The organism is Anaerostipes hadrus ATCC 29173 = JCM 17467 (genome assembly GCF_030296915.1).
Taxonomy (GTDB): Bacteria; Bacillota; Clostridia; order Lachnospirales; family Lachnospiraceae; genus Anaerostipes; species Anaerostipes hadrus.
In genome coordinates this window covers 2430001-2487671 of record NZ_AP028031.1, presented here as the reverse complement: position 1 = coordinate 2487671, position 57671 = coordinate 2430001, and the positions used below count along the sequence as shown (strand labels likewise).

General features: G+C 37.6%; 52 protein-coding genes (2 of these 52 only partly in view). 47 read left to right on the top strand and 5 right to left on the bottom strand.

Annotation, left to right across the window (positions count from 1 at the left end):
• From QUE18_RS12015 to QUE18_RS12000, 4 genes are all read left to right on the top strand, one after another.
• Positions 1–190 carry the 3' end of a triple tyrosine motif-containing protein gene (locus QUE18_RS12015; RefSeq protein WP_154663010.1) on the top strand. 4565 nt of this gene lie to the left of the window's left edge, so 190 of the gene's 4755 nt are visible here — the last part of the coding sequence; the start codon falls outside the window, past its left edge; it ends in the stop codon at positions 188–190.
• 271 nt (positions 191–461) lie between these two features.
• Complete coding sequence (gene eno, locus QUE18_RS12010; RefSeq protein ID WP_009203741.1) at positions 462–1760, top strand: phosphopyruvate hydratase; 1299 nt, start codon at positions 462–464, stop codon at positions 1758–1760.
• A gap of 166 nt (positions 1761–1926) precedes the next feature.
• On the top strand, positions 1927–2235 hold the full coding sequence (locus QUE18_RS12005) for a nucleotidyltransferase family protein (protein WP_040344297.1): 309 nt from the start codon (positions 1927–1929) through the stop codon (positions 2233–2235).
• Entirely contained in the window at positions 2222–2611 is a 390-nt protein-coding gene (locus QUE18_RS12000; RefSeq protein ID WP_009203743.1) for an HI0074 family nucleotidyltransferase substrate-binding subunit, read from the top strand. Before QUE18_RS12005 ends, QUE18_RS12000 begins: the two co-directional genes overlap by 14 nt.
• 79 nt (positions 2612–2690) lie before the next feature.
• Here the strand turns inward: QUE18_RS12000 and QUE18_RS11995 are convergent, their stop codons facing one another.
• On the bottom strand, positions 2691–3797 hold the full coding sequence (locus tag QUE18_RS11995) for a 5-methyltetrahydropteroyltriglutamate--homocysteine S-methyltransferase (protein ID WP_009203744.1): 1107 nt from the start codon (positions 3795–3797) through the stop codon (positions 2691–2693).
• Between the two features lie 361 nt (positions 3798–4158).
• Between QUE18_RS11995 and QUE18_RS11990 the strand changes: the two genes are divergently transcribed.
• Together QUE18_RS11990 and QUE18_RS11985 are read left to right on the top strand one after the other, a co-directional pair.
• On the top strand, positions 4159–5604 hold the full coding sequence (locus tag QUE18_RS11990; protein ID WP_009203745.1) for a 4Fe-4S dicluster domain-containing protein: 1446 nt from the start codon (positions 4159–4161) through the stop codon (positions 5602–5604).
• Positions 5605–5800: 196 nt separating this feature from the next.
• On the top strand, positions 5801–6961 hold the full coding sequence (locus QUE18_RS11985) for an FprA family A-type flavoprotein (RefSeq protein WP_015530299.1): 1161 nt from the start codon (positions 5801–5803) through the stop codon (positions 6959–6961).
• Positions 6962–7358: 397 nt separating this feature from the next.
• Here the strand turns inward: QUE18_RS11985 and QUE18_RS11980 are convergent, their stop codons facing one another.
• Positions 7359–8324 carry a D-2-hydroxyacid dehydrogenase gene (locus tag QUE18_RS11980; protein WP_009203145.1) on the bottom strand — a complete coding sequence of 322 codons (966 nt, stop codon included), beginning with the start codon at positions 8322–8324 and terminating at the stop codon, positions 7359–7361.
• A 177-nt stretch (positions 8325–8501) separates the two neighbouring features.
• Here QUE18_RS11980 and QUE18_RS11975 point away from each other — a divergent pair, with 177 nt between their 5' ends.
• The 3 genes from QUE18_RS11975 to QUE18_RS11965 are packed head-to-tail and all read left to right on the top strand — an operon-like array spanning position 8502 to position 11011.
• Complete coding sequence (locus QUE18_RS11975; RefSeq protein ID WP_040344041.1) at positions 8502–9428, top strand: radical SAM protein; 927 nt, start codon at positions 8502–8504, stop codon at positions 9426–9428.
• Positions 9429–9461: 33 nt separating this feature from the next.
• Complete coding sequence (locus QUE18_RS11970) at positions 9462–10334, top strand: pyridoxamine kinase (protein WP_008393322.1); 873 nt, start codon at positions 9462–9464, stop codon at positions 10332–10334.
• Between the two features lie 29 nt (positions 10335–10363).
• Complete coding sequence (locus QUE18_RS11965) at positions 10364–11011, top strand: chloramphenicol acetyltransferase (protein WP_008393320.1); 648 nt, start codon at positions 10364–10366, stop codon at positions 11009–11011.
• 89 nt (positions 11012–11100) lie between these two features.
• Here QUE18_RS11965 and QUE18_RS11960 read toward each other — a convergent pair whose 3' ends face one another.
• A complete protein-coding gene (locus QUE18_RS11960) occupies positions 11101–11676 on the bottom strand; it encodes a TetR/AcrR family transcriptional regulator (protein ID WP_009264101.1) in 576 nt (191 codons plus the stop codon).
• A gap of 167 nt (positions 11677–11843) precedes the next feature.
• Here QUE18_RS11960 and glgB point away from each other — a divergent pair, with 167 nt between their 5' ends.
• From glgB to QUE18_RS11910, 10 genes are all read left to right on the top strand, one after another.
• Positions 11844–13649 carry a 1,4-alpha-glucan branching protein GlgB gene (gene glgB, locus QUE18_RS11955; protein ID WP_040344037.1) on the top strand — a complete coding sequence of 602 codons (1806 nt, stop codon included), beginning with the start codon at positions 11844–11846 and terminating at the stop codon, positions 13647–13649.
• A gap of 32 nt (positions 13650–13681) precedes the next feature.
• On the top strand, positions 13682–14602 hold the full coding sequence (gene trxB / locus QUE18_RS11950) for a thioredoxin-disulfide reductase (RefSeq protein ID WP_008393299.1): 921 nt from the start codon (positions 13682–13684) through the stop codon (positions 14600–14602).
• Between the two features lie 365 nt (positions 14603–14967).
• Positions 14968–15498 (top strand): ribosome hibernation-promoting factor, HPF/YfiA family, encoded by a 531-nt coding sequence (gene hpf, locus QUE18_RS11945; protein WP_009264099.1) that lies wholly within the window; start codon positions 14968–14970, stop codon positions 15496–15498.
• 237 nt (positions 15499–15735) lie between these two features.
• On the top strand, positions 15736–18306 hold the full coding sequence (gene secA, locus QUE18_RS11940; protein WP_009203141.1) for a preprotein translocase subunit SecA: 2571 nt from the start codon (positions 15736–15738) through the stop codon (positions 18304–18306).
• A 14-nt stretch (positions 18307–18320) separates the two neighbouring features.
• Positions 18321–19442, top strand: a complete 1122-nt coding sequence (prfB, locus tag QUE18_RS11935; RefSeq protein ID WP_008393296.1) for a peptide chain release factor 2 — start codon at positions 18321–18323, stop codon at positions 19440–19442.
• 128 nt (positions 19443–19570) lie between these two features.
• Positions 19571–20011: an ACT domain-containing protein gene (locus tag QUE18_RS11930; RefSeq protein WP_015530304.1), complete on the top strand. Its 441-nt coding sequence runs from the start codon at positions 19571–19573 to the stop codon at positions 20009–20011.
• 37 nt (positions 20012–20048) lie between these two features.
• Positions 20049–21248, top strand: a complete 1200-nt coding sequence (locus QUE18_RS11925) for a cofactor-independent phosphoglycerate mutase (protein WP_008393294.1) — start codon at positions 20049–20051, stop codon at positions 21246–21248.
• A gap of 25 nt (positions 21249–21273) precedes the next feature.
• Positions 21274–22476: an aspartate kinase gene (locus QUE18_RS11920; RefSeq protein WP_008393293.1), complete on the top strand. Its 1203-nt coding sequence runs from the start codon at positions 21274–21276 to the stop codon at positions 22474–22476.
• A 764-nt stretch (positions 22477–23240) separates the two neighbouring features.
• The gene (locus QUE18_RS11915) at positions 23241–23720 is read left to right on the top strand and encodes a deoxycytidylate deaminase (protein WP_008391870.1); all 480 of its coding nucleotides are present in this window, start codon (positions 23241–23243) and stop codon (positions 23718–23720) included.
• Between the two features lie 9 nt (positions 23721–23729).
• Positions 23730–25871, top strand: a complete 2142-nt coding sequence (locus QUE18_RS11910) for a Tex family protein (RefSeq protein WP_009203884.1) — start codon at positions 23730–23732, stop codon at positions 25869–25871.
• Between the two features lie 740 nt (positions 25872–26611).
• On the opposite strand, the gene ymfI is transcribed toward QUE18_RS11910, so the two are convergent.
• Positions 26612–27337, bottom strand: coding sequence for an elongation factor P 5-aminopentanone reductase (ymfI, locus tag QUE18_RS11905; protein WP_008391704.1), 726 nt, complete (start codon positions 27335–27337; stop codon positions 26612–26614).
• A 188-nt stretch (positions 27338–27525) separates the two neighbouring features.
• Between ymfI and QUE18_RS11900 the strand changes: the two genes are divergently transcribed.
• The 22 genes from QUE18_RS11900 to QUE18_RS11795 all read left to right on the top strand — a co-directional run bounded on the left by QUE18_RS11900 (position 27526) and on the right by QUE18_RS11795 (position 53321).
• Positions 27526–28788 (top strand): LCP family protein, encoded by a 1263-nt coding sequence (locus QUE18_RS11900; RefSeq protein WP_009202722.1) that lies wholly within the window; start codon positions 27526–27528, stop codon positions 28786–28788.
• A gap of 255 nt (positions 28789–29043) precedes the next feature.
• A complete protein-coding gene (locus tag QUE18_RS11895) occupies positions 29044–30129 on the top strand; it encodes a PucR family transcriptional regulator (protein ID WP_173747668.1) in 1086 nt (361 codons plus the stop codon).
• 6 nt (positions 30130–30135) lie between these two features.
• On the top strand, positions 30136–30816 hold the full coding sequence (gene ftsE / locus QUE18_RS11890; protein ID WP_039862057.1) for a cell division ATP-binding protein FtsE: 681 nt from the start codon (positions 30136–30138) through the stop codon (positions 30814–30816).
• The gene (ftsX, locus tag QUE18_RS11885; protein ID WP_009202724.1) at positions 30806–31714 is read left to right on the top strand and encodes a permease-like cell division protein FtsX; all 909 of its coding nucleotides are present in this window, start codon (positions 30806–30808) and stop codon (positions 31712–31714) included. Before ftsE ends, ftsX begins: the two co-directional genes overlap by 11 nt.
• Positions 31715–31726: 12 nt before the next feature.
• Positions 31727–32956 carry a murein hydrolase activator EnvC family protein gene (locus QUE18_RS11880; protein ID WP_009202725.1) on the top strand — a complete coding sequence of 410 codons (1230 nt, stop codon included), beginning with the start codon at positions 31727–31729 and terminating at the stop codon, positions 32954–32956.
• A gap of 32 nt (positions 32957–32988) precedes the next feature.
• Positions 32989–34128 carry a S41 family peptidase gene (locus QUE18_RS11875; protein ID WP_009202726.1) on the top strand — a complete coding sequence of 380 codons (1140 nt, stop codon included), beginning with the start codon at positions 32989–32991 and terminating at the stop codon, positions 34126–34128.
• 189 nt (positions 34129–34317) lie between these two features.
• The gene (locus QUE18_RS11870; protein ID WP_009264088.1) at positions 34318–35292 is read left to right on the top strand and encodes a cysteine desulfurase family protein; all 975 of its coding nucleotides are present in this window, start codon (positions 34318–34320) and stop codon (positions 35290–35292) included.
• Between the two features lie 34 nt (positions 35293–35326).
• Positions 35327–35722 (top strand): VOC family protein, encoded by a 396-nt coding sequence (locus QUE18_RS11865; protein ID WP_009202729.1) that lies wholly within the window; start codon positions 35327–35329, stop codon positions 35720–35722.
• Positions 35723–36150: 428 nt separating this feature from the next.
• Positions 36151–36435 carry a MarR family winged helix-turn-helix transcriptional regulator gene (locus QUE18_RS11860; RefSeq protein WP_008391719.1) on the top strand — a complete coding sequence of 95 codons (285 nt, stop codon included), beginning with the start codon at positions 36151–36153 and terminating at the stop codon, positions 36433–36435.
• Positions 36432–36599 carry a transposase gene (locus QUE18_RS11855; protein WP_009202730.1) on the top strand — a complete coding sequence of 56 codons (168 nt, stop codon included), beginning with the start codon at positions 36432–36434 and terminating at the stop codon, positions 36597–36599. Before QUE18_RS11860 ends, QUE18_RS11855 begins: the two co-directional genes overlap by 4 nt.
• Positions 36592–38202 (top strand): hypothetical protein, encoded by a 1611-nt coding sequence (locus QUE18_RS11850; protein ID WP_009202731.1) that lies wholly within the window; start codon positions 36592–36594, stop codon positions 38200–38202. Before QUE18_RS11855 ends, QUE18_RS11850 begins: the two co-directional genes overlap by 8 nt.
• A gap of 252 nt (positions 38203–38454) precedes the next feature.
• A complete protein-coding gene (uvrB, locus tag QUE18_RS11845) occupies positions 38455–40443 on the top strand; it encodes an excinuclease ABC subunit UvrB (RefSeq protein WP_009202732.1) in 1989 nt (662 codons plus the stop codon).
• 48 nt (positions 40444–40491) lie between these two features.
• Positions 40492–43317 (top strand): excinuclease ABC subunit UvrA, encoded by a 2826-nt coding sequence (uvrA, locus tag QUE18_RS11840; protein ID WP_009202733.1) that lies wholly within the window; start codon positions 40492–40494, stop codon positions 43315–43317.
• Between the two features lie 53 nt (positions 43318–43370).
• A complete protein-coding gene (locus QUE18_RS11835; protein WP_009202734.1) occupies positions 43371–43982 on the top strand; it encodes a class I SAM-dependent methyltransferase in 612 nt (203 codons plus the stop codon).
• A 188-nt stretch (positions 43983–44170) separates the two neighbouring features.
• Positions 44171–46162 (top strand): BglG family transcription antiterminator, encoded by a 1992-nt coding sequence (locus tag QUE18_RS11830; protein ID WP_009202735.1) that lies wholly within the window; start codon positions 44171–44173, stop codon positions 46160–46162.
• A 56-nt stretch (positions 46163–46218) separates the two neighbouring features.
• Positions 46219–46986, top strand: a complete 768-nt coding sequence (locus QUE18_RS11825; protein ID WP_009202736.1) for a DeoR/GlpR family DNA-binding transcription regulator — start codon at positions 46219–46221, stop codon at positions 46984–46986.
• A gap of 155 nt (positions 46987–47141) precedes the next feature.
• Positions 47142–49496, top strand: coding sequence for a glycyl radical protein (locus QUE18_RS11820; protein WP_009202737.1), 2355 nt, complete (start codon positions 47142–47144; stop codon positions 49494–49496).
• On the top strand, positions 49483–50412 hold the full coding sequence (locus QUE18_RS11815; protein ID WP_009202738.1) for a glycyl-radical enzyme activating protein: 930 nt from the start codon (positions 49483–49485) through the stop codon (positions 50410–50412). Before QUE18_RS11820 ends, QUE18_RS11815 begins: the two co-directional genes overlap by 14 nt.
• A 28-nt stretch (positions 50413–50440) precedes the next feature.
• The gene (locus tag QUE18_RS11810; protein WP_009202739.1) at positions 50441–51118 is read left to right on the top strand and encodes a fructose-6-phosphate aldolase; all 678 of its coding nucleotides are present in this window, start codon (positions 50441–50443) and stop codon (positions 51116–51118) included.
• 290 nt (positions 51119–51408) lie between these two features.
• Entirely contained in the window at positions 51409–51849 is a 441-nt protein-coding gene (locus tag QUE18_RS11805; protein WP_009202740.1) for a PTS sugar transporter subunit IIA, read from the top strand.
• A gap of 23 nt (positions 51850–51872) precedes the next feature.
• Positions 51873–52955: a PTS fructose transporter subunit EIIC gene (locus QUE18_RS11800; protein WP_009202741.1), complete on the top strand. Its 1083-nt coding sequence runs from the start codon at positions 51873–51875 to the stop codon at positions 52953–52955.
• 42 nt (positions 52956–52997) lie between these two features.
• Entirely contained in the window at positions 52998–53321 is a 324-nt protein-coding gene (locus QUE18_RS11795) for a PTS fructose-like transporter subunit IIB (RefSeq protein WP_009202742.1), read from the top strand.
• Between the two features lie 96 nt (positions 53322–53417).
• Here the strand turns inward: QUE18_RS11795 and QUE18_RS11790 are convergent, their stop codons facing one another.
• Positions 53418–53960: a stage V sporulation T C-terminal domain-containing protein gene (locus QUE18_RS11790; RefSeq protein ID WP_009202743.1), complete on the bottom strand. Its 543-nt coding sequence runs from the start codon at positions 53958–53960 to the stop codon at positions 53418–53420.
• 122 nt (positions 53961–54082) lie between these two features.
• Here QUE18_RS11790 and QUE18_RS11785 point away from each other — a divergent pair, with 122 nt between their 5' ends.
• The 6 genes in view from QUE18_RS11785 to tsaD are tightly spaced (at most 10 nt apart) and all read left to right on the top strand, a layout consistent with a single transcriptional unit that may run on beyond the window.
• A complete protein-coding gene (locus QUE18_RS11785; RefSeq protein ID WP_009202745.1) occupies positions 54083–54694 on the top strand; it encodes a YcxB family protein in 612 nt (203 codons plus the stop codon).
• Positions 54695–54697: 3 nt separating this feature from the next.
• On the top strand, positions 54698–55123 hold the full coding sequence (gene tsaE / locus QUE18_RS11780) for a tRNA (adenosine(37)-N6)-threonylcarbamoyltransferase complex ATPase subunit type 1 TsaE (protein WP_008391733.1): 426 nt from the start codon (positions 54698–54700) through the stop codon (positions 55121–55123).
• Positions 55124–55834, top strand: a complete 711-nt coding sequence (gene tsaB, locus QUE18_RS11775; RefSeq protein ID WP_008391734.1) for a tRNA (adenosine(37)-N6)-threonylcarbamoyltransferase complex dimerization subunit type 1 TsaB — start codon at positions 55124–55126, stop codon at positions 55832–55834. It abuts the gene before it with no gap.
• Entirely contained in the window at positions 55821–56555 is a 735-nt protein-coding gene (gene rimI / locus QUE18_RS11770; protein WP_009202746.1) for a ribosomal protein S18-alanine N-acetyltransferase, read from the top strand. The genes tsaB and rimI overlap by 14 nt, the downstream gene beginning before the upstream one ends.
• Before the next feature lie 10 nt (positions 56556–56565).
• The gene (locus tag QUE18_RS11765; RefSeq protein ID WP_009202747.1) at positions 56566–57480 is read left to right on the top strand and encodes a ribonuclease Z; all 915 of its coding nucleotides are present in this window, start codon (positions 56566–56568) and stop codon (positions 57478–57480) included.
• 9 nt (positions 57481–57489) lie between these two features.
• A protein-coding gene (gene tsaD / locus QUE18_RS11760; RefSeq protein WP_009202748.1) for a tRNA (adenosine(37)-N6)-threonylcarbamoyltransferase complex transferase subunit TsaD crosses the window boundary here: on the top strand, positions 57490–57671 show its beginning. 847 nt of this gene lie beyond the right edge of the window; 182 of the gene's 1029 nt are visible here — the first part of the coding sequence; it begins with the start codon at positions 57490–57492; the stop codon falls past the right edge of the window.

Sequence of the window (57671 nt, the reverse complement as noted above, 5' to 3'; positions counted from 1 at the left end):
CTTCAATGGATGTAAGAACTTAAAATCCATCACGATCAAATCCACAGTACTTAAGAAAGTAGGAAAGAATGCGATCAAAGGAATCCACAAGAAAGCCGTGATCAAAGTGCCAAAGAAACAGTATAAGAAATATAAGAAACTGTTTGGAAAGAAGAGTGGATATAAGAAGCCGATGAAATTGAAGAAATAAGATGAAGTAGAAATCAAGAATAAATCTTAAATTCATAAGTTAGTTAAACCAGGGTGTATATGATAATTATTATCACATGCACCCATTGATTTTTCCATCCAAATCTAGTATCATAAATAACAGTTAGACAACACTAACTAAAAACGTGAATGAATCATGTGGACTCCTCGATTGAGATCAACACCTGCAACAAAACGATCTCAAACTGGAAGCTTACCCTTCTTCCAGCGAGGAGTACTGCTATGTATAGGGAAAGGAGTCACAATCGAAAATGAATTATTTAGAAATTGAAAAAGTAGTCGGAAGAGAAATCCTAGATTCCAGAGGAAATCCAACCGTAGAAGCTGAGATTACATTAGTTGATGGAACAGTTGCAAGAGGAACAGCTCCAAGTGGTGCATCTACAGGAGAATTTGAAGCACTAGAGTTAAGAGACGGAGATAAAGAAAGATATTTAGGAAAAGGTGTTACAAAAGCCGTAGAAAATATCAATACAAAGATCAGTGAAGTAATCATCGGATTAGATGCTTCTGATACATATGCAGTAGATAAAGCAATGATCAATGCAGATGGAACAGCTGATAAATCAAACTTCGGAGCAAATGCAATCTTAGCTGTATCAATCGCAGCAGCAAGAGCAGCAGCAACATCTCTTGAAGTACCTCTATACAGATTCTTAGGCGGAGTGTCTGGAAACAGACTTCCAGTTCCAATGATGAACATTGTAAATGGTGGATGTCATGCATTATCATCAGGACTTGATGTACAGGAATTTATGATCATGCCAGTCGGAGCTCCATCATTCAAAGAATGTTTAAGATGGTGTGCTGAAGTATTCCATGCATTAGCCGCAATCTTAAAAGAAAGAGGACTTGCTACATCCGTAGGTGATGAAGGTGGATTTGCGCCAGCATTAAAATCAGATGAAGAAGCCATCGAAACAATCTTAGAAGCAGTGAAAAAAGCAGGATACGAGCCAGGAAAAGACTTCAAGATCGCTATGGACGCTGCATCTTCAGAATGGAAGAGTGAAAAAGGTAAAGGATATTACAAACTGCCAAAAGCAGGAACAGAATACACAGCAGAAGAACTGATCGAGCATTGGGCTGCATTATGCGAGAAATACCCAATCATCTCTATTGAAGACGGATTAGATGAAGAAGACTGGGAAGGATGGAAGAAACTGACAGAAAGACTTGGAGATAAAGTACAGTTAGTAGGAGATGACTTATTTGTAACAAATACAGAAAGACTTTCCAAAGGTATCGAAATGGGAGCAGGAAACTCTATCCTGATCAAATTAAACCAGATTGGATCTATCTCTGAAACATTAGAAGCGATCAAGATGGCACACAAAGCAGGATACACAGCTGTAACATCTCATCGTTCCGGAGAAACAGCAGATACAACGATCGCAGACTTAGCCGTCGCATTAAATACATGCCAGATCAAGACAGGAGCACCTTCAAGATCAGAACGTGTTGCGAAATACAACCAGTTATTAAGAATCGAAGAAGCTTTAGGAGACAGTGCCGTATATCCTGGAATTAAAGCCTTCAACGTAAAATAAGAAGAACGCAATTATAAAAAACGTAAATAATAGCACTTTTAAGTCTCTGGATTTAGTATCCAGAGGCTTTTTTCTTTGATTTTTTATAAGAAAATATAAGAGAGTATGCTATAATAGAAAGCACTTATTTGGATAGAAATGAAGAGATTAAGGGAAATAAATGAGAATGGATAAAATTATAATAGAACAAACAGGAATCAAACAACAAGTGATCAATGAGATCTGTGAATTAGCTCAAAAATACAATGTAGAACAAGTCCTTTTATTTGGTTCACGTTCAAGGGGAGATTACAAAAGAACGAGTGATATCGATCTGGCAGTGAAAGGTGGAGACATTGATCGTTTTGCATTGGATGTTGAAGAGGAGACAACAACATTATTAGAATATGATATCGTAGATTTAGATGAACCTATGCAACCAGAACTGCTAGAATCCATACAAAAGGAGGGAAAGATTATTTATGAAAAAATATGAAAACTTTTGTCAAGCATTAATTAATATGAAAGATATTTATAATTATGAAGAGCCTTATGATAACGTAGTGTTAACAGGTTTGGTAGGATTATATGAAATTACATTTGAACAGTCATGGAAGATGATGAAAGAAATCTTACAAAATCATGGATACGAGGAAGGTGCAACAGGGTCACCGAAGATTATTCTAAAAACAGCATATAAAGCTGGGATGATCAAAGATGAAGATCTGTGGTTAAAAGCATTAAGAGAAAGAAATAATGTAACACATTCTTATAATCAGAATATTGCATTATCAATTATTTCACAGGCAAAAGAAAAATTTTATGATATGTTTTGCCAGTTGAAAAAAGAAATAGATGAAAATTGGATATAAAGAAATCCGGCAAACACAAAAATGTAATGCCGGATTCTTTTATTTACTATATTATTATGAAATATGTATCACGGATATCCTATCCCCAGACTTCCTCAGCAATCTCCTTAATCAGAGACATCTTCTTCCACTGATCTTCATCGGTTAAGATATTTCCTTCTTCTGTAGAAGAAAAACCACACTGAGGACTTAAGCAAAGCTGGTCAAGGGCAACATACTGAGCAGCCTCTTTAATACGTTCTTTAATCTCATTTTTATCTTCAAGTTCTGGATCCTTAGAAGTAACAAGACCTAACACAACCTTCTGATCTTTAATAAAACGTAATGGTTTGAAATCACCGGAACGGTCACTATCATATTCTAAGAAGAAACCATCGATCTTACATCCACCGAATAAAGTCTCAGCTACTGGTTCATATCCACCAGAAGAGAACCATGTAGAACGGAAGTTACCACGGCAGATATGCATTGTAATTGTCATATCCTCAGGTTTAGCTTCTAAAGCTTCGTTGATCATTTTCACATAATTCTTAGCAATCTGGTCAAGGTCAAGACCACGGCTTGCGTAATCGTCGCGTTTATTCTGATCACAGAATTCACCCCAAGATGTATCATCAAACTGTAAATAACGGCATCCACGAGCATAGAATGCTTTGATCGCTTTCTGATAAGCAAGAGCAATCTCATGATACAGATCATCTTCATTTTTATAACGATCGATCGCTTTATAAGTTTCGCTTCCACGAACACAACAGATCAGATGAAGCATTGCAGGAGAAGGAATTGTCATCTTGCAGTCAACATCCCCAGCAATTTCTTTCAAGTAAGAGAAATGATCTAAGAATTCACTGTTTTCATCAAAATCAATTTTGTCAACAATCTCAAGAGTTGCGGCTTTTGGCTGATGTCCCTTAAAAGCAACAGACCAGTGATCAGCTTTGATCTCCTCGACTCCGACTAAGGAAGCAAGGAAATCAAGATGCCAATAGCGACGTCTTAATTCTCCGTCAGTAACTGCTTTTAATCCAACAGCTTTCTCTTTTTCAACTAACTCTTTGATCGCTTTATCTTCAACTTCACGCAACTGGTCTGCAGATAAAGTTCCTTCTGCATATTCAGCACGTGCATCTTTTAAATAATCTGGTCTTAAAAAACTACCAACAATATCATATCTGTATGGTCTCATAAATCTATCCTTTCCATTTATATAAGTCTAATAATTTTCTATCGATAAGCTATACAATAACAGATAGAATAAGGCTTGTGAAATACATAAAAATAATAGTTTGCCATAACTTCAAGTTATAATGATAAAAATTTTCAGATAATTGTGTCTTTCTTTTAACAATAATTGTATGCAATATACGGACAAAGTCATCGTTAAGAAAATGTTAATTGTACAATTTTAAAAAAATTGCATATTTTTTGTACTTTTCTTTAAGCATTGTAGAGAAAAAAGAAAATATTTGTTATAATGCACATAGATAAAAAAATAACAATATCTAGGGTGTTTTAGTTAAGTGTTTTTTAAGGAAGGGTAAACTATTATGTATGATGTAACAAGCATTCAGAATCTGAAAAAAGATGTACTGTATTTCGTAGCAAAGGCATCGTTTGAAGGGACTTTAGAAGAAGAAAGAGATCTGATCCCAGAGAAGATGATCGAAGGACCAGAACCAACATTCCGTTGCTGCATCTACAAAGAAAGAGAAATCGTAAGACAGAGAATTCGTTTAGCAGAAGGTAAAGCTCCAGGAGCAGAAGATGATGGAAATATCGTGCAGGTAATTAAATCAGCATGTGCTGACTGTCCGATCTCAAGCTATGTTGTAACAAACAACTGTCAGAATTGTCTTGGAAAAGACTGTATCAAAGCATGTCGTTTCGGAGCGATCGAACCAGGACATACAAGATCAAGAATCGATCCTCAGAAATGTAAGGAATGTGGTATGTGTGCAAAAGCCTGTCCATACAATGCGATCGCTCATGTATCAAGACCATGTAAAGACAGCTGTCCAGTAGATGCAATTTCTTATGATGAGTATGGAGTATCAGTGATCGATGAAGAAAAATGTATCCGTTGTGGACAGTGTGCAGCAAAATGTCCATTCGGTGCGATCGGAACAAAGACATGGATCACAAACGTTATCGCAGACTTGAAAGCAGGTAAGAAAGTCTACGCGATCCTTGCCCCAGCAACAGAAGGACAGTTTGGTAAAGATATTACAATGGAAAGCTGGAGACAGGCAGTAAAGAAAGCTGGATTTGAAGATCTGATCGAAGCAGGTTTAGGTGGAGATATGACAACATGCAGCGAAGCAGAAGAATGGTTAGAAGCTTACAGAAACGGCGAGAAGAAAACAACTTCATGCTGTCCAGGATTCGTAAACATGATTCGCAAACATTATCCAGATCTTGCAGATATGATTTCTACAACAGTATCCCCAATGTGTGCAGTATCAAGAATGATCAAAGCAAAAGATCCAGATGCAGTTACAGTATTTGTTGGACCATGTGTAGCCAAGAAATCAGAAGTGGCAGACCAGAAGATCGAAGGAAATGCAGATTATGCATTAAACTACAACGAGATCTTAGCAATTCTGAAAGCAAAAGACGTAGAATTAGAACCAGCAGAGAATACATATCAGGATTCTACGATCTTCGGTAAATTCTATGGAAACTCTGGTGGAGTAACAGATTCTGTATTAGAATACATGAAAGAGACAGAACAGAACGAAGATATCAAAGTATGCAAAGCTAACGGTGCAGCAGAATGTAAGAAAGCTTTAATGTTCTTACAGAGAGGAAGATTACCAGAAGACTTCATCGAAGGTATGGCATGCGAAGGCGGATGCGTTGGTGGACCAAGCCGTAACGAAGAGATCATTAAAGCTCGTAAAGTCAGAGAAACAATGATCAAATCCGCAGATGATCGCAAGATCACAGACAACTTAAAACGTTATGATATGGATAGCTTCTCAATGCATAGATAATCAGAGTTGCATGAAGCATCCAAAGAGATGATAAAGAATCCCTGGAGCAAGATTGAAGTTTTGTTTTGGGGATCTTTGTATCTGAAAAGAAATTGTATTAGAAATAGTAACTATTACTAGTAGATATTTTGGCAAAACTATGTTATAGTAAGAAAAGTTGAAAAAGCAAAATGAATTTAATTTTGGAGGTAAGACAATGAAGGATATTAAAGTTACAGATTCAGTAAAATATATTGGTGTAGACGATCATGACATTGACTTATTTGAGAGCCAGTATGTAGTACCAAATGGTGTTTCTTATAACTCTTATGTGATCTTAGATGAGAAAGTAGCCGTTATGGATACTGTGGATGCATGCAAGACAGATGAATGGCTTGTAAACTTAGAAGAAGCATTAGATGGAAGAAACGTAGATTACATTGTAGTATCTCATATGGAACCAGACCATGCTGCAAGCTTACAGGTATTAGCAGAAAAATATCCAGAAGCTAAGGTTGTAGGTAATGCCAAGACATTTAATATGATCCCTCAGTTCTTTACATTTGATCTAGAAGGACGTAAAGTCGTAGTAAAAGAAGGAGATACATTATCTCTTGGATCTCATACATTACAGTTCGTTATGGCACCAATGGTTCACTGGCCAGAAGTTATGGTAGCATATGAAACATCAGAGAAAATCTTATTCTCAGCAGATGGATTTGGTAAATTCGGAGCTTTAGATGCAGATGAAGATTGGGCATGTGAAGCAAGACGTTATTATTTCAATATCTGTGGTAAATACGGAGTACAGGTACAGAATCTCTTAAAGAAAGCCGCAGGATTAGATATTGAGATCATCTGTCCATTACACGGACCAATTTTAAAAGAAAACCTTGGATATTATATTGGATTATACGACACATGGAGCAAATATGAGCCAGAGAACGAAGGAATCCTGATCGCATACGCATCTATCCATGGAAATACAGCAGCTGCAGCAAAGAAATTAGCAGAAATCTTAGAAGCAAAAGGAGCTCCAAAAGTTGTAGTAGCAGACCTTTCCAGAGATGATATGGCAGAAGTGATCGAAGATGCATTCCGCTATGACAGACTGGTACTGGCAGCAGCAACATACGATGCAGGAATCTTCCCATGCATGGAAGACTTTTTACATCACTTAAAAGCTAAGAACTATCAGAAACGTAAAGTTGCATTTATGGAAAATGGATCATGGGCACCAATGGCAGCAAAAATCATGAAAGGTATCGTAGAAGGATTTAAGAATATCGAGATGGTAGATCCAGTTGTAACGATTAAATCTACGATGAATGATGAGAATATTAAGACTATGGAAGAATTAGCTGATAATTTACTGTAAATTTTAAATTTGTAAGTTGGCCAACTGTAGTCTTTCAGTATATGATAAAAAATAAATAAGCAACCGAAAACGCAGCGGTGGAATTTTGCTCACATTTTGAACAAATCGCTTATCCGCCCAATTTCCTACGAGAACTCGCTCTGAAGTTTTGTTTCAGACAAAAGTCTTTGAAGCTCAGACACTCGTCCAATTGGGCTGCGAATTTGTTCAAAATATGGCAAAATTCCAATGCTGCGTTTTCGGTTGCTTATTTATTTTTTATCATATACCAGAAGTCTAAAGTGTGGACAATTACAAGATTGGAAAACTTAAGTGGTGTGTATGTTGAGTGTCACCCTTTATTCTTATAAATATTTCTTCTCTTGTTCTTTCTGACTCATACATGCAACACTATCAATCAGAGTTTACATCCAGTCGTAGTATCAACAATATTCATCAATTGTTCTCCTTCCAGATACCTTTGCAGGTTTCCAGCTATAATATCTACGATTCGATATAAAGTTGCAGGATGATGAAAATCTCCGGCTACGTGTGGAGTTATGATCACATTTTCCACGTTCCATAATTTATGTTGCGTTTGCAGCGGTTCTGGGTCTGTAACATCCAGTCCTGCTCCATAAATCTGTCCTTGGATCAATGCTTCGCAAAGATCCTCTGTATTAACTGCACTGCCTCTTCCTGCATTTAGCAAGATTGAGGTGTTCTTCATTTTTTCAAAACGATCTTTATTGAAGATATTTCGTGTTGCTTTAGAATCTGGAAGTACAGATAATACAACATCTGCTTTGGGCAGCAATTTATCCAGATCATCCATGGTATGGAGTTCATCGATATCTTGCGGTACCTGCCCTGGTCTTCGTTTGATTCCGATGATATGGTAGTCAAAATTTTTCATTAATCTTGCAAAGTATAATCCGATGTCACCGAGTCCCACGATCAGAAGTGTTCCTCCGCATAAGGACATGACACCTCCTTCATCTTGCCATTCACATTGATTTTGGTTATCTCTGTATAGATGTAATTTCTTTTGCAGGGAAAATAAGACTGCCAGCATATGTTCTGCAACGCTTGGTCCATAGGCTCCTGTAGCATTCGTCAATATTACATCTTCAGGAAGAACGCCTTTCTTCACATAAGGATCAGCCCCTGCTGAATTAAGCTGCAGCCATTCTAAGTTTTTTGCTTCCTGTAAGTAAAATGGATCTACATTTCCAATGATAACATTTGCTTCCTGAACCATTTCCTGAGTTACATTATCGTATGAACTGTATATAAATTTATTGCCTTGGGAATGTTGTTCTAATGTTTTTTTATGTTCGTCTTTTACTGGCATAACAACCAGAATGTTTTTATCTTTTTTCATTGAATTACTTAATATCCTCCTGTTTATTTTATACTATTGTAACGCAAGAGTTATAGAAAGAAAACCCATAGAAATTAAATTTCAGGAGTTTTCAAAGAACGATTCATATAGACAAATTTTGTATACGTGCCGTATAATAAGAATTATACAAAAATAATAGGAAAAGGAAATATCAATATGAACGATTTTAAATATGTATTTGGTCCGATCCCATCCAGAAGACTAGGAAGATCCTTAGGTATCAGTCCACTGCCTAAGAAGACATGTAACTATTCCTGCATCTACTGTCAATTAGGAAGAACCGATAAAATGACAAATAAACGTAAGGAATTTTATAAAACAGAAGATATCATAGCGGAATTTAAACAGTATCTCAAAGACTCTGATAAATTTGATATCGTAACGGTCGTTGGAGAAGGAGAACCTACTTTAGCAGCAAATCTTGGTGAATTAGTAGTTGCTCTGAAAGCATTAACAGACAAGCCAGTCGCAGTGATCACAAATGGTGCGTTGCTTTCTGATCCACAAGTCAGAGAAGAATTATGTCATGCTGATATGGTATTGCCATCTCTGGATGCTTATAACCAGGAAATTTCCAAGAAGATTGACAGACCTTATGGAACGATCAAATTTGAAGAAGAATTTGAAGGTCTCAAAAAGTTCACTCACATGTATGAAGGAGAACTTTGGTTGGAAATCATGCTAGTTGATGGGATCAACGATGATGAGCAGTCTATTCTTAAGTTTCAAGAATTATTAAAAGAATTAAAATATGACAGACTATACTTAAATACACCAGTTCGTCCGCCAGCAGAAGCAGATGTGAATGTCGTATCTGAAGAACGCATGCGATATGCGGTTGAGACACTTGGTGGTATTTCGATTGAGATGATGAGTTCTGGTGCATTTTTCAGTGAGATTGAAGATGACTATGAAGCGGTTAAATCCATTATCGGAAGACATCCTATGAATCAGTTTGAAGTACGAGGATTCTTAGAAAGCAGAGATGTGAAAGATCCAGAAGCGATGATGGAACAGATGAAAAAAGATGAAGCGATCCATGTGATCGATTACAAAGGAATCCTGACGTTCCGTTTAAAATAGTACAATGATCGGATTATAAAAAGGAGAAACAAAATGAAGCATAGTGTAAAAAGAGTGGCAGCAATTCATGATCTGTCTGGTTTTGGAAGAGCTTCGTTGACAGCGATCATTCCCATCCTTTCATCCATGGGAGTGCAGGTCTGTCCATTGCCGACAGCGATCCTTTCCAATCATACTGGGGGATTTGATACCTTTAGTTTTGTAGACTTTACAGATCATATGCAGGACTATATCGATCATTGGAAAGAGCTAAATATCGATTTTGACTGTATTTATTCTGGATTCTTAGGATCTGAACGTCAGATTGAGATCGTTTCCGGATTTATTGATGATTTTGGAACAGAGGATAATATGGTTGTGATCGATCCAGTCCTTGGAGATAATGGAAACTTGTATTCAACGATGGATCAAGGATTAGTTGAAGGAATGAAACGTCTGGTAACAAAAGCTGACATTATTACACCCAATTTTACAGAAGTAAGTCTTTTATTAGGGGAAGAATACAAACAGACAACAACCGATGAAGAGATCAAAGAATGGGTAAAACGTTTGTCTGATATGGGACCAGATATCATTGTTGTGACAAGTGTTCCAGATAAAGAGAAAGATAAAGATTCTAATGTGATCGCTTACGATAGAACTTGTAATACATATTGGAAGATAAAATGCCGTTATATCCCAACATTTTATCCGGGAACAGGAGATGCTTATACTTCTGTTATGATAGGAAGTCTGTTAGACGGAGACAGTCTGCCAATCGCACTGGATAAGGGTGTGCAGTTTATCACACAGGCAATCAAGGCAAGTTATGGATTTGATTATCCAAACAGGGAAGGAGTATTGCTTGAGAGAGTATTGGAAGTATTGAAAATGCCGGTAGTTTTAGGTGGATATGAAATGATCTGATATCGAAAGCTAAAAAGGAGGTGTCTGACATGTTTTATTTACTAGACCCAGAAAAATGGGAACGACAGAAACATTTTGAATATTATATGCAGATGATACCATGCGGTTATACTGTTACAGTACGTCTAGATGTGGAAAATCTGTATCAGCAGGTCAAAAAATGTGGATTAAAGTTTTATCCGGCATTTATTTACTGCACAGGAAAAGTTGTCAATGAGAAAAGAGAATTTAAAATGGGAGTCGATCAGGAAGGAAGACCGGGTTATTTTGATGTGATGCATCCAAACTTTACGATCTTTCACAAAGATGATCATACATTTTCAGACATCTGGTCTTATTATGATGATGATTTTCAGACATGCTATCAAAACATTATAAATGATATGGAAACATACAAAGATGTCAAAGGACCCAAAGGAAAAGAAGGGCAGCCGCCAAACTTCTTTTGTATCTCCTGTGTGCCATGGATGGATTTCACAGGCTACAGCACATGGGTGCCAACCGGAAGACCAAATCTATTTCCGATCATTACATTTGGAAAATATGTGGAAGAAGAGGGCAGAAGAAAGCTGTCTGCTGCTTTGACGATATCTCATGCATCCGCAGATGGATATCATGCTAGTATGTTCTTTGAAAGACTGCAGGAAGTATTAGATGAATTTGTAATTGATCAGTAATTGATGCATTGATCAAAGTTTATAATTCATTTTTAAGTGAAAAAATCGATGATTATAATAGCAGCATGTATTATGAAAATCCATTTTATTTATTTCCCTTGCAAAAATCCAGCCGAAGTAGAAGCGGACAACTTCTCCAACATTGATGAAATTTCCTCCTCAGACTCTTTAAAATCACCCGTGATCCACTGTCGGATAACAGCCATGCATCCGCTTACAATATAAATATGCAAAGAAGACAAAGCCTCGGCATCGTAATCAGGCCGTCGGCTCTGCCACATTGGCATGGTCCAGTGTTGGGTGGCAAGCAGAAGTTTATTTTGAAATCCTGGATCACCATGGTCTGAGAACAACAATCTTACTAACTGCTTATGCTCACTGATATAAAAGATAATAGAATTCATCAACTGTGAAATTGAATTTTCCTTCTCAAACTGGATCATATCTTCTTCTAGTGTATTTAAAATTTCATCTTCAATCGACTCCAGAAGATCCATCGGACTGGAATAATACGTATAAAATGTACTGCGGTTAATATCCGATTTCTCACATAGGCGGGAAACGGATATTTTTTGTATTGGCTGTTCTTTTAATAAATAAAGCAGGCTCTCTCTGAGCGCACGTTTTGTTTTCAAAATACGACGATCAGTTTTCTTCTCTACCATATCAAAAACTCCTTTAAAATCATATAAAAAAGATAATCTACAAAACAATGAAAAATGTTCGATAACCACCAAAAACACTATTTTGGTGGTTGTTGTATACACATACATTTATTATAATATACATATGAATGAAAAACAACAGTTGTATGATAAAAGGAGGCACAAACATGAACCGGCAAGATTTTTATGATGGAAAATTATTTGATGCATATCGTTATATGGGTGCACATAAAGACGGTGATAAGATTCGTTTTGTAACCTATGCACCAAGAGCCTCCAGGATATCGATCATTGGGGAGTTTAATAACTGGAATGAAGAATTTATGGAACAAGACGCACAAAGTGGTTTCTTTTTATTCTACTCCGACAAAGCTAAAGAGGGTCAGATGTACAAATACTGCATCTACGGACCAGATGGAAACCGGCAGGAACATTGTGATCCCTATGGATTTGAGATGGAACTAAGACCGGGGGCATGTTCTATTATCAGAGATATCACAACATACAGATTCAATGACAGATCATGGATGCAGATGAGAAGTGTCGGAATGGAAGATGCCATCAATATCTATGAGATGCATATGGGTTCATGGAGAATGAATAAGAAAGATGAGAATGGCTGGTATCAGTATGATGAGATTGCCAAGATGCTCGTTCCATATCTAAAACAAAATAATTATACCCATGTAGAATTAATGCCACTGTCAGAACATCCATTTGATGGATCATGGGGATACCAAAACACGGGATTTTTTGCACCAACGAAACGTTATGGAACTCCAGATAAATTAATGAAATTTGTTGATATGATGCATCAGGCAGGGATTGGAGTCATTATGGATTTTGTGCCAGTTCATTTTGCAGTAGATGGATATGGACTGAAATTATATGATGGAACTCCATTATATGAATACGATAATAAAGATACTGGAGAGAGTGAATGGGGAAGTTGTAACTTTATTCATTCCAGAAGAGAAGTTCAGTGCTTCTTGCAATCAGCGGCCAACTATTGGCTGGAAGAGTATCATTTTGATGGAATCCGTATGGATGCAGTGAGCCGCCTGATCTACTGGCAGGGAGATGAAAGCAGAGGAGTCAACGATACAGCGATCGACTTCTTAAAAGCATTCAATTTAGGTTTGAAACAACGTCATCCAACCGCCATGCTGATCGCAGAAGATTCCACTGCTTATCCAGGTGTGACAGAACCAGTATGGAAAGGCGGGTTAGGATTTGATTACAAATGGGATTTAGGATGGATGCACGATACTCTGGAATATTTTCAGACTGGACCAGAATATCGAAGTCGTGATTATCACAAACTAACATTCTCTATGGTGTATTTCTGGAATGAACGTTATATGTTAGAATATTGTCATGATGAAGTTGTACATGGCAAGGCAACGATCTTACAGAAGATGTATGGGGATTATGAAGATAAATTTCCACAGGCAAGGGCTATGTATATGTATATGATGATCCATCCAGGAAAGAAATTAAACTTTATGGGGAATGAATTTGGACAGATCAGGGAATGGAGCGAAGCACAGGAACAAGATTGGATGATCTTAAAATATCCGATTCATGATGCCTTCCATAAATATATGGTCAAATTAAATGACATTTACAAGAAAGAAAAAGCTTTCCATTATGATTATCATAGAGAAAACTTTGAATGGCTGGACTGCCATCAGGAAGAACGATGTATTTATGCGATCGGAAGAAAAACGGTAGATCACATGATCGTTGGAATCTTTAATTTCTCTGACAAAGAGCAGAAAGATTATAAATTAATGATCAAAGGACACCATACGAGAAGAACATTGTTACATACTGAATGGGAACAGTATGGTGGAACGATGAAGAAACGTAAAGAAAATATTCATCTAAAGAAAAAAGGAAAAGACAGTGAGCTTACGATCACACTTCCAAGATATAGTGGAGTTTTATTAAAACTAACGAAGAAAGAATAAGGTAGAAACTTTGAGTAAAAGGAGATAATATCATGAAAATATACGATTTAGTAATTATAGGTTCCGGACCAGCTGGAATGTCTGCAGCAATCTATGCACAGAGAGCAATGCTTGATTTTGTTATGATCGAGAAAGAATATATGCCAGGAGGACAGGTTGTACAGACTTATGAAGTTGATAATTATCCTGGAATTCCAAAGACAAATGGAATGGATCTTGGATTAAAATTTTCAGAGCATGCGAAAGAACTTGGTGCTAAAAGTATTACAGCAGAAGTTAAAGAAATCTATGCAGATGAAGAAATCAAAGAGATCATGCTTAAGAATGGAGATACATTAAAAACAAGGACGATCATTCTTGCAACAGGAGCAGTTCATCAGACTTTGGGAATAGAAGGAGAAGAAAAATTAAAGGGAATGGGAGTATCTTATTGTGCAACATGTGATGGAGCATTTTTTAGAAATAAGGTAACAGCAGTTGTTGGTGGTGGAAATGTTGCATTGGAAGATGCAATATTCTTAAGCCGTATGTGTAAAAAAGTTTATCTGATCCATCGAAGAGATGAATTTCGTGGTGCAAAGATTCTTCAGGATGAAGTAAAGAAGAACGACAAGATTGAAATCTTATGGAACACGATCGTGACAAAAATCGATGGAGATGAGGTTGTGGAGGGACTTCATATACAAGATGTAGATAACCATGTGGATAAGTTACTAGATGTTGATGGAATTTTTATTGCTGTGGGGACAAAACCAGCTTCCGAGCTTTTATCTGGAAAGTTATCAACAGACGAAAAAGGATATATTATCGCGGGAGAAGACGGTGTTACAAATATTCCGGGAATCTTTGCTGCAGGGGATGGAAGAAGCAAAAATCTTCGTCAGGTGGTGACGGCGGTGTCAGATGGTGCCAACTGTGTGTATTCAGTCGAGCGATATCTTCAAAATGCTTAATTTTCAGACAATTTAAGCTATTTTTATATAGTGACTCATAAATTAAAAATCAACCGCTTTTTGTCGATTTGTGCTAGTTGTATAACAAAAAGCAGGTTGATTTTTTTATGGAAAAATTACACACATATTGCTAACAAAATACCCACAAAGTTATCAACATACAGAAATGGCATATTTTAGCCAAAAATGAGTTACCCACAGAGTTATCCACATTATCCACATCCACAATTCGACAAATAATAACTGTGGATAACTTCAAAAAGAAACATATGTTTTGTTTACTATTTATAAAAAGATTTTGTTTTCTTAATCAGAATTATATGTTATAATGAATTCATACAAAAAAGGTAAAGGAGATGGGAGCCATGAAATTCATTATTAGTGGAAAGAACATTGAAGTTACAGAAGGTATCAAAGCAGCAATTGAAGAGAAACTCGGACGTCTCGACAAATATTTAGTAGACGATACGATCGTGAATGTAACTTTAAGTGTTCAGAAGGGAAGACAGAAGATAGAAGTTACCATTCCTATGAAAGGGCACATTATCCGTGCTGAAGAAGGCAGTGAAGACATGTATGTATCTATTGACCTGGTAGTAGATGTGATCGAACGCCAGATCCGCAGATATAAAACAAGACTTATGAATCAGAAATATGATGGAACAAGCTTCAAACAGGAATTTATGGAGCAGGAAGACGATGTGGAAGATGATGAGATCAGAATCATCCGAAGCAAGAAGTTTGCTATCAAACCAATGGATGTAGAAGAAGCTTGTGTACAGATGGAATTATTAGGACATGATTTCTTTGTATTCCGCAATGCTGATACATTTGAAGTCAATGTTGTATACAAGAGAAAAGGAAATACATACGGACTGATCGAACCTGAATTTTAGAAGATCGGAAGATGGAGGAGATCCTTATGACAAGGATCTCCTTTTTTCATACTTTTTTTTATAAAAAATTCAAAATTTATTGAGAATTTTTACAATTAGTTAACTTGCACCTTATAATGTTAAGTGTTACAATAGCAAAGACTATATAATAGATATAAGACTATCTTGATATCAGATGTCAGAGACAGAACGATCACAAGATGGAACAATCATAAAAAGAAACTTAGGAGATTATTTATGGGTTTATTTGATAAAGTATTTGGTTCTCACAGTGATAAGGAACTAAAACGAATCAGCAAGACAGTTGACAAGATCGAAGCACTCGATGAGTCCATGCAGAAATTGTCAGATGAGGAACTAAGACATAAGACTGTTGAATTTAAAGAAAGACTTGCAAATGGAGAGACATTAGATGATCTGTTACCAGAAGCATATGCAACAGTAAGAGAAGCCAGTAGCCGTGCGATCGGTTTAAAACATTACCGTGTACAGCTGATCGGTGGTATCATCCTGCATCAGGGACGTATCGCAGAGATGAGAACTGGTGAAGGTAAAACTTTAGTATCCACGTTACCTGCATATTTAAATGCGCTGGAAGAAAAGGGCGTTCATATCGTAACAGTCAATGATTATCTGGCAACTCGAGATGCCGAGTGGATGGGAAAAGTTCATAATTTTCTTGGATTAACTGTGGGTGTTGTTACAAATGATATGGAGAATGATGAACGTCGTGAAGCATATAACTGTGATATTACTTATATTACAAACAATGAATTAGGATTTGACTACTTAAGAGATAACATGGTCATTGAGAAAGAAGATCTTGTACAGAGAGATCTTCACTATGCGATCGTCGATGAGGTCGATTCCGTACTGATTGATGAGGCAAGAACACCACTGATTATTTCCGGTGAAAGTGGTAAGTCTACAGAATTGTACCGTGCATGTGATATCTTAGCCCGCCAGATGGAACGAGGAAGTTCTGATGGTGAATTATCCAAGATGGATATCTTAATGAACGAGGATATCGAAGAAGATGGAGATTTCCTTGTCAATGAAAAAGATAAACAGATCATGCTGACTGCAGATGGCGTGAAGAAAGTCGAGAAATTCTTCCATATCGAGAATCTTGCAGATCCAGAGAACCTTGCGATCCAGCATAATATCATCTTAGCACTTCGTGCACATAACTTAATGTTTAAAGACAAAGACTATGTAGTAAAAGATGATGAAGTATTGATCGTCGATGAATTTACAGGACGTATCATGCCAGGAAGACGTTATTCTGATGGTCTGCATCAGGCAATCGAAGCGAAGGAAAATGTAAAGGTCAAGAGAGAATCCAAAACTCTTGCAACGATTACGTTCCAGAACTTCTTCAATAAATATGACAAGAAAGCAGGTATGACAGGTACTGCACTTACAGAAGAACAGGAATTTAGAGAGATTTATGGAATGGACGTTGTTGTGATTCCAACAAACAAACCAGTTCAGAGAATCGATCATGATGATGCGATCTACAAGACAAAACGTGAGAAGATGAATGCTGTTGTCGAAGATATCATTGAATCTCATGCAAAAGGACAGCCTGTTTTAGTTGGTACGATCACCATCGAGATGTCTGAAGAATTAAGTGCAATGCTTAAGAAACGTGGAATCAAACACAACGTACTGAATGCGAAATTCCACGAGAAAGAAGCAGAGATCATCTCTCACGCAGGTGAGATCGGTGCCGTAACGATCGCTACGAACATGGCTGGTCGTGGTACTGACATCGTGCTGGAAGATGGTGTTGCAGAACTTGGCGGATTAAAGATCATCGGTACAGAACGTCATGAATCCAGACGTATCGATAACCAGTTACGTGGTCGTGCTGGACGTCAGGGAGATCCAGGTGAATCTAAGTTCTATTTATCACTGGAAGATGATCTGATGAGATTGTTTGGATCTGAAAGAATGATCAGTATATACAATGCATTGGGAATTCCAGAAGGAGAAGAAATCCAGCATAAGACGATCAGCAAGACGATCGAGAAAGCACAGAAGAAGATTGAGAATAACAACTTTGGTATTCGTAAGAATCTGTTAGATTATGATAGAGTCAACAATGAACAGAGAGAAGTTATGTACAAAGAACGCCGCCGTGTTCTTGACGGAGATGACATGAAAGAATCTGTTTTAGGCATGATGAAAGAAACAGTTGCAAATCATGTATATCAGGTGATCAGTGATGAGCTTCCACCAGAAGAGTGGGATCTGGCAGCACTGAATGCAGAGTTGCTTCCAATTGTACCACTGAATAAGATCGTATTAACAGATGCAGAGAAATCTTCTGGTAAAGTTGATGATCTGGTAGCAAGATTACAGGAAGAAACAGTTGCATTATATGAACAGAAAGAAAAAGAATTCGAAGACTTTGATCTTCGTGAGATTGAACGTATTATCTTACTGAAAGTCATCGACCGCAAGTGGATGGATCATATTGATGATATGGATCAATTAAGAGAAGGAATTGGTCTTCAGGCATATGGACAGAGAGATCCAGTTGTTGAATACCGTATGGCTGGATTTGAGATGTTCAATGATATGACAAAGGCAATTCAGGAAGAGACAACAGGTGCACTGTTCCACGTACAGGTTGAGCAGAAGATCGAGAGAGAAGAAGCTCCAAAGATCACTGGAACAAACAAAGATGCAGAAGTTGAGAAGAAGCCTTATGTAAGAAAAGGAGCAAAAGTCGGCAGAAATGATCCTTGCCCATGTGGAAGTGGTAAGAAGTATAAGAACTGCTGCGGAAGGAATAAATAAGGAGTTTTTTATCAATGATTGAAGCAGAACAATTAAAATATAAATTAAACTCTTTTCAGGAACCACTAGAAGATCTTAGTGGTTCCCTTGCGTTAGAAGCAAAAAAAGAGAGAATTGATCAATTAGAACTGAATATGGAAGAACCAGGATTCTGGGATAATGTTGAGGAATCCCAGAATGTTATGAAAGAAGTCAAAAGCCTGAAAGGTGTCGTGGAAGAATATGATGATCTGAAAACAAAATATGAAGATATCGAGACTTTGATCGATATGGCAGAAGAAGATGAAGATGCCGATCTGATCGAAGAAGCCACTGCTTTGATGGATGAATTTGAAAAAACATATGAGGAATTACGTATTTCAACACTGCTAACAGGTGAATATGATAAGGATGATGCAATTCTTACACTACATGCAGGGGCAGGTGGAACAGAGTCTTGCGACTGGGCAGGAATGCTATACCGTATGTTCACAAGATGGGCAGGAAAGAAAGGTTATGGAACAGAAGTTCTTGATTATCTTGATGGGGATGAAGCAGGGATCAAATCTGTTACTGTGAAGATCACGGGAATGAATGCTTATGGATATTTACGATCTGAAAAAGGTGTTCACCGTCTTGTCCGAATTTCTCCATTCAATGCAGCAGGAAAACGACAGACATCGTTTGCATCCTGTGATGTAATGCCAGATATCAAAGATGATATAGAAGTTGAGATTGCAGATGAAGATATCCGGATCGACACATATCGTGCAAGTGGAGCTGGTGGACAGCATATCAACAAAACAGATTCCGCAATCCGTATTACGCATTTACCAACAGGAATCGTTGTACAGTGCCAGAATGAGCGTTCACAGCACAAGAACAAAGATCAGGCAATGAAGATGTTAAAGACAAAACTGTATCTGTTAAAACAGCAGCAACATTTGGAAAAATTATCAGATATCCGAGGTGATGTTGGGGATAATGGATGGGGAAACCAGATTAGATCCTATGTCCTGCAGCCTTATACAATGGTAAAAGATCACAGAACAAACTTTGAAAGCGGAAATCCAAGCGCTGTATTAGATGGGGATCTGGATGGATTTATGAATGCCTATCTTGCATGGGATAACAACAGTAAGAAGGAAGAAAATTAAACAGAAAACTTCCGGTCAGATCATGTATTTATTTTAAAACCAAATTTTCTATTGCATCATAAAAATATCTGTGGTAGTATTTTGTGCAAAGACAACTGTACACCACAGGAAAACAAAAGGAACCAGACATGAAAGAAACCAACTATTATGTAATTAAAAAGAAAGCAGTTCCAGAAGTGTTGTTAAAGGTGTTAGAGGTCCAGAAACTGTTAGATTCAAAGAGAGCAGTTTCTGTATTAGAAGCTACAGAGAAGGTGGGAATCAGTCGAAGTTCTTATTATAAGTATAAGGATGATATTTTCCCATTTTATGCTGGTAAGAAAGGACGTAGTATCACATTCGTGATCGAAGTCGATGACCAGCCTGGCGTTATGGCCTCGATCCTTAACATTTTTGCACTTTATAAGGCAAATATCCTGACGATCCACCAGAGTATTCCAATTAATGGAAAGGGACTCTTAACAGTCAGTGTTGACATCGAAGACAGCGAGACGGATGTCTCGGCTATGATTCAGGATGTTGAGAAGATAGAAGATGTATCTTATGTAAAAATAATTGCAATGGAATAGATGTATAAATATACATGACACATTTTTGGAGGACAGAATGAAATACGTTATTGTTTTAGGAGATGGAATGGCTGACGAGCCAATCGAAGCAGCAGGTGGGAAGACACCACTTCAGTTAGCAGACAAACCAGTGATGGATGAGATGGCGAAAGTTTCCGAACAGGGAATCGCTTATACAGTACCATCCAATTTACCAGCAGGAAGTGATGTAGCCAATCTTTCTATGTTAGGATATGACCCACAGGTTTATTATTCCGGAAGATCACCCCTTGAGGCATTAAGCATTGGTGTTGATATGAAAGATACAGATATTGCACTTAGATGTAACGTTGTAACCGTATCTGAAGACGAAGATTATGAAGATAAGACGATCATCGACCACAGCGCAGGAGAGATCACTTCTGAGGAAGCAGCGATCCTGATCGAAGCTGTGAGAAAAGAATTAGAAGATGATGAATATAAATTTTATCCGGGAGTCAGCTACCGCCATTTAACGATCTGGGATCATGGAGAAGTAGTCGAACTTGTACCACCTCATGATGTTTTAGGACAGAAGATCGGGCAGTATCTTCCAAAGCAGGAGAAGCTAAAAGAGATGATGGAAAAGAGTTTTGATATCTTAAATCATCATCCGATCAATGAAGCAAGAGCTGAGAAAGGCTTGAATAAAGCAAACAGCATCTGGTTCTGGGGAGCAGGGACGAAACCGGCACTGGACGATTTTAAAGAGAAGACTGGAATGAATGGAGCTATGGTATCTGCCGTCGATCTGTTAAAAGGAATCGCAGTTGGAGCAAACATGAGAAATCTTGATGTAGAGGGTGCCAATGGCGGTCTTGACACGAATTATCATGGGAAAGCGATGGCAGCAGTTGAAGCACTACTTGAAAAAAATGATGATTTCGCTTATATTCATGTAGAGGCACCTGATGAGATGGGTCATCAGGGAAGTCTTGAGAATAAGATCAAAGCAATCGAACATCTTGATAAAGAAGTTGTGAAGGTTGTCAAAGAAGAACTTGAGAAAGCTGGAGAGGATTTTAGAATTCTGATCGGACCGGATCATCCGACACCAATTGCGATCCGTACCCATTCCAAAGAACCGATACCATTTATGATCTATGACAGCACGAAAGATTATGAAGGTCAGGAAGAGTACAGCGAAGAAGCAGCGAGAGAGACAGGAATTGTCATTTCTCACGCTTATGATTTAATGAATCGGTTATTACAAAAATAAGAGAAATAATTTTAGGAGGCACAAGATGCTAGTAGTTAAGAAATTTGGTGGTACTTCTGTAGGAAATAAAGATCGTATCATGAACGTTGCAAAAAGATGTATTGAAGATTATAAAAAAGGAAATGATGTTGTTGTTGTCTTATCAGCAATGGGTAAGATGACAGATGAACTGATCGCAAAAGCAAAAGAGATCAATCCTAATCCATCCAGAAGAGAGATGGATATGTTATTAACAACAGGAGAACAGACTTCTGTATCATTAATGGCAATGGCAATGGATTCTCTTGGAGTTCCTGCTGTTTCCCTAAATGCATTCCAGGTAGCAATGCATACAACTTCTGTATACAGCAATGCAAGAATCAAAAGAATTGATACAGACCGTATCATGAATGAATTAGAACAGAGAAAGATCGTAATCGTTACAGGATTCCAGGGAGTTGACCAGTTCGATAACTACACAACACTTGGACGTGGTGGATCTGATACAACAGCTGTAGCACTGGCAGCAGCGTTACACGCAGATGCATGTGAGATTTATACAGACGTAGACGGAGTCTATACAGCAGACCCAAGAAAAGTATCAGAGGCTAAAAAATTAAATGAGATCACATATGATGAGATGTTAGAAATGGCAACACTCGGAGCAGGAGTACTTCATAATCGTTCTGTAGAACTTGCTAAGAAACATGGAGTTGCCTTAGTTGTTAGATCAAGTCTTACAACAGAAGAAGGAACTGTCGTAAAAGAAAGCGTAAAATCAAGAGACAACGAGATCAGCGGTGTAGCAGGAGATGATGATGCAGCAAGAATTGCAGTTATGGGAATCGAAGATACACCAGGTATGGCATTCAAGATCTTCAATGTATTAGCAAAGAAAAATGTAAACGTAGATATGATCTTGCAGTCAGTTGGACATAATGACAAGAAAGATATCTCCTTCACAGTCAAAGAAGAAGAATTAGATATCGCAGTTAAAGCATTAGAAGATTACCTTCCAGACAGCTATTATGAAGAGATCAAAGCAAGCAAAGAAGTTGCCAAAGTATCAATTATCGGAAAAGGATTATTAAACCACTATGGAATGGCAGCTCGTATGTTTAACGCTTTATATAAAGCAGATGTAAACATTCGAATGATCTCTACATCTGAGATTCGTGTTACAGTGCTTGTAAACCAGGAAGATATGGTGAAAGCAATGAATGCAGCACATGAAGAATTTGAGATGTAAATTTTAATTTGCTGGTTTGATGACGGAAATTATTGGTGGAATATTATAAAAAGGGTTATCTGTCTGCGACGCGCTCTCGCTCGACTCACACGCAGCTGTACTAAGCTCCTGAATGGTCTAACGACCATCCACTCACTAAGTGCAGGCGTGTTCCTACGGTCTCAGACAGATAACCCTTTTTATAATATTTAAATAATTTACGTAATCGAAACCACTACCGAATGTGTATGGAGAATGATCTTGGATGTAAATTAGTTTTTTCAAGACAGAAGATAAGTGTTTATTATACTCTTAAACATCCCAACAAATCGGTGTTCGTAAGTTTTTTTCATCTTCCGTCAATGAATACAAAAATCATCAACCAATACCGTTTAACATACACACTGTGTAGTGGTTTGAATAGTGTTTCGTTGTATGAGTCAGAAAGAAGATAAGAAGAAATATTTATAAGAAAAAAGGGTGACAACATGAGCACTTTTTGAATGCATTTTTTACAAATTCGCAGCGCCCTGTGGTCGATTGTCTGAACGTAGCTGCGGGCATTTTGGCTCGCAGCAAGTGAGTTATCGAAGGAACAGGCGCGAATCAGCGATTTGTAAAAAAAGCTTTCAAAAATGCGGAGTGTCATCCCTTTTTTCTTATAAATATTTCTTCTTATCTTCTTTCTGACTCATACATGCAACACTACCTACAAATCAAAAGTTGACGATATCGTAGAAACATGACAAAATATATCTACAAAGATTCAGAAAGGAATATGTACAATGAAACGTAAAGATTATATCTCCTGGGATCAGTATTTTATGGGGATTGCCATTCTATCTGCCCAGAGAAGTAAAGATGATCATACACAGGTAGGGGCTTGCCTTGTAAATGATCATAATAAGATTTTGTCAGTTGGTTATAACGGAATGCCAATAGGATGCAACGATGATGATATGCCTTGGGAGAGAGAAGGAGATCCTCTTCATACCAAATATTTTTATGTATGTCACGCAGAATTAAATGCCATTTTGAACTATGGTGGAGGCTCACTTGACGGAGCGCGTGTTTATGTAACATTATTTCCGTGCAATGAATGTGCAAAAGCTATCATTCAAAGCGGTATGAAAGAAGTTATCTATATGCAGGATAAATATGCAGGCAGTGATACGACAAAGGCATCAAAGAAGATGTTTGATATGGCAGGAGTTAAATATCGCCAGTTCGTACCAAAAGGACAGACAATCGAAGTAGATTTATAAGGTGAAGATATGGATATTATTAAGATTTTACAAGAAGAACTAGGAATCAGACGAGGACAGGTAGAGACAACGATCAAACTGATCGATGAAGGTAACACGATTCCCTTCATTGCCAGATACCGAAAAGAAATGACAGGATCATTAGATGACGAGACACTTCGTAATTTCCATGAGAGATTATTATATTTAAGAAATTTAGAAGAGCGCAAAGAAGCGATCAAGAAAAATATCGAAGAACAAGGTAAACTTACAAAGGAACTGGCAAAGCAGATTGAAGAAGCGAAGACACTGGTAGCAGTGGAAGATTTGTACCGTCCATATAAGCAGAAAAAACGTACCAGAGCTATGATCGCAAAGGAAAAGGGGTTAGAGCCGTTAGCTAATCTGATTCTTTTACAAATGACAAAAGAGACATTAGAGAAAGAAGCCGAAGCATTTATCAATGAAGAAAAAGATGTAAAGACAGTAGAAGATGCATTAAAAGGTGCAAATGATATTATCGCAGAGCGCATTGCAGATGATGCGGAATACCGTACATGGATCCGTAAGGCAACATGGAATCACGGAAAAATCACATCCTCAGCGAAGAAACCAGAAGAATCTTCTGTATTTGAGATGTATTATGATTTTGAAGAACCGATTGAAAAGATTGCAGGATACCGTATTCTTGCGATCAATCGCGGAGAAAAAGAGGGAATTCTTCAGGTAAAGATTGAGCCAGACATGCAAAAGATCGCATCATATCTTGCAAGGAAGATCATAACAAGGAAGAATCCCAATACAACAAAAGCCTTATTTGCAGCGATTGAAGACAGCTATAAACGTTTGATCGCACCATCGATCGAACGTGATATCAGAAATGAACTGACTGAAAATGCAAGTACAGAAGCGATCAAAGTCTTTGGAAAGAACTTAGCACAACTTCTTATGCAGCCACCGATCGCAGGACAGGTCGTCCTTGGATGGGACCCTGCATTTCGTACTGGATGCAAATTAGCAGTGGTTGATGCAACAGGAAAAGTATTAGATACAGTCGTCATTTATCCGACAGCACCACAGAATAAAGTGGAAGAGGCCAAAAAAGTTGTCAAGGCACTCATCAAGAAATATGGAATCACACTGATCTCAATTGGAAATGGAACAGCATCCAGAGAATCTGAACAGATCGTTGTTGATATGTTAAAAGAGATCAAAGAACCAGTACAGTATGTGATTACAAATGAAGCAGGGGCGTCTGTATACTCAGCAAGTAAACTTGCGACCGAGGAATTTCCAAATTTCGATGTAGGACAAAGAAGTGCGACATCCATCGCAAGACGAGTACAAGATCCACTGGCAGAATTAGTAAAGATTGAACCAAAAGCCATTGGAGTCGGACAGTATCAGCACGATATGAACCAAAAACAGCTTACCGAAGCTTTAGGTGGAGTCGTTGAAGCAACAGTAAATAAAGTCGGAGTTGACCTAAATACAGCTTCAGCATCTCTTTTAGAATATGTATCCGGTGTGTCCAAGACTGTAGCAAAAAATATCGTAGCCTACCGTGAAGAAAATGGAACGTTCAGGAACAGAAAACAGCTATTAAAAGTAGCTAAACTAGGACCCAAAGCCTTTGAACAATGCGCAGGATTCCTAAGAGTATCTGGAGGTGATGAGCCACTCGATGCAACAGGAGTACATCCAGAGACATACAAAGAAACAGGAATGTTACTAAAGAACCTAGGATATTCAACAAAAGAACTATCCAAAGAAGGATTCAAAGGAATCAGCAGTAAGATTACAGATTACAAGAAATTATCCGAAGAACTTGGAATCGGAGAGATCACGTTGAAAGATATCGTAAAAGAACTGGAAAAGCCAGGACGAGATCCACGAGAAGATCTTCCAAAACCAATCTTAAGAACAGATGTATTAGAAATGAAAGATCTGAAACCAGGAATGAAATTAAAAGGAACAGTTCGTAATGTCATCGATTTTGGAGCATTTGTAGATATTGGAGTACATCAGGATGGACTAGTACACATTTCACAGATGGCAGATCGATTTATCAAACATCCATTAGAAGTAGTTAGTGTTGGAGATGTTGTGGACGTTGTAGTTGTCAGTGTGGATATAGATAAAAAACGGATACAGTTAAGCATGAAATTGTGATTTGTAATAGTGTTTCATGTATGAGATAGAAATAAGATAAGAACAAATATTTATAATATATCGGTGGCAACGATTAGCAGATTTTAAGTGCGTTTTTTACAAATTCGCAGCGCCCTGTGGTTGATTGTTTGACCGTAGCTGCGGGCATTTTGGCTCGCAGCGAGGAAGTTATCAAAGGAACAGGCGCGGATCAGCGATTTGTAAAAAACGCTCTTAAAATCTGCTAATCGTTGCCACCGATATATTATAAATATTTGTTCTTATCTTATTTCTATCTCATACAACGGAACGCTATTCAAATCACTACAGGGTGTGTATGTTAAACGATACTGGTTGATAAGTTTTGCATTCGCTAACTGAAGATAAAAGGGCTTAAACAACACCGATTTAGCGAGCTGTTTTAGAATATAATAAACATCTGTCTGCCACTACATAAATTGAAAACCAATAACATTTAACATACACACCCTTCCGTTTGAAAATTCTTAATTTTATACGAGAATGTCTTCAGGTATTCATAAAAACATAAAAAAAGATAGAGGTACGAAATGATAGGATTCCATAGGATTTTTTGCAAAATCGCAGCCAACACGGGCACTGTTTGAACGCAGTGAGTTGTGCAGGAGTGTTGGCGGATCAGCGTTTTGCAAAAAATCCGTCAATGGAATTCGTTTTTCGTACCTCTATCTTTTTTATGTTTTTATGAATACTCGATACATTTCCGTTATACAAATTAGAATTTAATACCATCCCCCAGAGAATGTAATAACCTGTCCTGTCATATAAGCAGGGGACGTTGCCACATGATAAACCATCTGTGCCGCTTCTTTTGGACTGGCAATATAGTCCGCAGGGATTTCTTCTTTGATCAAGGCAAGATCTTCTTCATCAAACTCCGCATTCATCTCCGTATCGATCATCCCAAAAGCGATCGCATTTACCTGAATATTGCTTGCAGCAACCTCTTTTGCCAGAGCCTTTGTAAAAGCATTGATACCACCTTTTGTTGTAGAATATAAAACCTCACAGGAAGCGCCGGCATCTCCCCAGATGGAAGAAATATTGATGATCTTTCCCTCATGGTGATGAAGCATATGGGGAACGATATTTTTACAGGTTGTAAAAACAGAAGTTAAATTTGTGTTGATCATCAGATTCCAATCATCTACCGTTGCATCTGTAAATAATCCCACCAGAGAGATTCCGGCATTATTTACAAGACAGTCGATCTTAGAAAAAGTAAGGAGGGACTGTTTGATCATTTCGTCTACAAAAGAAGGATCACTGATATCTCCACAAAAAGATAAGCAAGACACGTTCTCTTCAAGAATTTCATTTTTTAGGGATTCTAGTTTTTCAGGATGGCGGAAGCCATGGATGATCACGTTCCATCCTTGTTGTGCAAAATATATGGCAGTTTCACGTCCGATTCCTCTGGAACTGCCAGTTATGAGTACTGTTTTCATAGAAAATACCTCGTAAATCTTATAAAATTTCTTAGCACTTGATATGATCGATCTGATCAACGATGAGAAATGTTGCAGATTAAGAAAATATTAAGGCGATTATACAGAATTATAACATAGAGGATTGTTGAAATAAATCGAATAATTTGTTATACTAAACAAAGTTTAGAAACGGAAGGAGCAGGAACATGGCAGAGAAGAAGAAAAATAAATTAGGTGTCAAAGCCATATTTGCCAGGATTCTTGCAGTGATACTGGTGACAGCCATCGGTGGAGTTGCAAGCTTTTTTGGATTTAAGACATATTTTTCAGATAAATTAAAGAAAGACAAGAAAGCAGAAATCGCAAAGCAGTTAAAAGAAGAAAGCAAAGAAAGAGTAGACGTTGGAATGATCCAGACAGGAAATTCCATTGTGATTCGAATATATCATAACAAGAATCAGGAGATGATTTTTGTACCACTTAGACAAGATATGAATCTTACATTGACGAAGAAGGGAAAACAGGCAGTCGAACAGACACTGGGAACTAGCGTTAGCAAAGCGACGGTTGCAGATGTGATCAAAGCAACAAGAAAGAATGGAAAGTTGTTAAGACAGCAGGTTGAGAAGACACTGGGAATTTCTATTAATTCCTATGAACTGATATCACATAAGAAGTTTGTGAAACTGATGAATCAGGCAGGAGATGTCAAAATAGAATTTGATGAAGCAATGGCTTATACAGATTCTACAGATAAATATGTAACATTAAGTGCTGGGGAGAACAGCCTGAATGGAACAGCAATCTATTCATTATTAAGTGAGAGTGATATTTTTACAGATAAGAGCAAGCAGGCAGAAATTACAGGAGAGATCTGCGTGGCAGTTGCATCTGCATTGAATGATAAGACATTATCCGAATATCGTGAATATGCACAGAATTATTTTGATGCGGTGAAGACAGATGCTTCTTATGAAGAAGCAGCGACAAGTCTTGAGAGAATGCATGGAATTAAGGATAAGAACTTAAATTTCAAAGTGTTAGATGGAACAGAATCCAATGGAAAGTATGAATTAGATACAGAAGAAGCCAAGAGAGTCTTTGATGAGATGTTATCAGAAGAAGGAGACTTAAGTTCGGCATTGAGCACAACAGAAGCAAAGTCAACAACAACCAAATCTGATAGTTCAGCATCTTCTTCAAAGAATATAACGATCGAGATTCAGAATTCAACAAGAATCTCAGGACTTGCAGGAAGATGGAAAGATAAACTGTCAAGTGACGGATACAGTGTAGGATCTGTAAGAACAAACAGACAGGGTGTTTTAACACATACAAAGATCATAGTAGAAAGTAAAGATTTAGGACAGGATCTGAAAAGTTATTTTAAGAATCCAGAATATGAAGTTGGAAGTGTTGACAGCGGTGCAAGAATTTGTATAATTGTTGGATCAGAAGACGAGATTTAAAATACATTCATAAATATTATCATAAAATATCACGAAAAACATCTCAGGAACGATTGAGATGTTTTTCTTTGTTATATGAAGGGGTTACGGCTAAAAAGAGATATTTATGGTCAATGAAATAAAGATTTTCTGCTAGATATTTGTATAAAATAGACAATGATATAAAAAAATCACTAAATTTTTCTTTTTTTTTTGTTTAAAATGCTGTATAGTAAAAGAAAAGGTTGAACGGCAAATATGAAAGGTTGATAAAGGATGATTTCAAATCAGATATTACAAGAGACAATTAATGGAATGAAGGAAGTAACCGGGATCGATCTGTGTATTTTAGATCTGTCAGGACGTATAGTTGTAACAACAATGGAGATAACCGATGCATTAGCACAACATGCGGAAGAATTTGCAGATTCTATGGCAGAGAGCCAGGTGATCGACGGTTTTCAATATTTTAAGATTTTTGATGATCAGAGACTGGAATATATACTTCTGGCTACTGGAATGAGCGAGAATGCATATACGGTCGGAAAGCTTGCAGTGATGCAGATACAGAATCTTTTGACTGCATATAAGGAGAGACTGGATAAAGAGAACTTTGTAAAGAATTTGTTGAGAGATAACTTATTATTGGTTGACATTTATAACCGCTCAAAGAAGCTGCATATTGAAGTGGAACAGAGAAGAGTTGCATTTTTGATTCAGGCAGAATACGAGAAGGATCAGAATCTGTTAGAAGCTACGAAAGAGGTTGAAAGCGGAGCAGATTCAGATTTTATTACGGCAGTGGACGAGAAGAGTATCGTTTATGTAACACCAGTGAATGGGGATGAAGGACAGGCACAGTTTATTCAGCATGCAAAAGAGATTAAAGAAGGGCTGAATGAATATGGGATCAAAGATGCCAAGATTGCGATCGGTAATGTTGCAGAGACGATCAAAGATGTATCAAGATCTTATAAAGAGGCACAGATCGCATTGGAAGTCAGCAAGATCTTCTATGAGGATGCGAGTGTGATCGCATACAATCAGTTAGGAATTGGACGACTGATCTATCAACTTCCACTTCCATTATGTAAGATGTTTATCCGTGAAGTGTTTGGAGATTATTCTCCAGACTCCATTGATGAAGAAACACTGGCAACGATTGATAAATTCTTTGAGAATAATCTGAATGTGTCAGAAACATCCAGACAGTTGTTTATTCATAGAAATACACTCGTATACCGTCTGGATAAGATTCAGAAGAATACGAATCTGGATCTGAGGAATTTTGAAGATGCAATCGCATTTAAAATTGCACTGATGGTAGTAAAATATATGAAACATATGGATACAATGGACTAGAATATGATGATCACATTAAAAAATGTAACGAAAGAATATAATAAAGGGAATATAGGACTTGAGGATGTCTCATTAGACATTGCGAAAGGCGAATTTGTTTTCATCGTAGGTAAGAGCGGATCAGGGAAGACAACCCTGATGAAGCTTTTACAGAAAGAACTTGATGTGACAAGTGGACAGATCATAGTAAACGGTCAAGATTATAAGAAACTGACACAGAGGAATCTGCCGAAGTTCCGCAGGCAGATGGGAATGGTATTTCAGGATTTCCGTCTGCTGAAAGACCGGACGATCTTTGAGAATGTAGCATTTGCACAGCAAGTTGTGGAAGTACCACACCGATATATTAAGCGTCAGGTTGAGAATATGCTTGAGATGGTGGGGCTGAAAGACCGCATGAATGCTTTTCCGAATGAATTGTCAGGAGGAGAACAGCAGAGAGTGGCCATCGCAAGAGCTTTGGTAAACCACCCAGTATTATTACTGGCTGATGAGCCAACTGGGAATCTGGACCCTGTGACAGCCAAAGGGATCATGGAGCTTCTCTCAGAGATCAATAAGAGTGGGACAACAGTTTTAGTTGTTACGCACAACAAAGAGTTGGTCAATGAGATGGGCAAACGAGTGATCTTGATCGAAGATGGACATATAGAACAGGATGAGATAAGGGGGTCCTATGATATTTAGAAGATTTTTGTATGGAATCAAAGAGGGCACAAGGAATATTTTCAGGAATAAGATGTTTTCATTAGCATCACTGGGAACGATCATTGCTTGTGTCTTTTTGTTAGGAACATTTTTATCTGTAGCATTGAATGTAAGGTCAACGATGCAGCAGATGGAACAGTCTGTAGGAATTTCTGTTTTTTTTGAACCAGGTATCTCTGCAGAAAGAAAAGATCAGATTGGGGAAGAAATAAAGAAAAAAGAAGATATTGCCACGATGCGGTATGTATCTGCTGAAGAAGCATGGGAAAGCTATAAGAAGGATGTATTTCAAGGAAATGAAGAGCTTCTTGAAGGATTCGAAGGGAACAATCCGCTAAAAGAATCAGATTCCTATGAGATCACATTAAAAGAAGTAAAATCATACAAACAGGTAGTATCACATTTAGAGACCATTGATGGTGTTAGGAAAGTCCGTTATTCTGAAGGAGCGGCGGAAGGTATGACGAAGATCAATACAATGGGAACGTATCTTGCAGGTGGGATCATTCTGATTTTAATGGCAGTTTCTATTTTCCTCGTGAGCAATACAGTGTCTATTGGAGTTGCAGTCAGAGAAGAGGAAATTTCAATTATGAAGCTGATCGGTGCGGCGAATGGATTTATTAAAGCACCATTTCAGGCAGAAGGAATGATCATAGGAATTTTGGGATCATTGATTCCAACAGCGATTATTTTTGCAGGATATGAAGGGATTATCAACTGGATGAATGATAAGTTTCATGTTGTTACAGTCTTTATGAAATTTGTACCGATCCAGCAGATTATGTTATACTTACTTCCGTTAGCATTGTTGGTAGGAATCGTGATTGGATTGCTTGGAAGTTCTATCACGATCCGCAAGTATTTAAAAGTCTAGGAAGGGGAACTCATGAAAAGAAGATATCAGGCGGGGATCATTATGATGTTAATATCAGCCATGATCGCTTCTAATCTGCCTATGACGACAGTGTTTGCTGCAGCCAAAAAACAACAGGTAAAGCAGGAAACAAAGAAATTAGAAGAACAAAGCCGCAAGATGCAGCAGGAGATCAAAGATCTTGATGAGAAAATGATAAAGAGCAATGATGCGTATGAGGCATGTCAAGAGAAGCTTATTTCTGTACAGAAACAGTTAAAGAAGACACAACAGGAATTAAAAGAGGCAAAGACATCCAAAGAAGATCAGTCAAGGATCATGAGTAAGCGCATTAAGTTTCTATATGAAAATGGAAATATGGCATATATGGAAGTCATTTTTGAAGCAAATAATTTTCAGGAGTTCTTAAAAAGAGCTGATTATGTTTCAAAGATCTCCAAATATGACAGTAACATGTTTCTGCAATTACAGACAACGGAAGATAAGATCCGAATGGCAACGAAGAGTCTGAAACAGGATTATCAAAATACAAAGACTTTGACTGCTAAGGCAGAGACAGAAAAAGAAAAACTGGATCAGGCAGCTGCGAAGAAGAAATCTAAGTTAGCTTCTTACCAGAAACAGTTAGCATCTGATAAAGAGTTACTGGCATGGTTTGAGGCAGAGGAAAAACAACAAGAAGAGATGGATCTTGCATCGGCGAAGGACGGTAATGCAGACAATACGACATCGAAAGCACAGTCAGAAAAGAATATGACAGGAAGTACGGCATCAAAGAATACAACATCAAAGGCTACGACCGAAAGCAAGAAAGAAAATACAACGACATCGTCACCATCAACAACAGTTTCGTCAGGAAATCTCATCTGGCCGGTACCGTCTTGCCATAGTATTTCATCGGGGTATGGCTATCGAATTCATCCAGTTACAGGAGTCAGGAAACTGCATGCTGGAATTGATATTCCATGTTCAACTGGAACAACGATCGTAGCAGCAGCTTCTGGTACAGTAGTGGATGCTGGATATAATGCATACAATGGCAATTATTTAAAGATCAGCCATGGAAATGGATTGGAAACGATGTATCTGCATTGCTCCAAACTTCTAGTATCCTCAGGGGCAAGAGTGTCAGGAGGACAGACGATAGCAAAATCCGGAGCAACTGGTATGGTATCTGGTGCACATCTGCATTTTGTTGTGAAAAAGAATGGAAATTATGTAAATCCTCAAAATTACTTATAACGTCATTACATAAATAGAAAGGAACTAATTTCATGAAGAAGTTTTCAAAAATACTCGTAGGACTACTTGTTGTCGTATGTATTGTGGAAGGATTTTTTCTTTATCGTGCCTATGCGATCCCAAGTACAACCTTACAGACAGCAAGAAAGATTAATCGGATAGAACAGATCATTGATAAATATTATAAAGGTTCTGTTAAGAAGAGTGAGTTGGAAGATTGTACCTACAAAGGTTTAGTTGCAGGACTGGGAGATGTCTATTCCACGTATTATTCAGAGGATGATTTTAAGGAATTAGAACAATCTACAAGTGGTGTTTATTATGGAGTTGGAATATATCTTACACAGGATATAAAGACAGGGATCATAACAGTTGTGAAACCAGTGAAAGGAAGCCCGGCAGACGGAAGTGGACTGAAAAAAGGGGATATTTTAACAAAAGTAGGAAACTATAAATTAAAAACATCGGATGCATTAGATGATATTGTTAAGAAGATCAAAGGTGCAGAAGGAACGAAAGTTAAATTAACATTTACAAGAAACCAGACATCGAAGACTTATACATTTACAAGACAATCGATTGAGAATCCAACAGTTGAAACAAAGATGTTACAAGATAAAGTCGGATATCTTCAGATTACCGAATTTGATGAAGTAACAGTCAGCCAGTTCCGAAGTGGACTGAAAAGTCTTAAGAAACAAGGTGCAAAGAAATTGATCATAGATCTTAGGGATAATCCTGGTGGTTTGCTGACAAGTGTAGTGGATATTGCAGGACAGATTCTTCCAAAAGGAACGATTGTTTATACGGAAGATAAGAATGGTAATAAGAAATATTACAAAGACACAAAGAATGAACAGCTTGATATGCCGCTATGTGTATTAGTTAATGGTAACAGTGCGAGTGCAGCAGAAATCCTTTCTGGTGCGATCAAAGACGACAAAACAGGAACGCTGGTTGGAGAGACGACATTTGGAAAAGGGATCGTACAGGGGTTCTTTGAAGTTGGTGATGGATCTTATGTGAAACTGACTTATTCATCTTATTACACACCAGCAGGACATAACATTCATAAAAAAGGAATCAAGCCAGATATCGAAGTAAAAGATAACATGAAGACAAAAGCTGACGAACAATTAAACAAAGCGATTTCTATCTTACAGAAGAAATAAGAATTGTAAAGATAGATATAAAAAAGAAAGTATAGAACATATTACCAAAAGTTCTATACTTTTTTTGTGCAAATTTACGGATTATGCATTAAATCTTGAAATAGCAGAAAATAATATCTATAATAAAGATAAAATCTGTTTATTAAAGATTATAATATCCGAAACAGAAATAAAAGGAGGAAAACAAAGATGAGCAAGGAAAATTGCGAGAGCAAAGCACGTAAAAAGATCGCTGCATCCATTGGAGCAACACCGGAAGAGATTTATTTCACATCAGGAAGAGCAGATGGACACTTAAAAGCTTTAAAAGCTGTAGTGAAAGCATCAAAAAAAGCACGTCCTCATGTGATCATCACGACGATGGAAGATCCAGAAGTATTGGATGAATGTTCCAGACTAGAACGAAAAGATGCTGTTGTGACATATTTAGATCCGATCACAACCGGCCGTGTAGAAGTAGCAATGATCGAAAATGAACTGAAAGAAAACACAGAACTGATTTCAGTGACAGCAGCAAACTGCCAGACAGGAACTTCTGAGCCATTTACAGGAATCGGAACAATGACATCAGAGAAAGGTGTGATCTTCCACACAGATGCAGCATTTGCATTTGGAAAAATGCCGATCAATGTAGAAAGAAGTCATATTGATCTGCTGACAGCAGATGCATCTTATTTTGGAGGTCCTGAAAATGCAGGATTTTTATATGTAAGAAAGAGCACAGGAGCTGGAGAATATGTGTCAGAAACTGCATTAAGCGAAGAAACATTAACAGTGATGTCAGATATGGCAGAAAGTTTAGCAGCAAAGGCAACAACATTTATGGAAGAAATCCGTCCAGTCAGAAATCATATGTGTGAACGTATTTTTGCTGAGATTGAAGATGTAGAATTGAATGGACACAAAGATCATCATCTCACCAATCATTTAAATATCAGAATCAAAAATGTATCTGCAGCAGTTGTACAGAAAGCTTTGAAAGAAGAAGGAATTGAAGCAGGAATCGGAACAAATTCTAACATTCTTGCAGCAATCGGAAGAAGTAAAGCTGAAAGTGCAGAATCCGTTTCATTCTCATTGAAAGCAGGAACAACGATGGAAGACGCAGACAAGATCGTTGACAGCTTAAAAGAGATCGTGACAGGAGAAAGAACTGTATTATAAAACAATAAAATCACCTAAAAAATGAGTCAAACAAATGTTAAATTTACCTATGGATCATATCGGACTTCATTGTTCTGATGTAGAATTAAACGCAAAATGGTATCAGGAAGAATTAGGATTTAAAGTTGCAGGAAAATTCCCTGGAATGGGCGGAAGAAATGTATATTTCCTTGAAAATCCTCAGGATGGAAAAATGTATGAAATCTCTCAGAGAGACCAGCTTCCAGGAGGTGCAACAACAAGAATCGACCATATCGCATATCGCTCATCTGATCTTGAAAAAGATTATGAATATTGCAAAACAAACGGATATAAGATCGTATCAGACGGAATTGAGACAAGCCTTAACTTCTGGGAAAAAGGATCTCGCTGCTTCAAGATTGAAAGTGCTTGTGGAGAAGTGATTGAAATTTGTCAGAAGATTAAATAGTTTCGATAAGACAAGTTTTAAATAAAGAAACGCTAGTTTAGACAGTTGTTAAAACTAGCGTTTCTTTATTTAATGTGCACCCGGTGGGGAATGTTTCTAAATTTTTTAGGATAAAAAGCGGGAATCCTCGGTAATTCAATTGCCGCAGATGAAAGCGCGTAACCACAGGTTACATTGGAGACTTTAACGTCTCCTCTTTTTTGAATTTTTAAATAGAACACTTGTTCTTTTCTTGGAGATGTGGTACACTATGTGTATGAAGGAAAATTTAATTCATTCCTGATCATAAAAGTAGCTGTGTAACCTCAAAAAGGTAGCAGTAAAGGTGTCATGGACGCACCCAGAATCTGTATGGCGAAGCCATATATATCTGATGCTCGGTAATTCAATTACCGATGTAGTTCACTTCACTGGGTATAATGTCATAAATGGTTGACAAAGCAGAAATAGTAAAGATCAGAAAATCAACAATATCCCATGTTTCAACTTCGTTAAAGAAATTGGAAAACAAAGGACTTGTTGAAAAAATACAAAGTAAAGACAATAAAAAGCATATTGAAATTATTTTGTTAGATAAGGCAGAACTGATCATAGAAGCAGGACATAACGCACAAAAACAGTTTGCAAAAAATGTTTTAAGTGGATTAACAGAAGAAAAACAGGTCTGTATCAATATATTTGACAAGATCTGTAATAATGCAGAAGAACATTGAAAAGTATCAGTGCAATTGAAATGTTCAAGGCATATCCACAATTAAAACAGTTCTACTCTCGTTGTGGAGTATTATGGTCAAGAGGATATTTTGTATCTACCGTAGGTCATATAAGTGAAGCTACAGTAAAGAAATACATCGAGGAACAGAAAGATCATGAGTGACGAAGAATACAAGAAACTTCTGAAACAATATCATAAACTTTCTGACAGGCATATCTTAGTTGTAGAAACTGATATGCCTTATCCTGATGTTCTGAAAGTCGTGGCTCTTTCTGATAAAATCCGCAAAGCTGGCAACGAGCTTGTTAGTCTTATGAGAAAGAATTACGACCAGCTCATGCGTACCAAGAAATATCGTAAACTACTAAAACTGTACGGCAATACTGAGGATAAGGACAAACGTAAAGCTCTCGCTGATCAGCTCAATGATATGCAGAAATCTTATAATGTTACATGGGATCTCTGCAGGACATCTATGATTCCTATAGGCAAGAAATATAGTATAGATGCGGTGTTTGCTCTTACAAAAGCCGAAGATATATGGCGAGGTATGGAAAAATGCCTTTATGATAACGGTAAGACCACACATTTCTCAAAATACGGAGAATTACCATGTATCAGAGCAAAACAGATAAATCGTGGTATTCCGATGTTTGTTGAGGATGGGAAACTTCGATTCAAACTTAGAAAGATGCAATTCGGGATTCAAGTCAACGACAGGTTTCAGTCTGATGAAGTTAACGCCGTTTTGTCTTATCTTGAGAATCCTGACAAGATGGATGCTGATGCTGTCAATACGCTTATAGAAGAAGCCTGTTGTATAGATACTTACAGACCTTGCTATGCTACTCTTGTTCCAAGGTTGATAAGAGGTAAGTACAGAGTATATCTGCATCTGACAATAGAAGGCAAAGCTAAGCCTAAATATGATAGATCCGGCAATCCAAGACATAAATACGGTAAAGGCATGATAGGTGCTGATATAGGAACGCAGACAGTTGCCTATACTTCTGATACTGAAGTCGGACTGAAGAACCTTTCAGAGCGTGGCAACAGCATACAGACTTCTGAACGCAAGGAACGCTTATATTATCGTGCTATGGACAGGAGTAGACGGGCAACCAATCCACAGAATTACAATCCTGACGGCACGATCAAGAAAGGTAAAAAGACTTGGAAATATTCTGATCGTTACAAGAAGCTGAAAGCCAAACACGCTGAATTATGCCGTATAAATGCAGTAAATAAACAGATTGCAATAAACGAAGATGCTAACTATCTGCGAAGTCTTGGAGATACATTCGTCACAGAACCTAAAAATGCAAGCAAGCTGATGAAACGGGCTAAGAAGACTACTGTTAATAGCAAAGGCAGATTTAATAAGAAAAAGCGCTTTGGAAAATCTATAAAGAATCGTTGCCCGTCTGGATTTCAAACTACTGTTGAAAAGAAATTCAAAGTCACAGGCGGCGCATATATAGAAGTTCCGAATAATTATAGAGCAAGCCAGTACGACCACACGGCAGATGACTACATTAAGAAAAAGCTGTCTGATAGGCTCTACAGACTTCGAGACGGAACATTGGTACAAAGAGATTGGTATTCATCATTTTTGCTCTATTGTTACGACTACAGAACGCAGGATATAGACAAAGATAAATGTATTACAGATTTCGGCAGGTGCTATGACAAAGAAAAAGCCCTAATTGCATGGATTAAGGCTAATCATATCAAAATACTAAACAGTGGAATTAAAGTAGCTTAACAACTAAATGTTAGGGAGATTGACTGTACTTCCTTGTCGTAAGACAGAAATTTACCGCTAATGTGGTCGTAGGACTGCTTGGTAATAAAAGTCCTGATTCAAACAGATTTACACTTGTAACTCCAAAGCCTGAAAATGGTGTACGATTACAAGCTACACTTGGCAATCAGAACCCCACGGGCTTGCCCGTGGGAGCAGTCAGAATCATGCATAGATGAAAAGATAAAAGATATTTCATAAGGGAGAAGTTATATGGATCATTTTGAATTAGTATCAGAATATGAGCCAACTGGGGATCAGCCACAGGCGATCGAGAAGCTGACCAAAGGGTTTCAAGATGGGAATCAGTTTGAGACGCTTCTTGGAGTGACTGGTTCAGGTAAGACATTTACAATGGCGAATATTATACAGAATTTGAATAAACCGACATTGATCTTGGCACATAATAAGACGTTAGCAGCACAGTTATATAGTGAGTTTAAGGCGTTTTTTCCACATAACGCCGTGGAATATTTTGTCTCCTATTATGATTATTATCAGCCAGAGGCCTATGTTCCATCTACCGATACTTATATAGAGAAGGATTCATCGGTCAATGATGAGATTGATAAATTACGACATAGCGCGACAGCAGCATTGATCGAGAGAAAAGATGTGATCGTTGTATCTAGCGTTTCCTGCATTTATGGAATTGGTAGCAAAGAAAGCTATTCAGAGATGATGATCTCTTTGAGACCAGGGATGATAAAGGACAGAGACGAGGTGATCGATGACCTGATCAATATTCAGTATGTAAGAAGCGAACTTGACTTTAAGAGAGGTACTTTCAGAGTTAAGGGGGATGTGTTGGAGATCCTTCCGGTTTCTACATTTGAAGATGCAGTCAGAGTTGAATTTTTTGGAGATGAGATCGATCGTATCGTGGAATTTGATGTTTTAACAGGTGAAGTAAAGAGGAGCTTGAATTTCGTGGCAATCTTCCCGGCATCACATTATGTTGTACCACAGGAACAGATTGAGCGTGCGATCAAAGGAATCAAGGAAGAACTTGCTGAGCAGGTGACATATTTTAAAGAACATGATCAGCTGATCGAAGCACAGAGAATTGCGGAGCGAACGAATTTTGATATTGAAATGTTAAGAGAAACAGGATTTTGTTCTGGGATTGAGAACTACTCCAGACATTTAGCAGGATTAGAACCAGGACAGCCGCCAAGTACGTTAATTGATTTCTTTGGGGATGACTTTTTGATGATCATTGATGAGTCGCATATCACCGTACCACAGATCGGTGGAATGTATGCAGGAGATCAGTCCAGAAAGTCAACGTTAGTAGATTTTGGATTTCGTTTGCCTTCTGCGAAAGATAACCGTCCTTTGGAATTTGGTGAATTTGAACAGAAGATCGATCAGATGTTATTTGTATCTGCAACACCTGGTAAATACGAAGAAGAGCATGAATTATTAAGGGCAGAACAGATCATCAGACCAACAGGTTTACTAGACCCAGCAATCGATGTACGTCCGGTGGAAGGACAAATTGATGATCTGTTAGGAGAGATTCATAAAGAGACAGACAAAGGCAATAAAGTACTTGTCACAACACTGACCAAGCGAATGGCGGAAGAATTGACCGATTATATGCGTGAAGTTGGTATCCGGGTAAAATATTTACATTCAGATATTGATACATTAGAGCGAATTGAGATCGTGAGAGATTTGAGAATGGGAGTTTTTGATGTATTGGTTGGAATCAACTTGTTAAGAGAAGGCCTGGATATTCCAGAGATTACATTGGTTGCAATTCTTGATGCAGATAAAGAGGGATTCTTGCGTTCTGAGACATCTCTTGTGCAGACGATCGGGCGTGCAGCACGTAACAGTGAAGGACATGTTATTATGTATGCAGATCATATGACAGATTCCATGCATGCAGCGATTACGGAGACAGAACGAAGACGTGAGATTCAGGATGAATATAACAAAGAGCATGGAATTACGCCACAGACGATCAAGAAAGATATCAGAGATCTGATCAAGATATCTGATGAACATGAAGAGGAAACAGGTGGATATGAAAAAGATATGGAATCCATGTCCAAGAAAGAATTAAAAGAAGTGATTGAGCGGTTAAGTAAGAAGATGAATCAGGCAGCAGCAGAATTAAACTTCGAATTGGCTGCACAGCTTAGAGATGAATTAAAAGAATTCAAGATCGCATATCAGGAATATGACGATTAAAAGAAGAAATACTAAAACTGATGATAGATTAGAATTAGGAGCTTATCAATGAAGAAAGAGATGATCCGCATCAAAGGTGCGAGAGAAAATAACTTAAAGAATATAGATCTGGAAGTGCCGAGAAACCAGTTTGTTGTATTTACAGGGCTGAGTGGTTCTGGAAAATCTTCTCTGGCATTTGATACGATTTATGCAGAAGGTCAGAGAAGATATATGGAATCGTTATCTTCTTATGCAAGACAGTTCTTGGGACAGATGGAGAAACCGGATGTAGACAGCATTGAGGGATTATCTCCTGCGATTTCTATTGATCAGAAGTCAACAAACAGAAACCCAAGATCTACAGTAGGAACTGTGACAGAGATTTATGATTATTTTCGATTACTGTACGCAAGAGTCGGAATCCCACATTGTCCAAAGTGTGGAAAACCGATCAGTAAGCAGACCGTAGATCAGATGGTAGACCGTCTGATGCAGTTAGAAGAACGTACAAGGATTCAGCTTCTGGCACCGATCGTTCGTGGAAGAAAAGGAGAACATGCAAAGGTTTTCCAGAATGCGAAGAAAAGTGGATATGTTCGTGTCAGAGTCGATGGCAATGTTTATGATCTGTCAGAGGACATTCCAATGGAGAAGAATAAGAAACATAACATTGAGATCGTGGTGGATCGTTTAGTGGTCAAACCTGGGATTGAAAAACGATTAACAGATTCTATCGAGACAACCTTAAATCTAGCCGATGGATTGATGATGGTTGATGTGATCGGTGGAGAAACCTTGAATTTCAGCCAGAGTTTTTCCTGCCCTGACTGTGATATCAGTATTGATGAAGTAGAGCCAAGAAGCTTTTCTTTCAATAATCCATTTGGAGCTTGTCCGGTATGCCATGGACTTGGATATAAGATGGAATTTGATGTAGATTTAATGATCCCTGACCAGAAGTTAAGTATTGCAGAAGGGGCGATCCAGGTCTTTGGATGGCAGTCATCAACGGATAAGAAGAGTTATACAAGAGCAATCTTAGATGCACTCGCAAGGGAATATCATTTTGATCTGGAAACACCATTTAAAGATTATCCACAGGAAGTAAAAGACGTTTTATTATATGGAACTGGTGGCAGAGAAGTCAAAGTCTATTATAAAGGACAGAGAGGCGAAGGTGTCTATGATGTGGCATTTGAAGGGATCATCAAGAATGTTGGAAGAAGATATCGTGAGGCATCTCAGAATATGAAAGCAGAATACGAGACATTTATGACGATCACACCTTGCGATGAATGTCATGGACAGCGATTAAAGCAGGAATCACTGGCGGTAACGGTTGCAGATAAGAATATTGCCGAGATGTGTGATATGTCAGTCGGGGAAATGGTTTCATTTTTAGAAACGATGGAATTAAGTGAACGCCAGAAACTGATCGGAGAACAGGTTTTAAAAGAGATTAAGGCAAGAATCGGATTCTTAAATGATGTAGGACTAGATTATCTGACGTTATCAAGGGCTACTGGAACATTATCTGGTGGAGAAGCGCAGCGAATCCGTCTGGCAACACAGATCGGTTCTGGATTAGTTGGAGTAGCTTATATCTTAGATGAGCCAAGTATCGGACTTCACCAGAGAGATAATGACAAACTGATTCGTACACTTAAGAATCTAAGGGATTTAGGAAATACACTGATCGTTGTAGAGCATGATGAAGATACGATGCTGGCAGCAGATTATATTGTAGATATCGGACCGAAAGCAGGAGAATATGGTGGAGAAGTTGTTGCAACGGGAACTGCAAAACAGATCATGAAGAATAAGAGGTCTATCACAGGAGCTTATTTAAGCGGAAAGATTAAGATCCCAGTACCACAAGTCAGAAGAAAACCATCAGGATTCCTAAAAGTAGTCGGGGCACAGGAGAATAATTTAAAGAATATTGATGTAGAAATCCCACTTGGAATTTTCACTTGTGTAACGGGAGTCTCTGGATCAGGAAAGAGTTCTTTAGTCAATCAGATTTTATACAAACGTCTGGCAAAAGAACTAAACAGGGCTAAGACGAAACCAGGACTACACAAAGACATCGAAGGATTTGACCAGTTAGATAAGATCATAGCGATTGACCAGTCACCGATCGGAAGAACACCAAGATCCAATCCTGCAACTTACACAGGAGTTTTTGATCAGATCAGAGATCTGTTTGCGATGACAAAAGATGCAAAAGCAAAAGGATACAATAAAGGAAGATTCAGTTTCAACAAGAAAGGCGGGCGATGCGAAGCCTGTGCAGGAGATGGTATCATCAAGATTGAGATGCACTTTTTACCAGATGTGTATGTCCCTTGTGAAGTATGTCATGGAAAACGATACAATAGAGAAACACTTGAAGTTAAATACAAGGGAAAGAGTATTTATGATGTTCTGAATATGACAGTGGAAGAAGCCTGTGATTTCTTCTCTAATATTCCATCGATCAGCCGTAAGATGGAGACATTAAGAGATGTTGGATTAGGATACATTCGATTAGGGCAGCCATCCACAGAATTATCAGGGGGAGAAGCACAGAGGATCAAACTGGCAGCAGAATTAAGCAAACGAAGTACAGGAAAGACCATCTATATCCTGGATGAGCCAACGACAGGACTTCATTTTGCAGATGTTCACAAACTGGTGGATATCCTTGCAAGACTGACAGAAGGTGGCAATACTGTGATTGTGATCGAGCATAATCTGGAAGTGATCAAGACTGCGGATTATATTATCGATATGGGACCAGAAGGTGGATCAGGCGGTGGAACAGTTGTTGCAGCAGGGACACCAGAAGAAATCTGCGAGGTTGAGAAATCTTATACTGGGCAGTATTTGAAAGGGATACTTAATCGATAAAAAATGATATCATGAGAGTAACAAACCGGAATTTGTGGAGGAGGAATTCTGTAATGAAATTTTTTGAAAATACCCGTAAGCCACAAGGCTTCGGCGGAAAATTGATGACGAAGATGATGAACAGCGGTCACGCCAAATTATCGCAATGGGGATTCTCAAATATCTCCGCGAAGTCTGATGCTGAAGTTCTGGACGTCGGCTGTGGCGGCGGAGCAAATATTGCGGTCTGGCTTGATAGATGTAGAAATGGCCACGTGACAGGAATGGATTATTCTGAGGTTAGTGTGGCAGAATCTCAAAAATTGAACGCCCTCGCCATTAAACAAGGGAAATGTAATGTAGTTCAAGGAGATGTATCTGCTATACCCTTTTCTGACGAGTCTTTTGATTATGTTTCTGCCTTCGAAACAGTTTACTTTTGGCCAGGATTAGTAAAATGCTTTTCCGAGGTCAACCGTGTGCTGAAAAGCGAAGGCATATTCCTGATTTGTAACGAGAGTGACGGAACGAATGCCGCAGATGAAAAATGGACAAAGATGATCAATGGTATGAAGATTTACACATCTAAACAACTTGTTGCCGCTTTGAAAGAAGCGGGTTTTACAGAGATCAAAACGTATTCAAATGCAAAAAATCATTGGATAAGTATTGTTGCAACGAAATAGCCAGATCCAAGTTTGTTGAATTCAAAAATTTAATATGAAATGTGAGATAGAGCGTATGGAAATAAACTATATGTTCTATTTTTTGTCTTTTCTTATTTGACTTGACAATTGGTAAAGATAATATAAAATAATAAATAACAATAATAAACAATAGATGATAAACAAAAAACAGAAACGGAGAGTTACATATGCTGTCAAAGTATGCTTCAGAAATTATAAAGATTTTAGTTCATCAAGATGACAAATTTATTACCAATGCACAGATTGCAAAAATGCTAAACGTTTCAGAAAGAAGCGTAAGTTCATATATGAATGAAGTAGCTCAGTATTGTGAAGAAAGAAATTATCATCTGATCCGAAAACGAGGAAAAGGAATCTGTTTGAGGTTAGGAGTGCATAAAGAAGAACTTGAACAGGAATTTCCAGAGAAAAATCTATGTATTGAGACGAGAGAATACAGGATCAGTTATATTATCCGAACATTGATCGAAAGTAAAGAACCATATACAGCAGCATTATTCGCAGATGAACTCTTCGTTTCAAAAGCAACGATCCGGACAGATATTGAAAAAGCAAACCAGAGTCTGGAAGCAGATCATATCAAAATTTATCAGACAACAGGGAGAGGAATTGAGATTAAAGGAAAAGAGTTTGATCTAAGAAGAGTTCTTGTAAGAGAAAATAGAAAAATAGTAATGGAAAAGGAAGACAGGATTACGGATGAAACATTTGCGGATTATCGGATCGAACCAGAGTTTTATGGAAGACTGGTGATACAGTATCGTAAAAAAAATGTTGATAAGGTGATTTATTGTGTACAGAGACTGGAAAGAAAAATTGCTTCGCAAATGAATGATTATACGTTTTGTATGGCGGTTGAATATATCTGCAATCAGATTAAACGATTAAAGAAGGAATGCTATTTAGAAGAAAATATGATCAACCGTCTAGGGCTTGTAGATGAAATCACAGAGTGGGCAGATTATCTGATTAATTATTTAAATCATGAATTTAAGATGAACATTGATCCAAGAGAAGGATTATATCTGTATATTTTATTGTTAGCAGTGGAAGTCCAAAACAGCAGCCGTATTGTAAATAAGAAATTTTTATTAGATAAAGAAATCCATATTCAGGATGTAACAGAGGATGTGATTGATTATATCTCATCTATTGTTGGTAAAAACTTTAAAGAAGATATGCTGCTAAAGACAAGTGTAGCATTATTTTTAAACAGTTCCCTTGTAAGAGTAAGATTTGGATTTCAGATCCATAACCCGTTTCTTGACGAAATCAAACAGCGATATCCAGCAATTTTTTCTGCATGCTTTACTTCTAGCCAGGTATATGAGAAATTGATCGGACAGTTCCCATCAGAAGATGATATTGCATATATGGCAGTTTTATTTGAAGGTGCGATGGAGGAGAAGAAAAGAAATATTAATACAGCCATTGTAGGAAGTGGTGGAATGGGAATGGGCCAGATTTTGGCAAGAAAAGTAGAAGATAAGATTCCAGAAATTAATGTAACATCTGTACTTCCGGCAAATTCGGCACATCTGATCGATGAAGATCAATATGATCTTGTAATAACAACAATTTCAAAATTAAAGATTCCACATCCATATGTTACGTATACAACACCGATCGTCAGCCAGCAAGATGTCTACCGGATTCAGAAAAAATGCCATCAGATGAAAGAGACAAAGAAAAATCATAACCAAGAATATACGATTAGTAGTCTGATCAAAAAAGAATTTATTCTGGTAGAAAAAGAAGTTATGAGTAAAGAGGAGATTCTCAAAAAAGGATGTGATCTATTATATAAAAATGGATATGTCAAACAAGGATTTTATGAAGATGTATTAAAAAGAGAAGAAATCAGTGCCTCCGTTCTCGGAGGCGGGGTTGCACTGCCACACGGAATGGCGAATCTGGTAATAAAACCAGCAGTTGTTGTCATGAAATGTGCACAAAGAACTGAATGGCAGGATGGTTGTGTGGATATCGTCTTTTTGCTGGCACTTAATTTTGAAGATATTCAGTCAACAAGGGCATTTTTCTCCTCATTTTATGAAATGACAATGGAGAAAAATACAACATATCTGATCAGAAAAGCAGAAACAGAGGAAGAAATCATGAATGTGATCATGAACAGTATGAATGAAACAGAAGAATAGATATTTTACATAAAAAATGGTATAATAACCATATTATGATAGGAGGATAGACATAAATGTTTGTAGAAGAACGACATCAGGAAATCTTACGTCTGTTAAATGAATATGAAAAAGTAAAAGTCAAAGAGTTAAGCAAACGATTTGAGGTTACAGAAGACTGTATTCGAAAAGATTTAGCGAGTATGGAAGCAAAGAATCTTTTAAAACGAACATATGGGGGAGCGGTTCTTCCAGATACTTTGCATCCGGGGCATACTAATATTGTATCAATAAGAAAAGATAAAAATATAAAAGAAAAAAGAATGATCGCAAAGAAAGCAGCGGAATTAATTCACGATGGAGATATGATCTTTCTTGACACATCCACAACGAATATCGAATTGGCACGAGAAATCATAGAACGCAGATTAGAAGTTACAGTTGTAAGCTGCATGCTTGATATTGCAGAAGTATTTACAGCAACAAAGAATGTAAAATTTATTCTTCTTGGAGGAGAATTTAATCGTTCTCAGAACGGATTTTTAGGGGAACTTGTGTTGCAGATGATGGAAAATTTCCGATTTGATATTTCTTTTATGGGAGTTGTAGGAGCAAATCTTTATGATAATGCGATCATGACCTATGTTCCTGAAGATGGAATTATGAAGCATAATGCTGTCAAGAAGAGCAGTAAGTGTTATCTTATGATGGAAAGTCACAAATTTGATTTTAAAGCAAATTATGTATATGCAACATTTGATGATGTAGATGGAGTAATCTGTGAGGATGGATTATCCAAAGAGATTCAGGATAAATTAGAAACATATCAGACGAAAATCATATAAAGAACTACGGGAGCGAAGAATTATTTTTTATTCTTTGCTCTTTTTTGGGTTAATTTTAAGAAAAAACAGAAAAACATCTTGAATAACAATAAAAAACAATATATAATAATAAAAAACGATAATAAAAGCGAAAAACAATAGAAAGGACAAATTCTATGGATGGATTATATCAGACACAGCGAATCAAAGATTTAAAAGATAAAATGTTATCAGAGCCAAGATACGCATCAATTGAGCAGGCACTGATCATTACAAAAACATATCAGGAGAATGAAGATGATCCAAAGATCATACAGAGAGCAAAATCATTAAAAGCAGCCTTAGAGCAGATGGAGATTCGTGTAGAACCTGAAGAACTGATCGTTGGAAATCGTACAGCCGGAGTTCGTTATGGAGTTGTATTTCCAGAGAGTGGTAGCACATGGGTAGATAAAGAATTTGAAACACTCCCAACAAGACCACAGGACCGTTTCAATGTACATCAAGAAGATATTGAGACATTCCGTAAGGTCATCAAACCATACTGGGAAGGAAAATCCTTAGAAGATGTCCTGAATCAGAGATATGGAAAAGAGATCAACGAGATCGCCAAAGTTGTAAAGATCAACCAGAAAGACCACGCACAAGGACATATCTGTCCAGATTGTGTCAAATGGTTGAAGATGGGACCGCAGGGACTACTTGATCAAGCAGAAGAAAAACTAAAGATATGTAAAGAAGGACAGAAAGACTTCTATGAAAGTGTTAAGATCGTCATGGAAGGAGCGAAACACTTTATGGTCCGTTATCATGACCTGATCATGGACATGGCAGAAAATGAATTAGATGAAACAAGAAAACAAACCATGATCAAAGTAGCTCAAAACTGTAAGAATATTTCTGAACGTCCAGTACAGACATTTCATGAAGCAGTACAGTCTACATGGTTCTTGTTTGTAATTTTACAGATGGAATCCAATGCATCTTCATTTTCACCAGGAAGATTAGACAGACATTTAGAAGCTTATTATGAAAAAGATATCAAAGAAGGAAACTTAGATAAACAGCAGGCGTTAGAGATCATCGAATGTTTATGGTTGAAATTTAATGAGATCGTATATATGAGAAACTCTCACGGAGCAAAATATTTTGCAGGATTCCCGATTGGATTTAATATTGCGATCGGCGGTCAGGATGAGAATGGAAATGATACATATAATGATTTATCATTCTTGTTCTTAGAAGCTCAGAAACATTTAGGACTTCCACAACCAAACCTTTCCGTAAGACTTCACGAAGGAACGTCGGACGAATTATTAAAAGAAGCAGTCAGAGTCGTAGCCAAAGGAAGCGGAATGCCACAGTTCTTCAATGACAAGGCAGTCATTCCATCCATTCAGGAATTAGGAATCGAAGAAAAAGATGCAAGAGATTATGCGATCGTTGGATGCGTGGAATTAACAACGCAGGGAAATAACCTTGGATGGAGTGATTCTGCAATGTTTAACTTAAATAAAGCATTAGAAGTGGCATTGACAGGAGGAATCTGTCTCTTAACCGGAGAAAAGATCGCACCAGATTATGGAAACCTTGAAACGTACGAGACATTTGAAGAGTTGGAAGCAGCATTCAAGAAACAAATTGATTATTTCATGGATAAGATGCTTCTTGCATGCGAAGAAGTAGAGAAAGCTCATATTGATCTTTTGCCATCTCCATTCTTATCAGCATCCATTGAAAACTGTATGGAAAATGGAATGGATGTCACAGCAGGCGGTGCAAAATACAATTTATCCGGAATTCAGATGATTCAGGTTGCAAATCTTGCAGACAGTCTTGTCGCAATCAAGCAGCTGGTGTATGATGAAAAAAAGTGCACACAAAAAGAAATGCTTGATGCATTAAAGAACAATTTTGAAGGATATGAAATCTTAAGAGCAATGTGCGTTAATAAGGTTCCGAAGTACGGAAATGACATCGATGAAGTTGACAAACAGGGAACAAAATGGGCAGATTACTTCAAGAATCGATTAAGAACATTTAAAAACTATCGAAAAGGTCCATATCATACAGGAATGTATACCGTATCAGCCCATGTGCCAATGGGTGAAAATGTAGGCGCAACTCCAGATGGAAGATATGCGAAGGAACCATTAGCAGATGGAGGAATGTCACCTGTTTACGGAAGAGATATCAAAGGACCAACAGCCGTATTAAAATCCGTATCCAAACTAGATAAGACACTTACAACCAATGGCGGATTATTAAATATGAAATTCCTTCCTGAATTTTTCAAGACAGAGACAGGAATTGATAAGTTTGCAAATTTCTTAAGAACATTTGTAGATCTTGAGATTCCACATATCCAGTTTAACGTAGTAAGAAAAGAAGACTTGCTCGCAGCAAAGAAGAATCCAGAGCAATACCGCGGATTGACCGTCAGAGTTGCGGGTTACACAGCCTACTTTACAGAGCTTGCTGATGAACTGCAAAATGAGATCATCGCAAGAACAAGTTATGGAGATATTTAAGATGACAGGAAAAGTATTTGATATTCGCAGATTTTCAACGCATGATGGAGACGGAATCCGTACCACAGTATTTTTAAAAGGATGTCCGTTAAAATGTGTCTGGTGTCAGAATCCAGAAGGAATTTCAATCCGCAAAAGACCAATTTATTTTGAAAACCGCTGCATACATTGTAAGACGTGTATTGCAAAATCAAAAAATCAGGGCGTTACGATGGAAAATGACCAGATACACATTCATCCAAACAGAAATGAAAACTGGAATACCATCATTGATTGGTGTCCAACGGGAGCAATTGCCATGGATTCCAGAGAGATGAGCGTAGAAATGGTTATGGAAGAGATCCGTAAAGATAAATCATTCTATCGTTATGGAAATGGAGGGGTTACGATCTCAGGAGGGGAACCGTTATTACAGTGGAAGTTTACAAAAGAGCTGTTAAAAGCATGCAAAAAAGAAGGAATCCATACCGCGATCGAGACATCCTTATATGCAGATCAGGAAGTGATCAAAGAGATCCTTCCATATTTAGACCGGATTTTTGCAGACTTTAAATTAGTAACAGAGAAAGATCATATGCATTACACTGGAGTTTCAAATCAAAAGATCAAGGATAATATCAGATACTTATTAGAGACATCAAATAGAGACAAGGTCATCATAAGAACACCGATGATTCCAGGAATGACCGCAACAAAAGATAACATCAAGGGAATTGCAAAATATTTAAATGGGATCTATCAGTATGTTTCCTATGAGATCTTAAACTACAATCCACTGGCAGAAGCAAAATATCACTTGGTAGATAGAGAATATTGTTTTGAAGAAAATCCAAAACTATACACAAAAGAACAGATGCAGGAATTTAAAAGCTGGGCAGTCGAAGGTGGATTAGAAAATATTATTATTGAATCATAAAAAATGAATATATATAAGGAGTAAAACTATGAAATTTATTATCGATGATGCAAATGTAGAAGCAATCAAAAACTTATACGAATTCTTCCCAGTAGAAGGGGTAACAACAAATCCTTCAATCTTAGCAAAAGCAAAAAAGCATCCATATGAAGTATTAGGAGAGATCAGAGAGATTATCGGAGCAGATGCAGATCTTCACGTGCAGGTTGTATCTAAAAAAGCAGAAGATATGGTTCGTGAAGCAAAGGTAATCTGCGAAAAATTAGGACAGAATACATATGTAAAAGTTCCAACAACAAGAGAAGGCTTAAAAGCTATGAAAGCTTTATCAAAAGAAGGAATTAAAATTACAGCAACAGCAATTTACACACCAATGCAGGCATATCTTGCAGGAAAAGCAGGAGCAGATTATGCAGCACCATATGTAAACAGAATTGATAACTTAGGAGCAAATGGTGTCGAAGCAGCAAAGAAAATCCATGATATCTTCAAAAATAATGGATTAAAGACAGAAGTACTTGCAGCAAGCTTCAAAAACTCTCAGCAGGTATTAGAATTATGTGAATACGGAATCGGTGCAGCCACAATCGCTCCAGATGTTATCGAAGGATTGATCAAGAATGCATCTGTAACAAGCGCGGTTGAAGCATTTACAAGTGATTTTGAAGGTCTATGCGGTAAAGGAAAGACAATGGAAAACTGCTAACATCAGGGTTTCAAAATAATAAAAATAATAAAAACGAGAAAGAAGATTGTCGAGAATAATATTCGACAGTCTTCTTTTTTTTGCTTGGATAAGCTTTAAGAGAAGATTAGGAGAATGGTTATTTGATAATTGCGGTTACACAACTGCAAAAACAGAATTTTAAAAGGATTGATATAGGAAATTTGCAGTTGAACAACTGCAAAACTTAAATAAAGCACATATTGAAAAACAATAAAAAACGAGATAAAATAATATCAAACAAATGAAAAAGTAATAAGAAAGGGGATAAAATGAGTAAAGAACTAATCGCAAATGACATCATTTTATTTGATCTAGAAGCAGAAACAAAACAGGAAATTATTGAGAAACTTACTGATGCAATGGATAAGGATGGAAGACTTGAAGATAAAGACAAATATATGGCAGACGTTCTTGCAAGAGAAGAATCTTCATCAACAGCGATCGGATTTGAAACAGCAACACCACATGCAAAATCAACAAGTGTAAAAGAACCATCTTTAGCATTTGCCAGATTAAAACATCCAATCAAATGGGATGATGAAGAAGTTAGTATGATCTTCCAGATTGCAGTACCATCTCCAGGACAGGGAGACAGACATTTGGAGATCTTATCAAAATTGTTCAGAAATCTTGTCTATGATTCATTCAGAGATCAGATGTTACAGGCAACAACAAAAGAAGAAATTGTTGATATTTTAAAAGAGTTTTAAATATATAGAAAAGGAGAACAAATATGGAAAAACAAGAAAATGAATTAATTGGAATCTTGAAAAATACAAGAGCACATTTGATGAATGGTGTATCTTATATGATTCCAGTTGTAGTAGGTGGAGGAATTCTTTGCGCAATCTCTATGATGATCAATGGAGGATCAGCATCCGTTCCAGATTCAGGATTTGCAGCACAGTTATGGACGATCGGTGCTTCTGGATTAACATTAATGGTAGCAGTATTCTCAGCATTCATCGCAATGTCAATCGCAGACAGACCTGGATTTGCACCTGGTTTATTAGGCGGTTACTTATCATCACAGGTTGGAGCTGGTTTCCTTGGAGGTATCGTAACAGGTCTTGTAGCAGGTATCGTATGTTACTACTTAAAGAAATTACCATTACCTAAATCTGTACAGTCATTAAAATCTATCATCATCATTCCGATTCTTGGATTACTTGTTACAGGTGGATTGATGGTATGTGTACTTGGAGGTCCTTTAGCAGCAGTTAATACAGGATTAACAACCTGGTTAACACATATGAGTGATGGATCAAAAGTAGTATTAGGTATCATCGTTGGATGTATGATCGCATTTGACCTTGGAGGTCCAGTAAATAAAGTAGCATATAGTATGATGGCAGTAGCAATCGGAGCTGGAGCTTATGATTATGCAGCAGCCGCAGCGATCGCAATTGCAATCCCACCAATGGGATCAGGATTATCTTCTCTATTATTAAAGAAGAAATTCACAGAAGAAGAAAGAGGAGCTGGAGTTTCATCTATCATCTTAGGATGTGTTGGAATTACAGAAGGAGCAATCTCTTACGCAGCCGCTGACCCATTACATATGATTCCGATCAACATGATCAGTTCAGCAGTTGCAGCAACAATTTCTTACTTGGTAGGTGCAGGATGTGCAGCTTCATGGGGAGGATTGATCGTATTACCAGTATGTACAAATCGTATTGGATATGTATTAGCAATAGCAGCAGGTGTTGCAGTTCATGTCGTATTATGTAAATTATTAAAGAAAGATGTTTCAGAAACAGAGCAGCCATCAGAAAGTGATGACGACGATGTAGAAATCGATCTTGAATTTTAAGAAATCATATAGAACAATAAATGAAGCAAAGGAGATAGAGTTATGAAATTTTTAGCAGTAACAGCGTGTCCATCAGGAGTGGCACACACATATATGGCAGCAGAAGCAATTGAAAAAGCATGCAGAGAAAGAGGAATCGAAGTAAAAGTAGAAACTCAGGGATCTATCGGAATTGAAAACGAGATTACAGCAGATGATGTAAAAGATGCAGATATCGTTATCTTAACAAAAGATATGCCAATCAAAAATGAAGAAAAATTCGGAGATCTTCCAAAAGCAAGAATTGCAATCAGTGATGCAGTAAAAAAAGCAGATGCCATCGTAGAAAAACTAGAAGCAACTTTAAATGCCAAAAATAATAGATAATGATCATTTGAAGATCAAATGAAAAAGTGAAATGCACGGTCAAATTCGGCGGATGCATTTCACTTTTTCTGTTTGCAAAATAAAATAATCTTTATATTATGTTTCTAATTGTTTTCCTAGAAAATCAGAAGCGATTTTGGCAATTTTAAACTCCTGATCATCTAATTTATCTTCAATAGAAAGAATACATACAAATCCAACGGCTTCACTTTCTGCAATGATCGTAGAAAGACACACATAGCGAAATACCTCTGGAAAGTCCAAGATCAGAGGAAAGAAATCTTCTTTTTCACGGTCCATCAATATATGTTTTCGATCTATCAAAGCTTCTTCAGCTTTTTCATCTAATAATTTTCCAATTAGTTTTTTGGCATTTGGTCCGGCAGCAGCGATCACACAGTCTTGATCACAAATACAGATCGTATGTGGAATCTGAGTAGCGATCGATTCTGCATATAGCTGCGCACTGTTTCCTAGTTCACCGATCGGGGAATATTTCTTTAAAATGATATCGCCGTCCCTCTCTGTAAATATCTCCAAAGGATCGCTTTCTCTGATATGCATGGTTTTTCGTATTTCTTTTGGTATAACGATCCGGCCAAGGTCATCAATTCTTCGTATAATACCTGTAGCTTTCATTCTTAAGATCCTCCATATTCATTGGTTTTCGTGTATGCTTGTAGTATTTGTAAAATCATTGGTTTTATACCCGGATTATGGTATAATATTTCATTAACAGAGAAAAGGTAAGGAGAATCAAGATGAAATTTCATACACAATTAAAAGCGAAAGATATTTTTAAATTTTCATTAGCATACACGTATTCCGGAGTACAGGCGATTTTGACGATTTTTATGCTGGGAGTCGGAGCATATATGATCGTCCACGGAATCGGTCAGCCAGAAGGACAGACGAATATTATTTTTGGTGTAGTTGTTATTGCATTATTTGTTGTCATTAATCCACTGATGATATATGTAAAAGCAAAGAAACAGGCAATTGAGAATCCAGTATACAAGAATCCAACGTACTACACTTTACGAGATGATGGTATTTTTGTAGAGCTAGGAGAAGAAAGTGCGACGATTGAGTGGAACAGAGTTTATAAGATCACACATTTTATGGGGCTGACATTATTGTATACAGGAAAACAGCAGGCATTTGTGTTTCCAGATTATGAACTTGGTGATGACAGAGAAAAGATGTTAGATTATATGAAAGAACACATCAAAGAAGCAAGAAAGAAGGCTGTTCAGACACAGACAGATGGAGGAGATATTTCAAAATATTCCAAGGCATCTACAGAAACTGAGCGGGAAGAGACAGAAGTATCGGAATCAGAAGTTCAAGAGAATTCAGAAGGAGAAGAATAGAAAATGATCGTACAAAGTTTTTGTGCAGAAGATACGTATGAGATCGGAAAGAAGATCGGACAGGAGGCACAGCCTGGACAGGTGATCTGTTTATATGGAGATCTTGGGGTTGGTAAGACTGTATTTACAAAAGGGTTGGCAGATGGACTTGGTATCACAGAACCAATTCAGAGTCCGACTTTTACGATCGTAAGAGAATATGAAGAGGGAAGGCTTCCACTATATCATTTTGATGTTTATCGTATTGGTGATATTGAAGAGATGGACGAGATCGGATATGAGGATTATGTTTATGGAGAAGGAGTCTGTCTGATCGAATGGGCAAATCTGATCGAGGAGATTCTGCCAGATCATTATCAAAAGATTACGATCCGTAAAGATTTAGAAAAAGGATTTGACTATCGAGAGATTGAAATGGAGGAACAATAGATGAAATTATTAGTACTGGACAGCTCTGGTCTGGTAGCTTCTGTGGCATTGATCGAAGATGATCAGTTGATCGCAGAGTATACGACTGGAAATAAATTAACACATTCTCAGACGTTACTTCCGATGTTAGATGAAGTAATCAAGAGAACATCCTTTGAGATAGAAGATATTGATGCGGTTGCGGTAGCAAAAGGACCAGGTTCTTTTACGGGACTTCGCATTGGTGCAGCAACAGCCAAAGGATTAGGGCTGGCACTGGATAAACCGATCATTCCTGTGCCAACTGTAGATGGGCTTGCATATCAGTTATTTGGAACGTCCATGATCATTTGTCCAATGATGGATGCCAGAAGAAAACAAGTGTATACAGGATTTTACCGATTTGAAGGCAGTGAAATGAAAGTCTTAAAGGAACAATGTGCCCAGAGTGTAGAAGATACTTTGATACAGTTGAGGGAATACAATGAACCAGTTGTATTCCTTGGGGATGGCGTACCAGTATATAAAGAAGAAATCTTAGAGAAGATGGGTGATCTGGCAATTTTTGCTCCAGCACATGCAAACCGCCAGAGAGCAGCAGCAGTCGGAACGTTAGCACAAGTATATTTTGCACAGGGAATTTATGAAAGTGCAGACGAATTTGTGCCAGAATATTTAAGAAAATCTCAGGCTGAACGAGAGAGAGAAGAGAGGCTTCATGGACAAAAGTAGTATAACAGCCAGAGAATGGCATGTGAGGAAAGCACTTCCAGAAGATCTTCCGATGATCGCAGAGATAGAAAAACTTTCTTTTCACAGACCATGGAGTTTCGATAGTATTGAGTCTTTCTATTATCGTAAAACTAGTGATATTTATGTATGGAGAGACAGAAATCGTATTAGTGGATATATAATTGCTGAGCATGTGTTAGATCAGGCAGAATTACATAGGATCGCAATGATTCCATTTATAAGGAAAATGGGAATTGGCACATTGTTGTTTCATGAGTTCAGACGAAGGTATCAGGAGATAGGGGTAGACACGATCTATTTGGAGGTCAGAGAATCAAACGAAGCAGCGTATCAGTTTTATTTAAAGAATGGATTTGAAGAATATGGACGCAGAGCAAAGTATTATAAGGATCCAATCGAGGATGCGATCTTAATGTTTTGTGAAATTTCAACAGATGACCAATCATTTCCACTGGATTCTTCAGAAACGCCCGTTTATAATGATGAGCGTAAGGAGGAGAATGAGATGAAATGTAATGCATGTGGACAGTTATTAAACAATAAAACAGATTATATAGAAGTTAAAAAAGAATGGGGGTATTTCTCAAACAAAGATACGCAGATTCATGAATTTAAGATTTGTGAGAGATGTTACGATCGTATCGTAAAACAATTTGAGATTTCTCCAAAGGTAACAGAGAAGAGTGAGATATTATCATAAAAGGTGATTTATGTTAGATGTATGTTTACTTGGAACCGGTGGAATGATGCCGCTTCCATATAGAAAGTTGACCGCATGTATGACAAGATTCAACGGGCATAGTCTGTTGATCGACTGCGGGGAGGGAACACAGGTAGGAATTAAAGAGAGGGGCTGGAGTGTTAAACCATTAGATGCGATCTGTTTTACACATTTTCATGCAGATCATATCAGTGGACTTCCAGGACTTCTTTTAACACTTGGAAATGCAGAACGAACAGAACCTCTTTTGATCATAGGACCAAAAGGCGTAGAAAGGGTTGTGAATTCACTGCGCGTGATCGCACCAGAACTTCCATTTCCAATCGAATTTTATGAATTAAATGAGAAAGAGCACGTTATTGAGATGGATGGCTATAAAATAGAAGCTTTCTATGTAAAACATAATGTGCCTTGTTATGGCTATAATATGATCATCCCAAGAGCTGGGAAGTTTGATCCTGTAAAGGCAAAGGAAAATGACATCCCAATGAAATACTGGAACAGGCTTCAAAAGGGAGAAACTGTGACAAGTGAAGATGGTCGTGTACTTACAAGTGATATGATCTTAGGAAGTCCTAGATCTGGAATTAAATTGACATATTGTACGGATACAAGACCAGTCCAGACAATTTCTGAACACGCAAAGAATGCAGATTTATTTATTTGTGAAGGAATGTATGGAGAAGAAGGAAAAGAAAAGAAAGCAAGAGAATATAAACACATGACATTTTACGAAGCTGCGCATCTTGCAAAAGAAGCAGATGTAAAACAGATGTGGTTAACTCATTATAGTCCGTCATTAGTCCGGGCAGAAGAATTTATGGGGAAAGTGAAGTCGATTTTCCCTAGAGCAAAAGCTGGAAAAGACGGTAAGACGATAACTTTAGATTTTCAGGAAGAATAGGAGAATACGATGAGCGATAAGATTAAGATTCTGGCAATCGAATCTTCCTGCGATGAGACAGCGGCAGCAGTTGTAGAGGATGGAAGATGTGTAAAATCCAATATCATTTCATCTCAGATCGAACTGCATAAGCTATATGGCGGTGTTGTCCCTGAGATTGCCTCAAGAAAACATGTAGAGAAAGTGAACTT

What these genes read in the sequence shown, in the direction of transcription:
- eno (WP_009203741.1), top strand. Translation starts at nt 462, where the DNA reads ATGAATTATTTAGAAATTGAAAAAGTAGTCGGAAGAGAAATCCTAGAT.
- QUE18_RS12005 (WP_040344297.1), top strand. Translation starts at nt 1,927, where the DNA reads ATGGATAAAATTATAATAGAACAAACAGGAATCAAACAACAAGTGATC.
- QUE18_RS12000 (WP_009203743.1), top strand. Translation starts at nt 2,222, where the DNA reads ATGAAAAAATATGAAAACTTTTGTCAAGCATTAATTAATATGAAAGAT.
- QUE18_RS11995 (WP_009203744.1), bottom strand. Translation starts at nt 3,797, where the DNA reads ATGAGACCATACAGATATGATATTGTTGGTAGTTTTTTAAGACCAGAT.
- QUE18_RS11990 (WP_009203745.1), top strand. Translation starts at nt 4,159, where the DNA reads ATGTATGATGTAACAAGCATTCAGAATCTGAAAAAAGATGTACTGTAT.
- QUE18_RS11985 (WP_015530299.1), top strand. Translation starts at nt 5,801, where the DNA reads ATGAAGGATATTAAAGTTACAGATTCAGTAAAATATATTGGTGTAGAC.
- QUE18_RS11980 (WP_009203145.1), bottom strand. Translation starts at nt 8,324, where the DNA reads ATGAAAAAAGATAAAAACATTCTGGTTGTTATGCCAGTAAAAGACGAA.
- QUE18_RS11975 (WP_040344041.1), top strand. Translation starts at nt 8,502, where the DNA reads ATGAACGATTTTAAATATGTATTTGGTCCGATCCCATCCAGAAGACTA.
- QUE18_RS11970 (WP_008393322.1), top strand. Translation starts at nt 9,462, where the DNA reads ATGAAGCATAGTGTAAAAAGAGTGGCAGCAATTCATGATCTGTCTGGT.
- QUE18_RS11965 (WP_008393320.1), top strand. Translation starts at nt 10,364, where the DNA reads ATGTTTTATTTACTAGACCCAGAAAAATGGGAACGACAGAAACATTTT.
- QUE18_RS11960 (WP_009264101.1), bottom strand. Translation starts at nt 11,676, where the DNA reads ATGGTAGAGAAGAAAACTGATCGTCGTATTTTGAAAACAAAACGTGCG.
- glgB (WP_040344037.1), top strand. Translation starts at nt 11,844, where the DNA reads ATGAACCGGCAAGATTTTTATGATGGAAAATTATTTGATGCATATCGT.
- trxB (WP_008393299.1), top strand. Translation starts at nt 13,682, where the DNA reads ATGAAAATATACGATTTAGTAATTATAGGTTCCGGACCAGCTGGAATG.
- hpf (WP_009264099.1), top strand. Translation starts at nt 14,968, where the DNA reads ATGAAATTCATTATTAGTGGAAAGAACATTGAAGTTACAGAAGGTATC.
- secA (WP_009203141.1), top strand. Translation starts at nt 15,736, where the DNA reads ATGGGTTTATTTGATAAAGTATTTGGTTCTCACAGTGATAAGGAACTA.
- prfB (WP_008393296.1), top strand. Translation starts at nt 18,321, where the DNA reads ATGATTGAAGCAGAACAATTAAAATATAAATTAAACTCTTTTCAGGAA.
- QUE18_RS11930 (WP_015530304.1), top strand. Translation starts at nt 19,571, where the DNA reads ATGAAAGAAACCAACTATTATGTAATTAAAAAGAAAGCAGTTCCAGAA.
- QUE18_RS11925 (WP_008393294.1), top strand. Translation starts at nt 20,049, where the DNA reads ATGAAATACGTTATTGTTTTAGGAGATGGAATGGCTGACGAGCCAATC.
- QUE18_RS11920 (WP_008393293.1), top strand. Translation starts at nt 21,274, where the DNA reads ATGCTAGTAGTTAAGAAATTTGGTGGTACTTCTGTAGGAAATAAAGAT.
- QUE18_RS11915 (WP_008391870.1), top strand. Translation starts at nt 23,241, where the DNA reads ATGAAACGTAAAGATTATATCTCCTGGGATCAGTATTTTATGGGGATT.
- QUE18_RS11910 (WP_009203884.1), top strand. Translation starts at nt 23,730, where the DNA reads ATGGATATTATTAAGATTTTACAAGAAGAACTAGGAATCAGACGAGGA.
- ymfI (WP_008391704.1), bottom strand. Translation starts at nt 27,337, where the DNA reads ATGAAAACAGTACTCATAACTGGCAGTTCCAGAGGAATCGGACGTGAA.
- QUE18_RS11900 (WP_009202722.1), top strand. Translation starts at nt 27,526, where the DNA reads ATGGCAGAGAAGAAGAAAAATAAATTAGGTGTCAAAGCCATATTTGCC.
- QUE18_RS11895 (WP_173747668.1), top strand. Translation starts at nt 29,044, where the DNA reads ATGATTTCAAATCAGATATTACAAGAGACAATTAATGGAATGAAGGAA.
- ftsE (WP_039862057.1), top strand. Translation starts at nt 30,136, where the DNA reads ATGATCACATTAAAAAATGTAACGAAAGAATATAATAAAGGGAATATA.
- ftsX (WP_009202724.1), top strand. Translation starts at nt 30,806, where the DNA reads ATGATATTTAGAAGATTTTTGTATGGAATCAAAGAGGGCACAAGGAAT.
- QUE18_RS11880 (WP_009202725.1), top strand. Translation starts at nt 31,727, where the DNA reads ATGAAAAGAAGATATCAGGCGGGGATCATTATGATGTTAATATCAGCC.
- QUE18_RS11875 (WP_009202726.1), top strand. Translation starts at nt 32,989, where the DNA reads ATGAAGAAGTTTTCAAAAATACTCGTAGGACTACTTGTTGTCGTATGT.
- QUE18_RS11870 (WP_009264088.1), top strand. Translation starts at nt 34,318, where the DNA reads ATGAGCAAGGAAAATTGCGAGAGCAAAGCACGTAAAAAGATCGCTGCA.
- QUE18_RS11865 (WP_009202729.1), top strand. Translation starts at nt 35,327, where the DNA reads ATGTTAAATTTACCTATGGATCATATCGGACTTCATTGTTCTGATGTA.
- QUE18_RS11860 (WP_008391719.1), top strand. Translation starts at nt 36,151, where the DNA reads ATGGTTGACAAAGCAGAAATAGTAAAGATCAGAAAATCAACAATATCC.
- QUE18_RS11850 (WP_009202731.1), top strand. Translation starts at nt 36,592, where the DNA reads ATGAGTGACGAAGAATACAAGAAACTTCTGAAACAATATCATAAACTT.
- uvrB (WP_009202732.1), top strand. Translation starts at nt 38,455, where the DNA reads ATGGATCATTTTGAATTAGTATCAGAATATGAGCCAACTGGGGATCAG.
- uvrA (WP_009202733.1), top strand. Translation starts at nt 40,492, where the DNA reads ATGAAGAAAGAGATGATCCGCATCAAAGGTGCGAGAGAAAATAACTTA.
- QUE18_RS11835 (WP_009202734.1), top strand. Translation starts at nt 43,371, where the DNA reads ATGAAATTTTTTGAAAATACCCGTAAGCCACAAGGCTTCGGCGGAAAA.
- QUE18_RS11830 (WP_009202735.1), top strand. Translation starts at nt 44,171, where the DNA reads ATGCTGTCAAAGTATGCTTCAGAAATTATAAAGATTTTAGTTCATCAA.
- QUE18_RS11825 (WP_009202736.1), top strand. Translation starts at nt 46,219, where the DNA reads ATGTTTGTAGAAGAACGACATCAGGAAATCTTACGTCTGTTAAATGAA.
- QUE18_RS11820 (WP_009202737.1), top strand. Translation starts at nt 47,142, where the DNA reads ATGGATGGATTATATCAGACACAGCGAATCAAAGATTTAAAAGATAAA.
- QUE18_RS11815 (WP_009202738.1), top strand. Translation starts at nt 49,483, where the DNA reads ATGGAGATATTTAAGATGACAGGAAAAGTATTTGATATTCGCAGATTT.
- QUE18_RS11810 (WP_009202739.1), top strand. Translation starts at nt 50,441, where the DNA reads ATGAAATTTATTATCGATGATGCAAATGTAGAAGCAATCAAAAACTTA.
- QUE18_RS11805 (WP_009202740.1), top strand. Translation starts at nt 51,409, where the DNA reads ATGAGTAAAGAACTAATCGCAAATGACATCATTTTATTTGATCTAGAA.
- QUE18_RS11800 (WP_009202741.1), top strand. Translation starts at nt 51,873, where the DNA reads ATGGAAAAACAAGAAAATGAATTAATTGGAATCTTGAAAAATACAAGA.
- QUE18_RS11795 (WP_009202742.1), top strand. Translation starts at nt 52,998, where the DNA reads ATGAAATTTTTAGCAGTAACAGCGTGTCCATCAGGAGTGGCACACACA.
- QUE18_RS11790 (WP_009202743.1), bottom strand. Translation starts at nt 53,960, where the DNA reads ATGAAAGCTACAGGTATTATACGAAGAATTGATGACCTTGGCCGGATC.
- QUE18_RS11785 (WP_009202745.1), top strand. Translation starts at nt 54,083, where the DNA reads ATGAAATTTCATACACAATTAAAAGCGAAAGATATTTTTAAATTTTCA.
- tsaE (WP_008391733.1), top strand. Translation starts at nt 54,698, where the DNA reads ATGATCGTACAAAGTTTTTGTGCAGAAGATACGTATGAGATCGGAAAG.
- tsaB (WP_008391734.1), top strand. Translation starts at nt 55,124, where the DNA reads ATGAAATTATTAGTACTGGACAGCTCTGGTCTGGTAGCTTCTGTGGCA.
- rimI (WP_009202746.1), top strand. Translation starts at nt 55,821, where the DNA reads ATGGACAAAAGTAGTATAACAGCCAGAGAATGGCATGTGAGGAAAGCA.
- QUE18_RS11765 (WP_009202747.1), top strand. Translation starts at nt 56,566, where the DNA reads ATGTTAGATGTATGTTTACTTGGAACCGGTGGAATGATGCCGCTTCCA.